The sequence below is a fragment of the Rhizobium mesosinicum genome (assembly GCF_019511345.1).
GTDB classification, from domain to species: Bacteria; Pseudomonadota; Alphaproteobacteria; order Rhizobiales; family Rhizobiaceae; genus Rhizobium; species Rhizobium mesosinicum.
Genome location: NZ_JAEUAK010000015.1, coordinates 1 through 54,677 on the forward strand (window position 1 = coordinate 1; position 54,677 = coordinate 54,677).

Annotated in this window: 59 protein-coding genes and 4 pseudogenes (1 of these 63 running past the window's edge); 43 read left to right on the plus strand and 20 right to left on the minus strand. The window is 62.1% G+C overall.

The window, feature by feature from the left end; translation table 11 throughout:
• Positions 1–173 precede the first annotated feature (173 nt).
• Positions 174–941, minus strand: coding sequence for an adenylate/guanylate cyclase domain-containing protein (locus JNB85_RS27305; RefSeq protein ID WP_220337551.1), 768 nt, complete (start codon positions 939–941; stop codon positions 174–176).
• Positions 942–1,003: 62 nt separating this feature from the next.
• Positions 1,004–1,921, minus strand: a complete 918-nt coding sequence (locus tag JNB85_RS27310; RefSeq protein WP_220337552.1) for a LysR family transcriptional regulator — start codon at positions 1,919–1,921, stop codon at positions 1,004–1,006.
• Positions 1,922–2,028: 107 nt separating this feature from the next.
• Between JNB85_RS27310 and JNB85_RS27315 the strand changes: the two genes are divergently transcribed.
• From JNB85_RS27315 to JNB85_RS27325, 3 genes are all read left to right on the plus strand, one after another.
• Positions 2,029–2,904 (plus strand): NmrA/HSCARG family protein, encoded by an 876-nt coding sequence (locus JNB85_RS27315; RefSeq protein ID WP_220337553.1) that lies wholly within the window; start codon positions 2,029–2,031, stop codon positions 2,902–2,904.
• A 225-nt stretch (positions 2,905–3,129) separates the two neighbouring features.
• Positions 3,130–3,582 carry a TspO/MBR family protein gene (locus JNB85_RS27320; protein WP_338050370.1) on the plus strand — a complete coding sequence of 151 codons (453 nt, stop codon included), beginning with the start codon at positions 3,130–3,132 and terminating at the stop codon, positions 3,580–3,582.
• Between the two features lie 81 nt (positions 3,583–3,663).
• On the plus strand, positions 3,664–4,467 hold the full coding sequence (locus JNB85_RS27325; protein WP_220337554.1) for a class I SAM-dependent methyltransferase: 804 nt from the start codon (positions 3,664–3,666) through the stop codon (positions 4,465–4,467).
• Positions 4,468–4,625: 158 nt separating this feature from the next.
• On the opposite strand, the gene JNB85_RS27330 is transcribed toward JNB85_RS27325, so the two are convergent.
• The 4 genes from JNB85_RS27330 to JNB85_RS27345 form a co-directional block, all read right to left on the minus strand.
• Positions 4,626–5,390, minus strand: coding sequence for a hypothetical protein (locus JNB85_RS27330; protein ID WP_220337555.1), 765 nt, complete (start codon positions 5,388–5,390; stop codon positions 4,626–4,628).
• 233 nt (positions 5,391–5,623) lie between these two features.
• Positions 5,624–5,863: a hypothetical protein gene (locus JNB85_RS27335; RefSeq protein ID WP_220337556.1), complete on the minus strand. Its 240-nt coding sequence runs from the start codon at positions 5,861–5,863 to the stop codon at positions 5,624–5,626.
• A 253-nt stretch (positions 5,864–6,116) separates the two neighbouring features.
• Complete coding sequence (locus tag JNB85_RS27340) at positions 6,117–6,749, minus strand: Vgb family protein (RefSeq protein WP_220337557.1); 633 nt, start codon at positions 6,747–6,749, stop codon at positions 6,117–6,119.
• A gap of 31 nt (positions 6,750–6,780) precedes the next feature.
• Positions 6,781–8,001 carry an HTH domain-containing protein gene (locus JNB85_RS27345; protein WP_220337558.1) on the minus strand — a complete coding sequence of 407 codons (1,221 nt, stop codon included), beginning with the start codon at positions 7,999–8,001 and terminating at the stop codon, positions 6,781–6,783.
• Positions 8,002–8,119: 118 nt separating this feature from the next.
• Here JNB85_RS27345 and JNB85_RS27350 point away from each other — a divergent pair, with 118 nt between their 5' ends.
• From JNB85_RS27350 to JNB85_RS27370, 5 genes are all read left to right on the plus strand, one after another.
• Positions 8,120–8,920: a DUF899 domain-containing protein gene (locus tag JNB85_RS27350; RefSeq protein WP_220337559.1), complete on the plus strand. Its 801-nt coding sequence runs from the start codon at positions 8,120–8,122 to the stop codon at positions 8,918–8,920.
• 2 nt (positions 8,921–8,922) lie between these two features.
• Complete coding sequence (locus tag JNB85_RS27355) at positions 8,923–9,210, plus strand: hypothetical protein (protein WP_420852297.1); 288 nt, start codon at positions 8,923–8,925, stop codon at positions 9,208–9,210.
• 244 nt (positions 9,211–9,454) lie between these two features.
• Positions 9,455–10,651 carry a GGDEF domain-containing protein gene (locus JNB85_RS27360; protein ID WP_220337560.1) on the plus strand — a complete coding sequence of 399 codons (1,197 nt, stop codon included), beginning with the start codon at positions 9,455–9,457 and terminating at the stop codon, positions 10,649–10,651.
• Positions 10,652–10,864: 213 nt separating this feature from the next.
• Positions 10,865–12,448: a DUF1800 domain-containing protein gene (locus JNB85_RS27365; RefSeq protein WP_220337561.1), complete on the plus strand. Its 1,584-nt coding sequence runs from the start codon at positions 10,865–10,867 to the stop codon at positions 12,446–12,448.
• Positions 12,449–12,457: 9 nt separating this feature from the next.
• Complete coding sequence (locus JNB85_RS27370) at positions 12,458–13,630, plus strand: DUF1501 domain-containing protein (protein ID WP_220337562.1); 1,173 nt, start codon at positions 12,458–12,460, stop codon at positions 13,628–13,630.
• Positions 13,631–13,849: 219 nt separating this feature from the next.
• Here JNB85_RS27370 and JNB85_RS27375 read toward each other — a convergent pair whose 3' ends face one another.
• On the minus strand, positions 13,850–14,434 hold the full coding sequence (locus tag JNB85_RS27375; RefSeq protein ID WP_220337680.1) for a hypothetical protein: 585 nt from the start codon (positions 14,432–14,434) through the stop codon (positions 13,850–13,852).
• A gap of 4 nt (positions 14,435–14,438) precedes the next feature.
• Positions 14,439–14,825, minus strand: coding sequence for an acyl-CoA thioesterase (locus JNB85_RS27380; protein WP_007816464.1), 387 nt, complete (start codon positions 14,823–14,825; stop codon positions 14,439–14,441).
• 297 nt (positions 14,826–15,122) lie between these two features.
• Between JNB85_RS27380 and JNB85_RS27385 the strand changes: the two genes are divergently transcribed.
• Positions 15,123–16,943 (plus strand): methyl-accepting chemotaxis protein, encoded by a 1,821-nt coding sequence (locus JNB85_RS27385; protein WP_220337563.1) that lies wholly within the window; start codon positions 15,123–15,125, stop codon positions 16,941–16,943.
• A gap of 97 nt (positions 16,944–17,040) precedes the next feature.
• Here JNB85_RS27385 and JNB85_RS27390 read toward each other — a convergent pair.
• Positions 17,041–17,181 (minus strand): annotated as a pseudogene (locus JNB85_RS27390) (nuclear transport factor 2 family protein); the annotation flags it as partial.
• Between the two features lie 227 nt (positions 17,182–17,408).
• Here JNB85_RS27390 and JNB85_RS27395 point away from each other — a divergent pair.
• From JNB85_RS27395 to JNB85_RS27420, 6 genes and pseudogenes are all read left to right on the plus strand, one after another.
• Positions 17,409–18,764: an extensin-like domain-containing protein gene (locus JNB85_RS27395; protein ID WP_220337564.1), complete on the plus strand. Its 1,356-nt coding sequence runs from the start codon at positions 17,409–17,411 to the stop codon at positions 18,762–18,764.
• A 39-nt stretch (positions 18,765–18,803) separates the two neighbouring features.
• Positions 18,804–18,929, plus strand: a pseudogene (locus tag JNB85_RS27400) (chloramphenicol phosphotransferase); the annotation flags it as partial.
• Positions 18,930–19,283: 354 nt separating this feature from the next.
• Positions 19,284–19,778, plus strand: coding sequence for a sigma-70 family RNA polymerase sigma factor (locus JNB85_RS27405; RefSeq protein ID WP_220337565.1), 495 nt, complete (start codon positions 19,284–19,286; stop codon positions 19,776–19,778).
• A gap of 166 nt (positions 19,779–19,944) precedes the next feature.
• Entirely contained in the window at positions 19,945–20,199 is a 255-nt protein-coding gene (locus tag JNB85_RS27410) for a DUF982 domain-containing protein (protein WP_220337566.1), read from the plus strand.
• 192 nt (positions 20,200–20,391) lie between these two features.
• Positions 20,392–20,781, plus strand: coding sequence for a c-type cytochrome (locus JNB85_RS27415; protein ID WP_338050372.1), 390 nt, complete (start codon positions 20,392–20,394; stop codon positions 20,779–20,781).
• A gap of 244 nt (positions 20,782–21,025) precedes the next feature.
• Positions 21,026–22,738 (plus strand): methyl-accepting chemotaxis protein, encoded by a 1,713-nt coding sequence (locus tag JNB85_RS27420; protein WP_223216626.1) that lies wholly within the window; start codon positions 21,026–21,028, stop codon positions 22,736–22,738.
• A 125-nt stretch (positions 22,739–22,863) separates the two neighbouring features.
• Here the strand turns inward: JNB85_RS27420 and JNB85_RS27425 are convergent, their stop codons facing one another.
• Positions 22,864–24,120, minus strand: coding sequence for an arsenic transporter (locus JNB85_RS27425; protein ID WP_220337568.1), 1,257 nt, complete (start codon positions 24,118–24,120; stop codon positions 22,864–22,866).
• Positions 24,121–24,542: 422 nt separating this feature from the next.
• Here JNB85_RS27425 and JNB85_RS27430 point away from each other — a divergent pair, with 422 nt between their 5' ends.
• The 11 genes from JNB85_RS27430 to JNB85_RS27480 all read left to right on the plus strand — a co-directional run bounded on the left by JNB85_RS27430 (position 24,543) and on the right by JNB85_RS27480 (position 33,772).
• On the plus strand, positions 24,543–25,361 hold the full coding sequence (locus tag JNB85_RS27430; protein WP_220337569.1) for a cytochrome c oxidase subunit II: 819 nt from the start codon (positions 24,543–24,545) through the stop codon (positions 25,359–25,361).
• A 130-nt stretch (positions 25,362–25,491) separates the two neighbouring features.
• Positions 25,492–27,261: a cytochrome c oxidase subunit I gene (locus JNB85_RS27435; protein WP_220337570.1), complete on the plus strand. Its 1,770-nt coding sequence runs from the start codon at positions 25,492–25,494 to the stop codon at positions 27,259–27,261.
• Positions 27,258–27,977, plus strand: coding sequence for a cytochrome c oxidase subunit 3 (locus JNB85_RS27440; protein WP_220337571.1), 720 nt, complete (start codon positions 27,258–27,260; stop codon positions 27,975–27,977). The genes JNB85_RS27435 and JNB85_RS27440 overlap by 4 nt, the downstream gene beginning before the upstream one ends.
• A gap of 21 nt (positions 27,978–27,998) precedes the next feature.
• The gene (locus JNB85_RS27445; RefSeq protein ID WP_220337572.1) at positions 27,999–28,718 is read left to right on the plus strand and encodes a heme-copper oxidase subunit III family protein; all 720 of its coding nucleotides are present in this window, start codon (positions 27,999–28,001) and stop codon (positions 28,716–28,718) included.
• Between the two features lie 7 nt (positions 28,719–28,725).
• Positions 28,726–29,091, plus strand: coding sequence for a cytochrome C oxidase subunit IV family protein (locus tag JNB85_RS27450; RefSeq protein WP_220337573.1), 366 nt, complete (start codon positions 28,726–28,728; stop codon positions 29,089–29,091).
• Positions 29,092–29,320: 229 nt separating this feature from the next.
• Positions 29,321–29,557, plus strand: a complete 237-nt coding sequence (locus JNB85_RS27455) for a hypothetical protein (protein WP_220337574.1) — start codon at positions 29,321–29,323, stop codon at positions 29,555–29,557.
• Positions 29,558–29,564: 7 nt separating this feature from the next.
• Complete coding sequence (locus JNB85_RS27460; protein ID WP_220337575.1) at positions 29,565–29,855, plus strand: hypothetical protein; 291 nt, start codon at positions 29,565–29,567, stop codon at positions 29,853–29,855.
• A 276-nt stretch (positions 29,856–30,131) separates the two neighbouring features.
• Positions 30,132–30,713, plus strand: coding sequence for a cation efflux transmembrane domain-containing protein (locus JNB85_RS27465; protein ID WP_220337576.1), 582 nt, complete (start codon positions 30,132–30,134; stop codon positions 30,711–30,713).
• A 422-nt stretch (positions 30,714–31,135) separates the two neighbouring features.
• Positions 31,136–32,062 (plus strand): ABC transporter ATP-binding protein, encoded by a 927-nt coding sequence (locus tag JNB85_RS27470; protein WP_220337577.1) that lies wholly within the window; start codon positions 31,136–31,138, stop codon positions 32,060–32,062.
• Complete coding sequence (locus tag JNB85_RS27475; protein WP_220337578.1) at positions 32,059–32,820, plus strand: ABC transporter permease; 762 nt, start codon at positions 32,059–32,061, stop codon at positions 32,818–32,820. Before JNB85_RS27470 ends, JNB85_RS27475 begins: the two co-directional genes overlap by 4 nt.
• A 109-nt stretch (positions 32,821–32,929) precedes the next feature.
• The gene (locus tag JNB85_RS27480) at positions 32,930–33,772 is read left to right on the plus strand and encodes an isocitrate lyase/PEP mutase family protein (protein ID WP_220337579.1); all 843 of its coding nucleotides are present in this window, start codon (positions 32,930–32,932) and stop codon (positions 33,770–33,772) included.
• Positions 33,773–33,784: 12 nt separating this feature from the next.
• Here JNB85_RS27480 and JNB85_RS27485 read toward each other — a convergent pair whose 3' ends face one another.
• Complete coding sequence (locus JNB85_RS27485) at positions 33,785–34,339, minus strand: NUDIX hydrolase (RefSeq protein WP_220337580.1); 555 nt, start codon at positions 34,337–34,339, stop codon at positions 33,785–33,787.
• A gap of 112 nt (positions 34,340–34,451) precedes the next feature.
• Between JNB85_RS27485 and JNB85_RS27490 the strand changes: the two genes are divergently transcribed.
• The 3 genes from JNB85_RS27490 (at position 34,452) to JNB85_RS27500 (ending at position 36,768) form a co-directional block, all read left to right on the plus strand.
• A complete protein-coding gene (locus tag JNB85_RS27490) occupies positions 34,452–35,096 on the plus strand; it encodes a DUF47 domain-containing protein (RefSeq protein WP_220337581.1) in 645 nt (214 codons plus the stop codon).
• Positions 35,096–36,100 (plus strand): inorganic phosphate transporter, encoded by a 1,005-nt coding sequence (locus tag JNB85_RS27495; protein ID WP_220337582.1) that lies wholly within the window; start codon positions 35,096–35,098, stop codon positions 36,098–36,100. The genes JNB85_RS27490 and JNB85_RS27495 overlap by 1 nt, the downstream gene beginning before the upstream one ends.
• Positions 36,101–36,297: 197 nt before the next feature.
• Positions 36,298–36,768, plus strand: coding sequence for an NUDIX hydrolase (locus JNB85_RS27500; RefSeq protein ID WP_223216632.1), 471 nt, complete (start codon positions 36,298–36,300; stop codon positions 36,766–36,768).
• A 90-nt stretch (positions 36,769–36,858) separates the two neighbouring features.
• Here the strand turns inward: JNB85_RS27500 and JNB85_RS27505 are convergent, their stop codons facing one another.
• The 3 genes from JNB85_RS27505 to JNB85_RS27515 form a co-directional block, all read right to left on the minus strand.
• Positions 36,859–37,494, minus strand: a complete 636-nt coding sequence (locus JNB85_RS27505) for a DUF1062 domain-containing protein (RefSeq protein WP_220337683.1) — start codon at positions 37,492–37,494, stop codon at positions 36,859–36,861.
• Between the two features lie 493 nt (positions 37,495–37,987).
• Positions 37,988–38,692, minus strand: a complete 705-nt coding sequence (locus JNB85_RS27510; RefSeq protein WP_220337583.1) for a DNA helicase — start codon at positions 38,690–38,692, stop codon at positions 37,988–37,990.
• Positions 38,693–38,895: 203 nt separating this feature from the next.
• Positions 38,896–39,111 (minus strand): hypothetical protein, encoded by a 216-nt coding sequence (locus JNB85_RS27515; protein ID WP_220337584.1) that lies wholly within the window; start codon positions 39,109–39,111, stop codon positions 38,896–38,898.
• Between the two features lie 59 nt (positions 39,112–39,170).
• On the opposite strand from JNB85_RS27515, the gene JNB85_RS27520 reads away from it, so the two are divergent.
• The 6 genes from JNB85_RS27520 to JNB85_RS27545 all read left to right on the plus strand — a co-directional run bounded on the left by JNB85_RS27520 (position 39,171) and on the right by JNB85_RS27545 (position 43,089).
• Positions 39,171–39,530 carry an NIPSNAP family protein gene (locus tag JNB85_RS27520; RefSeq protein ID WP_220337585.1) on the plus strand — a complete coding sequence of 120 codons (360 nt, stop codon included), beginning with the start codon at positions 39,171–39,173 and terminating at the stop codon, positions 39,528–39,530.
• Positions 39,531–39,652: 122 nt separating this feature from the next.
• Entirely contained in the window at positions 39,653–39,919 is a 267-nt protein-coding gene (locus JNB85_RS27525) for a PepSY domain-containing protein (RefSeq protein WP_220337586.1), read from the plus strand.
• Positions 39,920–39,922: 3 nt separating this feature from the next.
• Complete coding sequence (locus JNB85_RS27530) at positions 39,923–40,495, plus strand: cytochrome b/b6 domain-containing protein (protein WP_220337587.1); 573 nt, start codon at positions 39,923–39,925, stop codon at positions 40,493–40,495.
• The gene (locus JNB85_RS27535; protein WP_220337588.1) at positions 40,492–41,169 is read left to right on the plus strand and encodes a response regulator transcription factor; all 678 of its coding nucleotides are present in this window, start codon (positions 40,492–40,494) and stop codon (positions 41,167–41,169) included. Before JNB85_RS27530 ends, JNB85_RS27535 begins: the two co-directional genes overlap by 4 nt.
• The gene (locus tag JNB85_RS27540; protein ID WP_220337589.1) at positions 41,166–42,485 is read left to right on the plus strand and encodes an ATP-binding protein; all 1,320 of its coding nucleotides are present in this window, start codon (positions 41,166–41,168) and stop codon (positions 42,483–42,485) included. Before JNB85_RS27535 ends, JNB85_RS27540 begins: the two co-directional genes overlap by 4 nt.
• Positions 42,486–42,519: 34 nt before the next feature.
• On the plus strand, positions 42,520–43,089 hold the full coding sequence (locus tag JNB85_RS27545; RefSeq protein ID WP_220337590.1) for an AAA family ATPase: 570 nt from the start codon (positions 42,520–42,522) through the stop codon (positions 43,087–43,089).
• A gap of 120 nt (positions 43,090–43,209) precedes the next feature.
• Here JNB85_RS27545 and JNB85_RS27550 read toward each other — a convergent pair whose 3' ends face one another.
• Entirely contained in the window at positions 43,210–43,803 is a 594-nt protein-coding gene (locus JNB85_RS27550) for a TetR/AcrR family transcriptional regulator (protein WP_223216627.1), read from the minus strand.
• A gap of 214 nt (positions 43,804–44,017) precedes the next feature.
• Here JNB85_RS27550 and JNB85_RS27555 point away from each other — a divergent pair, with 214 nt between their 5' ends.
• The 4 genes from JNB85_RS27555 (at position 44,018) to JNB85_RS27570 (ending at position 47,958) form a co-directional block, all read left to right on the plus strand.
• Positions 44,018–44,755 carry an SDR family oxidoreductase gene (locus JNB85_RS27555; protein WP_220337592.1) on the plus strand — a complete coding sequence of 246 codons (738 nt, stop codon included), beginning with the start codon at positions 44,018–44,020 and terminating at the stop codon, positions 44,753–44,755.
• A 123-nt stretch (positions 44,756–44,878) separates the two neighbouring features.
• On the plus strand, positions 44,879–45,694 hold the full coding sequence (locus JNB85_RS27560; protein WP_220337593.1) for a chromate resistance protein ChrB domain-containing protein: 816 nt from the start codon (positions 44,879–44,881) through the stop codon (positions 45,692–45,694).
• Position 45,695: 1 nt separating this feature from the next.
• Entirely contained in the window at positions 45,696–47,099 is a 1,404-nt protein-coding gene (gene chrA, locus JNB85_RS27565; protein ID WP_220337594.1) for a chromate efflux transporter, read from the plus strand.
• 121 nt (positions 47,100–47,220) lie between these two features.
• On the plus strand, positions 47,221–47,958 hold the full coding sequence (locus tag JNB85_RS27570) for an SDR family oxidoreductase (protein ID WP_220337595.1): 738 nt from the start codon (positions 47,221–47,223) through the stop codon (positions 47,956–47,958).
• Here the strand turns inward: JNB85_RS27570 and JNB85_RS27575 are convergent.
• Positions 47,921–48,844, minus strand: a pseudogene (locus tag JNB85_RS27575) (LysR family transcriptional regulator). The gene JNB85_RS27570 and the pseudogene JNB85_RS27575 overlap by 38 nt on opposite strands.
• A 172-nt stretch (positions 48,845–49,016) precedes the next feature.
• On the opposite strand from JNB85_RS27575, the gene JNB85_RS27580 reads away from it, so the two are divergent.
• On the plus strand, positions 49,017–50,006 hold the full coding sequence (locus tag JNB85_RS27580) for a squalene cyclase (protein WP_220337596.1): 990 nt from the start codon (positions 49,017–49,019) through the stop codon (positions 50,004–50,006).
• A 288-nt stretch (positions 50,007–50,294) separates the two neighbouring features.
• A complete protein-coding gene (locus tag JNB85_RS27585; protein WP_220337597.1) occupies positions 50,295–50,747 on the plus strand; it encodes a pyridoxamine 5'-phosphate oxidase family protein in 453 nt (150 codons plus the stop codon).
• Between the two features lie 260 nt (positions 50,748–51,007).
• Here the strand turns inward: JNB85_RS27585 and JNB85_RS27590 are convergent, their stop codons facing one another.
• Positions 51,008–51,445: an Rrf2 family transcriptional regulator gene (locus JNB85_RS27590; protein ID WP_220337598.1), complete on the minus strand. Its 438-nt coding sequence runs from the start codon at positions 51,443–51,445 to the stop codon at positions 51,008–51,010.
• A gap of 142 nt (positions 51,446–51,587) precedes the next feature.
• Between JNB85_RS27590 and JNB85_RS27595 the strand changes: the two are divergent.
• Positions 51,588–52,558: pseudogene (locus JNB85_RS27595) on the plus strand (alpha/beta fold hydrolase).
• A gap of 128 nt (positions 52,559–52,686) precedes the next feature.
• Here the strand turns inward: JNB85_RS27595 and JNB85_RS27600 are convergent.
• The 3 genes from JNB85_RS27600 to JNB85_RS27610 are packed head-to-tail and all read right to left on the minus strand — an operon-like array spanning position 52,687 to position 54,392.
• Positions 52,687–53,385, minus strand: coding sequence for a TIGR02281 family clan AA aspartic protease (locus tag JNB85_RS27600; RefSeq protein ID WP_420852298.1), 699 nt, complete (start codon positions 53,383–53,385; stop codon positions 52,687–52,689).
• Entirely contained in the window at positions 53,385–53,582 is a 198-nt protein-coding gene (locus tag JNB85_RS27605) for a DUF1289 domain-containing protein (protein ID WP_220337599.1), read from the minus strand. Before JNB85_RS27605 ends, JNB85_RS27600 begins: the two co-directional genes overlap by 1 nt.
• 18 nt (positions 53,583–53,600) lie before the next feature.
• Positions 53,601–54,392, minus strand: coding sequence for an adenosylcobinamide-GDP ribazoletransferase (locus tag JNB85_RS27610; RefSeq protein WP_220337600.1), 792 nt, complete (start codon positions 54,390–54,392; stop codon positions 53,601–53,603).
• A gap of 162 nt (positions 54,393–54,554) precedes the next feature.
• Here JNB85_RS27610 and cobT point away from each other — a divergent pair, with 162 nt between their 5' ends.
• Positions 54,555–54,677: the beginning of a nicotinate-nucleotide--dimethylbenzimidazole phosphoribosyltransferase gene (gene cobT / locus JNB85_RS27615; RefSeq protein ID WP_220337601.1), read on the plus strand. It continues 894 nt past the right edge of the window; the window shows 123 of its 1,017 coding nt (coding positions 1–123); the start codon lies at positions 54,555–54,557; its stop codon lies off the right edge, out of view.

The following is a 54,677-nucleotide window of genomic DNA, read 5'->3' on the forward strand; positions in this document are numbered from 1 at the left end:
TCAGCCCCACAGGTGGGGGAGACTAGCTGGGGGCGCTGGTTTCCCAAAACAATCAGCATTGCAGTTGGCAAAACGGTAGAGGGATGCGAAGGTCCGGCGGCTTGTTATCTCCCCCACCTGTGGGGGGAGATGGCCGGCAGGCCAGAGGGGGGTGCTACATGGCCCCCCTCGCTTCAGCCCTCCCGCAGAACCCGCGCCTCCACCGGCTGCTCGATCCCTTTCAGCGACAACGACCGTGCTTCGGTGCCGCCCATCAGATCGGGGGCCTGGAGGGCAGTCTCCAGCGAGACGAGGATCTCGCCGGATGCGGCCTGCGATTCCAGCCGGGCCGCCTGGTTCACCACGCCGCCGATTGCGGTGAAATCGCTGCGGAAGCTGGAGAATTCGCCGATCTGCACATCGCCGGTATGGATGCCGACGCCGACGCCGAGCGGCTGGCCGATATCGAGGGCGGCCAGCGCCTCGCCGCAGAAGCGCTGGATGTCCTTGCCGGCCATGATCGCGGCGGCGGCATGGTCCGCGCGCTTGATCGGGAAATTGAAGATCGCCATCAGCCCGTCGCCCATCTGCTTGTTGACGATGCCGTCATTGGCCCAGATCGCCTGTGCGGCGCGATCCTGAAACAGGCTGACGATCCGGCTGAGCTCGATTGCGCCGATCCGTTCCGACAGGCCGGTATAGCCGCGGATATCGGCAAAGAGGATGGTGGCGCCTGCGGTGATGTGGCGCTGCTTCTTCACATATTGGAAGGAGCGCTCGCAGATCGTGCAGATGTCGGGGTTCATCTTGCTGCGCGTTATCCCGAAGGCTCGCAAGGGCAGCGAGAGCGGGCCGCGGATCGGGATCGGCATATGCATCTGGTCCCAGCAGCCGCGGCAGATGCCTGCGCTGCCGGATCGTGCCGGCTGTCCTGATATCGCCGATATCGCCATGTGCCGCATTCTCCTGATGACAGAAAAGGAGCTTCTGCCTATCGGGCGGTTTTGGCAACTGTTCAGGGTGCCTATGCGCTTTCCGGCAGGACATTTCGCGCGTCTGCCGCCCGCAGCCGCTTTTCCGCGAGCGCGATGAAGGCGCGCACCAGCGGCGAGAGGTGCTTGCTGCTGGGATAGACGACATGCAGGCCGCCGGAGGCGGTCGTATAATCGCCGAGCACGCGCAGCAGCCGCCCGTCTGCGATGCAGGCGAAGGCGACCCCGTAAGGCAGCTGCGCGATGCCGTAGCCGGCGATCGCCGCCTCCATGACCGCCTGCATCTCGTTGGCGGCGAAGCGTCCTGATACGGACACCGTTTCCGGCCCTTGCGGGCCATCCAGCACCCATTGCGCATGGGCGGCAGATGGCCCGGCGATGACGCAGTCATGGCCTGCGAGTTCATCAGGTGCGGAAGGCCGACCGGCGCGGGCGAGATAGGCGGGGCTGGCGCAGAGCAGGCGATAGGTGGGGCCGAGCCTGCGGGCGATAAGGGTGGAATCCTCCAGCAGCCCGGTGCGGAAGGCGAGGTCTATGCCGTTGTCAACGAGGTTCAGCCGCTCGTCGGTCAGCCGCAGCTCGACCTTGGCCTTCGGATAGGTCGTCATGAATTCGAAAATCGCGTCCTGCAGGAAATGGCCGCTGAAGCCGACGGGAGCCGATATGCGGATCGTGCCAGAGGGCTCGGCCTGCGCTTCGGCGAGCCTGATATTGGCGGCCTCGATCTTCCTGAGCGCTTCGCTCGCCTCCGCATAGTAGAGCCGCCCAGCCTCCGTCATGCCGAGGCTGCGGGTCGTGCGCTGCAGGAGGCGCACGCCGAGGTCACGTTCAAGGGCCGCAACCCGGCGGCTGACCGTCGTCTTGGGCATGGAAAGCAGCCGGGCAGCCGCGGTGAAGCTGCCGGTTTCGACGACGCGGGAGAAGATCACGATATCGTTGAGATCGATCATTGTTGCTCTTGATGGGACGATGTTTGGCACTTTTAGGCCATTATGAGCCAATGCAGCAATCCTAAATCTGCACCATCAGCAACTGCATCAAGAGAAGGAGCAGAGAGATGAGCAACAGCAGAACCATTCTCGTATCGGGCGCAACAGGCCAGCAGGGCGGCGCCGTCGCCCGCGCGCTCGCCGCACGCGGCCACCGCGTCAAGGGACTGACGCGCCGGCCGGACAGCGATAGCGCCAGGCGGCTTGCCGCTGACGGTATCGAGGTCGTCGTCGGCGATCTCAATGACAAGGCGTCGGTTATCAAGGCCGCCAGGGGCGTCGACACGATGTACCTGATGGGCAACAGTTACGAGGCCGGCGTCGAGGCCGAGACGCGCCAGGGGATCGCCGCTGCCGATGCGGCCAAGGAGGCCGGGATCGGCCATCTCATCTATGGCTCGGTCGCCGATGCCGACAGGAAGACCGGCATCCCGCATTTCGACAGCAAATATCTGGTCGAACAGCATGTCGCCGGGCTCGGCATTCCCTATACGATCAGCGCCCCGGTCGCCTTCATGGAAAATACCGTCGCTCCCTGGGCGATCGGCGGCCTGAAACAAGGCGTCCATGCCGCAGCCCTGCCGCCGGCCCGCAAGCTGCAGCAGATCGCCATCGACGATATCGGCCATTTCGTCGCCGCGCTTGCCGAGCGTCGCGAACAGGTCTTCGGCAAGCGTTTCGATATTGCCGGCGACGAACTCTCCGGCGAGGAGCAAGCGAGGATTCTCACCGAGGCAATCGGCCGGCCGATCCGTTTCCAGGAGCTGCCGATTGCGGCCATGCGCCAGCAGAGCGAGGATGCGGCGCTGATGTATGAGTGGTTCGACCGCACCGGCTACTCCGCCGATATCGCCGCGCTCCGCCGGGATTTCCCCGAGGTCGGCTGGCACAGCTATGCCGACTGGGCGAAGGGCTTTGACTGGAGCGTGCTCGACAAGGCGTGAGGTTTTGCGGTCTGTGCGGTCTCCGTCATCCTCGGGACAAGCCCGAGGATGCCGAAGGTAGGCCGCACCGGCATGTCGCACTCCACCTTCGGCAATGCTTTCAAAAGCGTCTTCGGCCGCGCGCCCAAACGCTACTGGCGGGACGCCTGATCGGGCGATCTGCCGGTGCTCTTGACGACAGCCGGCCGGACGCCACTTCAACCGTCACCTAAAGCGGGGGTTCTGGTGCACCGGTTCGATCATTATCTGGTTTTCATTCTGTTGAGCCTCGGCGGCGGGCTCCTGATCGGCCTCATGAATATGCCGGGCGAATGGTATGACTCGCTTGCCAAGCCCTGGTTCACGCCGCCGAACTGGGTGTTCGGTCCCGCCTGGACGATCCTCTATGTCCTGATCGGCATAGCGGGCGCGCGGACCTTCGAGCAGAGCAGGGCTTCGCCTGCCATGATCGCGTGGATCGCTCAGCTCGTCCTGAATTTCGCCTGGTCGCCGGCCTTCTTCGGCCTGCAGCTTCCCGCGCTCGGCCTGGCGATCATCATCGTCCTGCTGCTCTCGATCCTCGCCTTCATCGGCCTTTCATGGCGGCGGGACCTGGTATCATCGGCGCTGTTCATTCCCTATGGCCTGTGGGTCGGGTATGCGACCGCGCTCAATGCGGCGATCGTCTCGATGAATTAGGGTTTGGTTCTGCTTGCGGTGATTGGCACGCAGTCGTAAAAATGGGGCGGACATTGTGCCGTTTTCGAGGGGGAGACTGCGATGCCGTCGAGTTTCAATGTCGAAAGTGCCGATGGTTACGAGCAGCTGATGGGACGCTGGAGCAGAAGGCTCGCGCCCCAGCTCATCGATTTCGCCGGGCTTGCGGATGGGGAAAGTGTTCTCGATGTCGGCTGCGGCACGGGAAGCCTCACCTTCGCGCTGGCGGAAAATCCCGGTCTGAAGGCGATCTCGGCCATCGATTTTTCGCCTGTCTTCGTCGAGGCCGCAAGCCGGCGCAATACTGATCCTCGCATCACCATCCGGCAAGCCGACGCCTGCGCACTGCCCTTCGAGGATAACAGCTTCGACCGCGCACTGTCGCTGCTCGTGCTGCATTTCGTGCCCGAGGCCGGCAGGGCTGTGGCCGAGATGCGGCGCGTCGTGCGTCCTGATGGTGTCGTTGCCGCCGCCGTCTGGGATCATTATGGCGGCATGTCCGGCATGCGGATGATGTGGGATACGGTGGCCATGATCGATGCCAATGCGCGGGCGATGCGCCATCGCTACTCTTTCCAGCCGATGACGCGGCCGGGCGAGATGAAGGCGAGTTTCGTCGGCAACGGCCTCGTCGATGTCGAAGAGACCTCGCTGACCATCCGCATGGATTATAATTCCTTCGACGATTACTGGGCGCCGATCGCTGCCGGCGAAGGCCCGCTCGGCAAATATGTGGCTGGGCTGGATGCGTATACGCGCGCGAGGGTCGATATCGCGGTGAGAGATGCCTATGAGGCCGGGGAGCCAGACGGACCGCGGTCGTTTGCTTCGGTCGCCTGGGCGTGCCGGGGCAGGGTTCCGGGGTGAGCCGGCGTCGGCTGCGATTGATTATGAGGAGGTGACCGCGGCAAGGGGGGCCCACGGCACCGCGCAGGATGAAGCAGACCCAATCCACTCTTTCAATTGCGTCATCTTGGCTATCCGAAACGGCAGCCTCAGCCGGTCGCCGTGATCCAGCGAGGGCTCTACTCCCGTCGAAAGCCTTGTGACTGGCTCTGCCCGCCGCCGCTCTGCGACTGCGATTGGTCTGCCCGATCGTCACGACGTTCCGCTTCCATCTTCCTCGCGCTTTCCTCGAGCGTCTCGCTGGGGCCGGATGCCATCTTCGGCACGCCGGTTTCCTCGCCCACCTGGGCATCATTGGAGACGGCGGGTTCGTCGGCGGCCGGCGCGGCCTCATCCGATACGGTCGACGACGCCATGGCGCGTTCCGTCGCAGTCCGATCCGGCGCGAAGGCGTCTTCCGAGACGGTCATGTCGCCTTCCGCCGCGCCGTTGCGTTCGTCGCTCGAGATGTCATAGGCCGCCGCGGAGCGCGGTACTTCCCAGCCTTCGCGGCGCCAGTGGTCGGCGCGTTCGTCCATGTCGATCGAGCCCTCGTCGTCAAGAATGTCATGCGCGGTTTCATAGCTTGCATCGTCGACCTGTACGGAGACGAGGAAGCCGCCGCGGCGCAGGCCTTCGGCATAGACGGCGCGGTCCTCATCGGGGAAGAGCCAGCCCGCCAGCATCGCCCAGAAGCCGGAGCGGTCGTCGCTTGCGACATTGGCGCGGTCGCCGTCGGCCTCGTAGCCGGGCAGGAGGCGGATAGACTCAGCCGGGATGCCTGCGTCCTTCAGGCGCTCGACACTCCGTTCGGCGTTGTCGCGGCTGTCGAAGAAGGCGGTCAGGCTGCTCGTGGCGGTGCCCGTCGCAAAGGTCGGGGTGTTCTCGTTGTGAAGATTTGGCATGTGATCACTCCCTGGCATTTCGACCATCATCGATGCGCCTCATGCCGCTTGGCTCTCGCAGCCGTCTTCGGCGCCTTATGATGACAACGGGTGCGATTCCGTAAGGTTCCACTCCGGCGGGCAGCAGCGTGCCGGCCCGCAGCGCTCCTTTTCCCTCCGTTGTGGCGGTTTAGCTTGGAAATCGCGGATTCGGGCATCGCCGGAGACGAATGCGCTGAAACATGCCGGGTTGATCAGGCACCGGATTTCCGGCGGTCGCGGTAAGAGTCGAGGCTGACGACATTCGGCCCGAGGTCTTGCGGCACCTCGCTGGAGCGTTCGATGACCGGCCGAGCTTCCTTTTTCGGCATCTCTGCCTGCGCCCGCAGATCCCGCACATCGCCATAGAGCCGCGCCACCAGCTTCCGGTAATAATCGACGATCCGCTGATGCTCTTCGCGCTTGATATACCGCTCCTGGAACGACTGGGCCATGTCACTTTCACCTGCTCGGTCACAGCAGGGAAACTTCCTGCATGGGAGACGGTTCCAGAACGGCTCTCGTGTGGTTAAGGTTTCGTTATCGCTGCGGCGCCTCGCGTGTTTCCGTTCCTGTCGGGGGAGTGAGGAACGTTTGCGCATGAGGGGGCTTCCGGCTCGACCTCGCTTTCTCCTCATCCAACTTTACGCAGAGCGAGCGGATCGGCAGCCCCGCAATCGCGCTGCACCACATCCAGCCTGTGCAATCTCATCGCGGTCGGCGGATCGCCCGCACCTTGCCGCTGCTGCCGCCACCCGCGTAGAAGACATCGCCGCCATCGGATTCCAGCCCGGAGACGCCCGTGTCCTCGGGCATATCCAGCCGTTCCAGCACGTCGCCGGTCTTAGGGTCGATGCGGCGCAGATCGCTCTTGTCGTCCTCCCAGGTGGCGTGCCAAAGCTCGCCGTCCACCCAGGTTACACCCGTGACATGGCGCTTGGATTCGATAGTGCGCAGGATCTTGCCGGTTTCGGGGTCGATCTGGTGGATGCAGTTTTCGCGGTATTGGCCGACCCAGAGGCTGCCTTCGCACCAGGCCATGCCGGAATCAGCGCCTTTGCCCGGGGCGGGGATGGTGGCGACGACGGTGCCGGTTTCCGGATCGATCTTGCGGATCTTGTCTTCGGCGATCTGGAAGAGATAGCGTCCGTCAAAGGCGGTGCCGGCATGAGCGGCGACGTCGATGGCGGTGATTTCCGTGCCGCTTTCGGGATCGAGCGCCCGGAGGTTTTCGCCGGCGGCGAACCAGACCTTGCTGCCGTCGTACGTAACGCCGCCGATGTTGCGCGCGCCTTCGAAGGGGCCGTATTCGCGGATGATCTCTGCCTGCGATGTTTTCATGGTGTTTCCGTCCTCTGTTGCAGGAGAGATGTTAGTCGCTCGGCAGCGGGCCGGGGAGTAACAATGTCGTCGGGAAGCCGACGACAGGCGGCATCATCCAGCGGCGTGCTCTCCCGTTCCCGAAAAACTGCACCTTGCCGGCCGCTTCAAGCGTGTCGAGCGCCCGCTGCACCGTGCGCGGGCTCAAGCCAAGCGCAATCGCAAGAGCCGTGCTGGACCAGGATTCGCCATCGGCGAGAAGCGCCAGCAGGGAGGCATGCTCCTCCTCGACCGGCGGGGCGAGCACCACGACGGCACGCCCGTCATGCGGGATCAGCGCAAAGCCGTGGTTCGTCGCCTTTACATCAGCGAGATCGGCAAGGGCCGCGCGCAGCCGGCCGATCTCGACGCGCAGCCGCGCCCGGTGGGATTCATCCGCATGGCGGGCGCGGAAAGCGCGGGCAAGCAGGACCGAGCGGGAGACATCGGATGGTGCGGCCTCCGCAAGCGCGCGGGCGAGAGCAAACAGCACCGGGCGGCTTGCGAGCGGCACGATCCCGCCGCCCGCGCGCACGACGTTGCGGCAGGCATCGATGACGAGCGTATCGGAGGCAAGCAGCGCTTCGACCTCCTGAAGCTGCAGCAGGCGTTCCGTGCCACTATCGATCAGCCGGGCGGCGGGCGCTTCCAGAACCCTTGCCGCATCGCGTACCTCTATGGTGAGGGACGGAATATCGGCCTTCAGCGCTGCCTCTGCCGCCCTTGCCAGCGCCTGGCGCGCCGGTTCCGTGCGCAGCCTGCGGATCGCCACGCCGGCAATGGCGAGTTCGTGGCCGGCGCGGGCAGCCGGCGGCAGCGGCGAGGGGTCGAGATCGGCGAGCAGCTTTTCGGCCGCATCGAGATGGCCGATCAGCAGCAGGCGGCGGATCTGCAGGTTGCGGGCATGCGCCGCGTTGACGCGGTCGCCGCGCCTTTCGAGCGTGACGCGGGCCGTTTCCAGCGCCTTCTCCGGCCAGGTGAGATCGCGCGAGACGAGGGCGATTTCGGCTTCCGCCACGATGCAGCGGGCGCGGGCCACGGCCTCCCGCGGGCCGAAGGCATGTGCAGCGCTTTTCAGCAGTGCCTTGGCGCGCGTAAGGTCGCCGAGCTGGGCCATGGCGATGCCGCGCAGCGCCAGCGCCGGCGGGTCGTCGCGCAGCGCCACGCGCTTCATGGCGCCCAGAGCATCGCCCACAGCCAGCGCCTGTGCGGCAGCCGTTATCAGCGAGTCCATCGGAATCCCGTCACACTTGTAACTCCCACCCCTCGGGCAACAAGACCTAGTTTATTCCTCATCGGCAGGCAACGGCCCGCCGGATCGTACCTTTCAATGTGACGTGAGGAGAAGACCCATGGTGATGCACAAGACCGGAACACGGGCGGAATGGCTGCAGGCGCGGCTGGCGCTGCTCGAGGAGGAAAAGGAGCTGACGCGCCGCAGCGATGCACTGGCCGAGCGCCGCCAGGAGCTGCCCTGGGTGAAGATCGACAAGGACTACCGGTTCGAGACCGAAGCCGGCATCGTGCCGTTTTCGGCACTCTTCAAGGGCCGGTCGCAACTGCTCGTCTATCACTTCATGTTCGGGCCGGACTATACGGCCGGCTGCCCATCCTGCTCGGCGATCGCCGATGGCTTCAACGGCGTCACCGTTCATCTGGAAAACCACGATGTCGCCTTTACCGCCATCTCCCGCGCGCCGCTGGCCAAACTCCTGGAATTCAAGCGCCGCATGGGCTGGAGCTTCGACTGGGCGTCGTCGGCCGGCAGCGATTTCAACCATGATTTCAATGTGGTGTTCACGCTGCAGGAACAGCGCGACGGCAGCATCGAATATAACTACCGCCGCGAACCGCCGAATCCGGATGCGCAGGCCGGCAAGAGGGTACAGGAATGGGAGCTGCGCGGCGGCGAAGGCCCGGTGGCGCAGATGGCCGCAACGACAGGCACCGATATCTCGACCTACACCCGCGACCGCCCGGGCCTCAGCGCCTTCGTCCTGCAGGACAGCGAGATCTACCACAGCTACTCTTCCTATGCCCGCGGGCTGGACGGAATCTGGGGCATGTATCAGCTGCTCGACCGCGCGCCGCTGGGGCGCAACGAAACCGGTGTGTGGTGGCGTCACCACGATCGTTACGGGGCAGGGCAATGATCATGTCTTCGAAGATGGGGGCCGGCATCAGCGCCGGCCCGCTTCTGCCCGGTATCGCGCGCGGGCTATCGCTTGCGGCAGCACCCACCTTTGCCGTAATGGCTGCGCTCTCGGCAAGCGATCCGGCGGTGGATATGATCTGTTCGATGGGCGGAATGCCGATGCATGGCGCATCGGCGTTCAGCGGCATGGCGGCCATGTATGGGCTGATGAGCCTGTTCCATGTCGGGCCATGGTTACGGTGGATGGGCGGCGAGAGGCACCAAGCCCCCTGCGCTCCCCAGACCTGAAAGGCGGCGCTGTGCGGGGTGCCCCCTGTCCGGCTGGGCTGCCGGCGCGCCCTCACGCTCCGATGCAATCGCTCCCGGGACAGCGATGATCATCATGACGGTCTTGGTCTTGCACGCATCCGACCGCTGCGTCATGCCTAGTTCTGGTCCGAATTTCTGATGCCGGCCGGTTTCTCCTTTTTTAAGATCATTGTCCTAGCGTCTGCGATGCGCCGGTTCTGTATTGCGTCCGCCGCGAGGGGTCATGGATAGTAATTTCGCCTTCCTGCTGCCGGTCATGATGCTGATTTTCGGCTGCACCTTCCTGATCGTCGCCCGGTTCGGGTCGCGGGAAGCGAAGCTTTGGGGGCCGGGCTATCTTTTTTCTGCGGCCGCATTTTCCGTTCCGCTTTTCGACAGCCTGCTTGAAGAGCGCACCGCCTCCGCCATCGCCGATGCGTTGTTCCTTCTTGGGTTCCTTTTCTATTCCGGCGCCGTGCTGGCCCGGTTCAAACGGCCTTCCTATTTCCGGCTGCGTCTTGCCTTTGCCGGGGTGATGTATGCGGGCATGCTCTATGCCGCGCTGGTGGCCGTCAGCATTCCGGCAGAATTCCTGCTGAATGATCTTGCCTGCGCGGCGCTGCTCGGCTTTGCCGTTGCCATTAGTCTGCGGCACATGCGCCATGCGGCCGACAAGCTGCTGCTTGCCGTCTCCGGCCTCGTCATCGCCGATATCATCATTCGCAATGTGATCTTCGTCTTCATCGTGCCGTCCTATGGCGGCCACGAGGATTTCATCTCGTCGGAATATGCCTTCACCATGCAGGCGGCGGCTTCCATACTGGCGCTGATGTTTGCCCTTGCGGCGCTGGCGGCAACGACGCTCGATACGATCGCCGCACATCGTGATGCCGCGGAGCGCGATCCGATGACCGGCATGCTGAACCGGCGCGGCTTCGATCGCATGGTCGAGGAGAGGAAAGGCGCGCAAGGCACCGTCATCATCTGCGACATCGACAACTTCAAATGGGTAAACGACACATTTGGCCACGGACCCGGCGATGAGGTGATCCGCGCTTTTGCCCAGATGCTGCAGGCGCGGCTGCCGGAGGGCGCCTTTGCGGCGCGGTTCGGCGGCGAGGAGTTCGTGATCTTCCTGCCGGCAACGCCGCTGGCGGCGGGCGGCGATTTCGCCAACAAGGTGCGGCTGGCCTTTGCCGCCGTCGACCGCAAGGCGAGCGGCTTCGACGGCAGGCCGATCGGTTTCGACGGCAGGATCACCGCAAGCTTCGGTGTCGCCGGCGCCAATCCGGCGGATCATTCCCTCTACGAGCAGATCGCCCGCGCCGACAAGGCGCTCTACGCCGCCAAGGAAGCCGGGCGCAACAAGGTGATGGTCGAAGGCGAGCCGCCGCGCGACATGTCCAGCCCGCGGGTGGTGGCGGTCAACAGGGGCTGCTGAGCCCATCGACAAATGCGGTCAATGGTGCCGTTCCACGACGGCAATCAACAAGCCTGCCCTTAGGTAGCTGATGTAACATCGACGGCACCTCGAATCCAACGATTTCAATAGATTACAAATCGTCCATGTCGGAAAATCGCCGCATTTCCTACAGACTGCCGTCGCAATTGGCTGAGACCCTGTCACCATCCGGTGATGAGGAGGTCAGTGGTCATGAGCCTGTCTTTTCCGACGATGGCGGCGATCCGTTTCGGGTATGGATTGCGCCCGGGCGAGGCCCCGCCGCAAACCAAGGATGATCTGATCGCGCAGGTGACGCGCGGTGCCGGCAGCGTGCCGGGCTTTCCGGTCGGCGGCATCGAGGCGCGGCGCGCTGCGCTGCTCGACCTGCAGGACAGGCTGAAACAGATCCGGCAGGCCGATGGCGACGATCTCGATCGCCGGCAGCAGCGGCGGCTTCTGCAGCGTCGCGCGCAGATGCTCTTCCAGATGGATGCCAATGCGCGGCTGATGCAGGCGGTGCTTTCGCCCGATGGTTTCAACGAGCGGCTCGCGACCTTCTGGACCAATCATTTTTCCACGAGTGCCGCCAAGAGCCTGCCGATGCGGCTGATCGTGCCGCTTTACGAGGCAGAGGCGATCAGGCCTTACATGGGCGGGAAATTCGCAACGCTGCTGCGAAGCGCCACCGAGCATCCCTCCATGCTGATCTATCTCGATCAGGCGCAGTCGCTCGGGCCGGGTTCCCAAGGCGGCATGCGGCGCAACAAGGGACTGAACGAAAATCTCGGCCGCGAGCTTCTGGAGTTGCACACACTTGGCGCCGGCAGCGGCTATACGCAGGCGGACGTGCGCTCGGCGGCCATGGTGCTGACCGGGCTCACCGTCGACTACAAGGAACTGGAGACTGCTTTTCGCCCGCAGATATCCGAACCCGGCCGACATGAAGTGCTCGGTGTGAGCTATGGCGGGGCCAAGCGCAGGCGCGAGGATTATCTCGCGATGCTCGACGATCTCGCGGCTAATCCGAAGACGGCCGAGCATATCAGCCGCAAGCTTTCGGTGCATTTCATCTCAGACCAACCGCCGCAGGATCTGATCGCTGCCATGAGCGAGGCATGGAAGAAGACGGATGGCGAGCTATCGGCCGTCTACCGCGCCATGCTTGATCATCCGGCCGCCTGGCGGGACGAGGGCGCCAAGGCGCGCCAGCCTTTCGATTATATCGTGACCGGGCTTCGGGCGCTGAACAGCGGCGCGGGCGCAGGCGATGTCGCTGCCTTCATGCAGGCCTATCAGCAGGAAGATGGCGACGGCGACGAGATGATGGCAGTGACGGCGACGAAGGATGCCGGATCGGATAGGCGATCGCCGGATGCGCAAGCCCCTAATACTGAAGCACCCGACGCTCGATCCCCCGACGCTCCAGCAATGAACGCGCCGCCGAGCCTCGATGACGAAGCCAAGATCAAGCGGCGCAAGGCTTTCCAGATGGCGCGCGCGCTCGGGCAGGGCGCTCTTCGCCGCATGGGCCAGCCGACATGGCTGCCGCCAAGCCCGGCCGGTTTCGAGGAAAGTTTTTCCGCCTGGATCACCGCAAGCCAGCTTTCCGAGCGTCTGTCATGGGCGCGCCGCGCCAGCGCGCAGTTCGGCAAGGATGCCGATCCGCGCGAATTCCTGAAAGCGACGCTCGCCGATGCCGCCCGCGACGAGACGATCCGCGTTGTCTCGCAGGCACCGAACAAGATCAGCGGCTTGACGCTGGTGCTTGCTTCTCCCGAATTCAATCGCCGATAGGAGCCTGTCATGACGGAGTTTATGCTTTCGCGCCGTGGTTTTCTGACATCGGCCTGCTGCCTAGCCGCGGCCCCCATCTTCACACCGGTGACCTTTGCGGCCATGCCCGGCGACAACAGGTTCGTGACGATCGTGCTGCGTGGCGCGATGGATGGGCTCGATCTGGTGCAGCCTTATGGCGATGCCGGTTTTGCGGCTTTTCGGCCGACCTTGGCGCTGACGCCGGACAAAGGGCTCATCGATCTCAACGGGCATTTCGGCCTGAACCCGGCGGCCGCCGATCTGATGCCGCTCTGGAAGGCGAAGGAGCTTTCTTTCGTCCATGCCGTTTCGACGCCCTATCGCGACCAACGCAGCCATTTCGACGGGCAGGACATGCTGGAATCCGGCGGCGAGCATGTTGCCGAGGAGAGGACCGGCTGGCTGAACCGGGCGCTTGCCGTCATCCCGCGCTCGGATGCGCGCAAGGCCATCGACGTCAACACCTCCACGGAGCTGATCCTCACCGGGCCGAACAATGTCGATGTCTGGGCGTCGGATTCAAATCTCGGGCCGGCCAGGGATGAGATGCAATTCCTGATGCGGCTCTATGCCGGCGACCCGGCTTTTGCCAAGGCAATGGAGGAGGCGATCCGTGCCAACAGCGCTTCGATGAATGCCGAGCAAGCCAGTCAGCGCGGCGAGAAGATCACCGATGTGGCGGCTCTCGCCGGCAATATGCTGAAGGGCGATTACCGTATCGCCAGCTTCTCGATTACCGGCTGGGATACGCATGTCGGCCAGCTTAACCAGTTCAAACGGCCGGTACAGGATCTGGCGCAGGCGATCACGACGCTGAAGGTCACGCTCGGGCCTGATCTGTGGTCGAAGACGGTGGTGCTTGCGATGACGGAGTTTGGCCGCACCGTGCGCGAGAATGGCTCCGGCGGGACGGATCACGGCACGGGCGGCTGCGCGGTGCTGGCGGGCGGAGCGATCGATGGCGGGAAGATTCTCGGCAAATGGCCGGGAATTGGCGATGGCGCGCTGCTCGACGACCGCGACCTGATGCCGACGGCCGATGTGCGGGAACTGGCGGCGGCGATGCTCTACCGGCAGTTCGATGTGTCGGCCGACGATCTGACGGGCAAGATCTTTCCGGGTTTGAGTTTCGACAAGGGATCGCAGTTTTTGCGGGGTTGAGGCATGTTTTGTTACAATGTCGTATGCGTCAGCGCACTTGGCCCCCTCATCCGACCCTTCGGGCCACTTTCTCCCCGCCGGGGAGAAGGGGAAATGCCGCGATCGTTTCTGCATTTTCAAAGCCATCGTATGCCACGTCCCCTCTACCCAGCGGGGAGAGGGTTAGGGTGAGGGGGCCAGAGGTGCCAAGCTTGCATCCCGCTAACTTTGGCCCACACTTCAAATCAAGTCGTAAAGCCTGAAGATCCACGTGATCTGATAGAGCAGCCCCGCGATCACGAACGCCGCATGAAACCGCCTGTTCGCCGTCCAGGCCGCAACGATACACAGCACGATATAAACGGCGTTTCTGACCGGATATTCCCACCCAAGGGCCGCCAGATAGGCTTTGCCCTTCAGCAGCGTATCCAGAAAATCCACCACATAGGTCACTGCCAGCATGCCGAAGAACCAGCGGCGCCGCGAGATGAAATATTCCTCGTAGCCGCCGTAATCCTCGATCGTGGTCGGAAAGATCAGCACGCAGAGGAAGAAGAACAGGCAGCAGAAGTTGATCAGAAACAGATAGACGCCGAACGAGATGACCGCCAGCGACTGCAGGCGATATTCCCACCACCAGAAATGGATGATGAACAGGAACATCGAGGCGACCCAGCCGAGATGTACCCAGTAGACCCTGAACTTGCCGGGTGACTGCACGATGCCGCCGAGGCCGGTCAGCAGGCGGGCGAGCGAGAGGCCGATCACCATCGACATCACGGTGCGGATGTAGACGTAGACCTCCGGTGTCGCCGCCGCCTGCATCATCTCACTCCTGCGGGACGACCTTGGGTTTGCCGTCCTCGTCGAGCGCTACCATGATGAAGGTGCCGGCGGTGACCTTTTCCTGCTGGTTATAGCGTGAGCGATGCGCCCAGGCTTCAACCCTGAGCGTGATCGAGGTGCGGCCGACGCGCTCCACCTCTGTATAGATGGACAGCGTATCGCCGATTTTGACCGGCAGTTCGAAGGCCATTTCCTTGACGGCGGCGGTGACGACGCGCCCCCTGGCGCGCTCGGCGGCGCGGATGCCGCTCGCCAGGTCCATCTGCGCCATGACCCAGCCGCCGAAAATGTCACCGGCCGGATTGGCGTCTCCGGGCATGGCGAGCGTACGCAGTGTCAGTTCGCCTGTCGGCTTGGCGGCATCGGTCATCAGGGCTCCTCATCTGCCGGTGATTCATCTGGAATCACCCTAATGCAAAGCCTGAGCGGTGCGGAAGTCCGTAAAAACGCCATTTTCCGCAAATGCCTGTCAACGACGCCGGTCAATCGGAGAAAAATATAAATCGTAAAAATTCTTTCGAATTCAAACGCTTGATTTCACAATCGGCACCGTGCCCGATTGCCTCACCTTACGTTATTTCAAAATATTCTAATCAAGTTTTACCGTCCGGTAAGCGGCTCATATCAGTATTTGATGATTGTCACATATGAGAGCCGCCGGAACCCCATGCGCAACATCAGGATTTCAACCCGCCTTTACAGCCTCGTCGCCTTCGCGCTTGTTGTGCTTGCCGCGACGATGATCTTCTTCCTCAACTTTTCCTACCGCCAACTCGAAGCCGAGCGGAAAGCCGGTCTGGCGCAGATGGACGCCACGGCGCTTGCCATCTTCGACAAATATTACAAGCTGGAGCAGGCGGGCACGATGACCCGCGAGCAGGCGCAGACGGCGGCCAAGGAAGTGATCGCCTCGATGCGCTATGGCGGCGGGACCGGCTATTTCTGGATCAACGACATGCATCCTGTCATGGTGATGCATCCGGTCAAGCCCGAACTCAACGGCAAGGATCTCACACAGAACAAGGACCCGAACGGCAAGTTCCTGTTCGTCGAGTTCGTCAATACGGTAAAGGCGAACGGGCAGGGCTTCGTCGATTACTATTGGCCGAAGCCCGGCGCCGACCAGCCGGTGCTGAAATATTCGCATGTGGCGGGCTTTCAGCCCTGGGGCTGGGTCGTCGGCACCGGCGTCTATGCGGATGACCTTGCTGCTCTCTACCACCAGAATGCGATCTGGGCGGCGGCTCTCTGCCTGATCGGCGCCATCGCCACGCTCGCCATCGCCTATGCCATCGTGCGCAGCGTGACGACGCCGGTTGCACGTCTGAAAGCCGCGATGAATGCGATTGCCGACGAAGACGCTTCCGTCGAGATATCGGACGCCGACCGGCGCGACGAGATCGGCCAGATGGCGAAATCGCTGATCGTGCTGCGCGACTCCGTCGCCGAGCGGGCCGAACTGCGCGTTCGCGAGGACGAGCGCCGGCAGGAGATCGAAAGCGAGCGGCGCGGCAACGAGGCGAGCCTGCGCTCGTCCTCCGAACGCCAGACGGCGGCGATGCGAGCGCTCGGCGCCGGGCTGGAGCGGCTTGCAGCGGGCGACCTGACGGTTGCAATCGACGATCTCGGCCAGGATTACGCCAAGCTCCGGTCCGACTTCAACGCCGCCGTCGATGCGTTGAACAGCGTCATCAATGCCATCGCGGAATCGAGCCATGTCGTCAACGACAGCGCCCGAGATATCAGCGAGGCGACCAACAACCTCTCCAAGCGCACCGAGCAGCAGGCCGCAGCACTCGAAGAGACGGCAGCCGCGCTCGACGAGATCACCGCCACGGTGCGCACGGCCTCCGAGCGTGCGAATGAGGCACGCAACATGGTGGCGGAGACGAAGGCGAGTGCCGGCAAATCCGGCGATATCGTTCGCAACGCCGTCTCGGCCATGAGCCGTATCGAGAATAGTTCGAGCCGCATCAGCCAGATCATCGGCGTCATCGACGAGATCGCCTTCCAGACCAACCTCCTGGCGCTGAACGCCGGCGTGGAAGCGGCCCGTGCGGGCGAGGCGGGCCGCGGCTTTGCCGTGGTGGCGCAGGAGGTGCGCGAGCTGGCGCAGCGCTCGGCGAATGCCGCCAAAGAGATCAAGACGCTGATTTCGAGCTCGGCGGCCGAAGTCGAAGGCGGCGTGGCGCTGGTGCGCTCCACCGGCGATGCGCTGGTCGAGATCGAAGCGCTGGTAAACCGCGTCAACGCCCATGTCGACACCATCGCCACCGCCGCCCGCGAACAGGCGACCGGGCTTAACGAGATCAACACCTCGGTCAATCATATGGACCAGATGACCCAGCAGAATGCGGCGATGGTCGAGGAGACCACGGCCGCCAGCCAGACGCTGGCGGAGGAAAGCCAGCAGCTGCGGGCGCTGCTGTCGAAGTTCCGGCTGCGCGGTCAGGCGGGGCAGGGTGCCCAGTACGGCCGGGCTGCTTGACAGGCTGCTAATGTGACGAAAAGGGCCGCGGCGTTGGTTGCCGCGGCCTTTTGTCTTTCCTCCGAAGACAGTTCAGGCCTGGCAGCAAGCCCCAGCCGATACCGTGCTGCTTCAAGAGCGCCTGCTCGTCGCCGAAGACCCAGCCGAAGACTTTCGCATCTCCATCCAGAACCTGCACGAGGTAATGGACCTCGAAGTCGATGTCGGTGTCCGGTTGGTCCTTGCGGGCATAAGTTGCCGCTTCCATCGATTGCTTTCCTCAGTACGGGCTCATGGTGCTGCCCGCTCATGGCAACAGCAGCAGGTGCTTTGGATTCGCGTCAGCCCGCGGTGCGCAGATACCTCTCTAACGAGTGCGGGCGGTCCCGGCCGGCCATTCTCCACACGTAAAGCTTTCATTCACCGTTTTTAATTAAATTTGAATCGAGGTTTTCAGATCACAGGCCGCATGCGGAAGCGATAAGTATGGCGTTTCTTTCCCTTCTCCGGCGTACCGCATTGCCAATCCTGCTTTCTGCGGCATTGACGACCTGTTCGATCAGCGACGGTCTGGTACCGCCTGAAAATGTCGATCATGGCACAAGGGTTAGCTCCATCACGCCGGGGCGCGGGGCTGCGCGCATGGCGACCGTCGAGAGCCACCAACCCTATCCTGTCGCCAGCGCTCCCGTCGGCAATACGCAGGGGCAGATCGATTATCTCGATACGCCAAATCTTGCCGGATCGGGCCGGCAGATGCGTGCGCCGGCACAGCAATCGGCGCCCATGGCAGTGCCGCAGCAGGGGCAGAGGCGCCTGCCGATGATCGATAGCGATGAGGCCTTGGCGCAACAGAACCCGCAAACGGCATCCAACGGCAGCTGGGGTGGTGTGCAGCCGCTTGCCATTCCCCAGGGCGGCGTCGACATGGACGAGGAGCTCGGTGCCGGCCCCGGCAATCAGCCGGTCGTCGGCCTGGCGCAGGAGCAACAACAGCAGATCGCCGAGGGCAATGTTACCGAGCCTGTCGTTGACGGCATCGGCACGGAAAATCCCACGCAGATCAACCAGCGGAACATGCCGCAACCGGTCGCGGCCGCGCAGATGAGCAGCGCGCCGGTGCGTGCCGCTCGGGGCAATGGTGCCCAGACGTGGAGCGATGGCAGCCCAGTTGTCGCGCCGACGCGCGTGCCCGAGGAGGACGAACCGGAAGAGGTCGCCATGCTGCGGCCGAACAATCCCATGATGAGCGAGCCGGCAACTCCCGTCGATCCCGGCGTCATGCCGGCTTCGGAGCTTTCCTGCCGGCGCGAACTGAAGCGCATGGGCGTGATCTTCGAGGACCGCCCGCCGATCTCCAACGGGCCGTCATGCCAAGTGCCATATCCGGTGTCACTGAAGGGCCTTTCGGGCAATATCGGCGTCAAGCCGGCGGTGGTTCTGAATTGCCAGGTGACGCTCGCCTTCGCCAAATGGGTGAAGAACGAGCTCGCACCGTCGGCCCGCTTCCGCTACTGGACCGGCATTCAGACTATCGAGCCGCTCGGCGGCTATTCCTGCCGGCGCATGAACAACAGCCGCCAGAGATACAATCCGATGTCGGAACATGCGAAAGGCAACGCCATCGATGTCGGCAAGTTCGTGCTGAAGAACGGCCACAAGATCGACGTACGCAAGAAGGGGCTATTCTCCTTCCGCGAAGGGCGCCTGCTGAAGGCCGTGCGCAGCGACAGCTGCAATTACTTCACCACCGTGCTCGGCCCCGGCTACAATCCGGAGCACTGGAACCATTTCCACTTCGATCTCATGTCGCGCAGGGGCGGACGAGCTGTCTGCAAATAGGCTGACATTACGGAGAGATCTGAGTCAGCGTCGCTGGAGATCTGGGAGCAGACGGGCAGGGTGCGGCAGGCGGTTCTGGATACGATCGTCGCCTTCAGCACGCCTTCAGTCAATTTCATCTTCACCCAGGCCGGCATTCAGGACGACGAGCGCACTCATCGAACGTTGACAGCGCGGCGCCGGCAAGTGGTTCAACCATCCTTCAAGGCCCGGCTGGAACGAGGATCGAGTTCTGACAGGGTCGACGTGAATGTTGCCGCACGATACGGCGGCTACAGGCTCAGCGGGAGCCCCGCCGCACTTGCCGAGATCGCCAAGGCACTCTTTGCACCAGGCGAAAACGGCAGCTGACATCAGGAGCGCTCCGGATGCCGTCAGTCTTCCCGCCGTGCGGCTTCCCATCAAACACGTTCGGTCGTGGAACAAACAGAGGGCAGTACCCTTTCCCCTTCTATCGAAGGCCCGCGATAGTGTTGGTCATCTCGACGGCCATCCATATCAAGGGCCAGGAGCTGGGACATGAAATATTCCCCCGAAATTCTTCAACAGGAAATCGTAGCGCACATTCCAGCGCTCAAGGCATTTGCCCGCACCTTTTACCGGACGCCAGTAGATGCTGACGATCTCGTGCAGGAAACGCTTGTCAGGGCGCTCGCCAATATCGGGCAGTTCAAACAGGGCACGAGGATGAAATCCTGGCTGTTTACGATCATGCGCAATTCCTTCTGCACGCGCTTCCGCCTTAGGCAGCGCGAGACGTTCGGTTTGGAGGATTGCGCTTCGTCGCAGGGCAGTGTGCCTGCCGATCAGGAATGGCATCTGCGCGGCCATGAGCTTGAAGCTGCCTGCGGACACCTGCCGGAGCCTTACCGTGCGGCCTTTGCCTTCATCCTGGTGGACGGGCGCTCCTATGAGGAAGCGGCAAACCATTTCCATTGCCCGATCGGCACCATCAAGAGCCGGGTGAACCGCGCCCGCCAGCGCATCGCACACGAAATCGGCTACCATCGCTAACGCATTGGCCCGAATTATTCCCAGACGGTATCGGGCCGTTTATGTTTGCGACAGGCAGGAATGGTGATCCTGTTTAGGACACCCAGAGTGCGGGTGCGGGAACTTTCTCCCGGTCGCCGCGTTCGGGGACGCACACGATCGATCTTGGGCGGCGGCGCTATTCATCATGCCAAATTGGACCATACCCTTGCATATCCGGCTTCCGGGCCAGGAGATCCCCATTACCGTGCGTGGAACGGGGCATGCGGCAGTGCTTCTTGCCGAAAGATGGCCCGTCACCCATGGTCTGGCCTTTGAGCATGCGCTGGCCTGCTTTGCGGCTGTCTCGGAAGGCCAGCTTCTGCCCGACAAGGCGCGGGAAGCCTTCATCGAAGCGGCGGACGACGCCGGCGTACGCTGGTCGAGCGACGACAAGGCCTGATCTCGCCGCCATGCATCACATGTCAGGTTTGGCGGCTGCTCTGCCGCATGACCCGAGTTCCGAATTGGGGAGCCGATTGACTTGCTCGCGCGAAAGATTAAGCTTTTTAGCCATCGCAACCACGATCCGCGCGCGCGAATGCCAGTGGAGGGCGGGAGTGGCTGGGCGACCTTTAGGAGGATGAGGTTTGCCGTGGATTATCGTGTCATTCTGCTGATCGGTGCATCGGTGATTGCTCTTTCCCCTGGCAAATCGGGGGCGCAGGAGGGTGATGCGACGGCGGGTGCCGTCGTTTTCAAGAAATGCGCGACCTGTCATATCGTCGATTCCGATACGAACAAGGTCGGTCCGTCGCTGAACGGGGTGCTCGGCAGGAAGGCCGGAACGCATCCCGATTTCGCCTATTCGGCTTCGATGAAGGCGGCCGGCGACGGCGGGCTCGTCTGGGACGAGGCGACGCTGCGCGACTATCTGCACAATCCGAAAGTCAAGGTGAAGGGCACGAAGATGGCCTTCGTCGGCCTGAAGGACGATCAGGAAATCACGGACCTCATCGCCTATCTCAAACAGTATTCCAAATGATGGCAATACTTCACGAGGCTGTCTGAAGCCTTTCCCGCACTTGGATATCCGCAAAATTAACGTTAAACGACTATTAATCGGCATGTGCAAATATTTGCACATGCGAGGAACGGAGTTCGGCTGAACCGTCGATCGCTCGAAATTTCAACTTGAAGCCACGGCTTCGAAAGGAGCGAAATGATTGGAATGATCGGCGGCAACCAAGGCTCAACTGGCAGCACTGGCAAGTCTGAAGGCAAATGTCATGATTGCCGACAGCAAGCTGAACATCATCTATATGAACGGCGCTGTCCGCAAGCTACTGACGGCGGCCGAACAGGACCTCAAGAAGGAACTGCCGCGCTTTGCCGTCGATACTCTGATCGGAAGCAATATCGACATCTTTCACAAGAATCCGTCGCACCAGCGCGACATGCTCGCGCGGCTGACCAAGCCCCACAGCGCAACCATCCGTGTGGGCAGCCATAGCTTCGACCTGCACGTTACTCCGGTCATGGAGGGCGGAAAGCCCAAAGCATTCGTGGTGGAGTGGGCTGACGCAAAACAGCGCCTTCTCAATCTCGACTATCAAAACCAGTTGGCCGCAATCAGCCGCGTCCAGGCCATCATCGAGTTCACGCTGGAAGGGGAGATCGTTACTGCCAACGAGAACTTCTGCAAGACGATGGGCTACTCGCTCGACGAGATCCGGGGCAAGCACCACAGCATGTTCGTCGATCGGGCCTATGCCGCCAGTTCCGACTATGCTGAGTTCTGGAGCGAACTCAGAAGCGGCCGGTTCCAGGCGCAGGAATTCACGCGCGTCGGCAGGAACGGCAAGAAAGTCGTGCTGAATGCCTCATACAACCCCATTCTCGACGAGCACGGAAAAGTCGTCAAGGTGGTGAAGTACGCCACCGACGTCACGGACCGGGTTTTTGCCGTGACCGAAATCGGCTCGTCACTCAACAAGCTCGCCGAGGGCAGGCTCGATTTTCGCCTGGAGCAGCCGTTCGCAAGGGACTTCGAAAGCCTCAGAAGCAACTTCAACGAGGCTGTCGGCAAGCTCGGCACAGCCCTCGGGTCCGTGGCCGACACGACGGCACGTATCGATTCCGGCACTCGCGAGATTGCGGCAGGTGCGAACGATCTGTCGAAGCGGACAGAGCAACAGGCGGCATCTCTCGAGGAAACGGCGGCCGCTCTCGACGAAATCACCGTCAACGTCAACAGTTCGACCAAGCGGACCGAAGAGGCCCGCGGTGTCGCAAGCCAGGCCAATCAATCCGCAGCAAAGTCTGCCGAAGTGGTTTCCCATGCGGAAGAGGCGATGCGAAAGATCGAGGAGAGCTCGCAGCAGATCTCCAACATCATCGGCGTAATCGATGAGATTGCCTTCCAGACCAACCTATTGGCGCTGAATGCCGGTGTGGAAGCTGCGCGCGCCGGGGAAGCGGGCAAAGGCTTTGCGGTCGTCGCGCAGGAGGTGAGGGAGCTGGCGCAACGCTCGGCGCAGGCCGCCAAGGAAATCAAGGGGCTCATCCAGAATTCCACCTCCGAGGTCGAAAGCGGCGTGAAGCTCGTGCGCGATGCCGGTGAAGCGCTGAAAACCATCGGTGGCTTCATCATCGAGATCAACAATCACATGGAGGCGATCGCCACCTCTGCCAAGGAGCAGTCGACGGGTCTCGCCGAGGTCAATTCCGCCGTGAACTCCATGGATCAGACGACCCAGCAGAATGCCGCCATGGTCGAGCAATCGAATGCGGCCTCCAACGCGCTTGCTGAGGAGGCGGGCCGTCTGCGTACGCTGATCGCGCAATTCAGCGTCGGCACGGCCCAGAGTTCGGCGCTGCGGCAAGTGGGGCGGGCAATGGCGCTGCCGTCCTCGCACGCCTCAGCCGTGAACGCGGCTCCCAAGCTTAAGGTCGCAGCGAGTGGCGGTGCCCGTCCGGCAGACAGCTGGGAGGAGTTCTGATCGGGTACCGGGAACTTCGTCCGGTCCTGCTACACTGGCGAGTTTTCTCAGGGGGCGAGCCGATAAGGCCCGACCCCTGATTTTGTAAAGACAGATGGCTTGGCAGACCTGGTGCGGCCGGCCCGTTAGAGCAGGATAAGGGACGTCAGCGACAGAATGAGCGCCGGAAACATCACGACAGTCCCAAGCTTCAAAAATCTCCAGCTGCCAATATCGAGACCTTCGCGGCGTAATGCCGACAACCACAGAATCGTCGCCAACGATCCCGTCACAGAGAGATTGGGTCCGAGATCGACGCCGATCAGGACGGCACCCGCAACCTTATCCGAGACGTGTGCCGCCTGGACTGCACTGCCGGCAACCAATCCGGCTGGAAGATTGTTGACGAGATTGCAGATCACGGCGACGAACACCCCGGCCACCCCGACGGCCTGCGCCTCTGATGCCGAAGCCAGAGAGGCCAACTGGCCGGACAGAAGGCCCGTCACACCCGTCCGATCGAGCGCTTCCACGATCACGAAAAGGCCGGCGACCAAAGGCAAGACGCTCCAGCTTATGCCCTTTATCGTCTCGGCCGGGCTCTGCCGCGTCAGCGCGAGAACCAGTGCCGTGGTGATCGTTCCTGCAAGAAATGTTGGAACGCCAAGATCCACATGCATGGCAGACGCTGCCACAAGGATGACGGCGGTCACCAGGATTCCCCAGCCTGCTAGGCTTGCGCTGCGGGTGAGGGCCGGTCGTTCCGCTTTGGCGGCAAGGCTTTCTTCCAAGAGGGTGCGCCGCTGCGTCCAATAGAGGCAGATGAACGTGACGACGATGGAAACGATCGACGGCAGGAGGAATGTCGACAGCCAGCGTGACAAAGGCGGCATTTCACCGCCGGCGAAGATCACGAGATTGGCTGGGTTGGAGATCGGCAGCAGGAAGCTCGCCGCATTGGCGATGAAGGCGCATACGAGCAGATAGGGCATCGGGTCCCGAACCCGGGCCGCTCGGCAAGCTGCATAGACGGCAGGGGTGAGCACGACGGCGGTCGCGTCGTTCGAAAGAAAAACCGTCACGACGAGGCCGACGAGATAGACGAGCACGAAAAGGCGCCTGGGGGAGCCTTTTGCATACGAGGTCGCAATGGCGGCAATCCAGTCGAACAGGCCCTCTCTCCTGGCGAGTTCGGACAAAAGCATCATGCCGATCAGGAAAAGGTACACGTCCATGCCCCTAGCGATGCCTGCCATGGCATCGACGGGCCCGATCAGCTGGAAGGCAACCAGGACAAGGGCGCCGAGGACAGCCCAGATCGCCTCCGGCCAGCGGAACGGCCGGGCGACCACGCCAGCCGCGGTAAGCCCGGCGATACCCCATACGATGGCATTTTCAGTCATTCGGCTCGTGCTTGTTGGCTGCGAGGTACAGTATGGCCTCGGAGCGTGTTGGGACTAGGTTTTCGACGACCGGATACATGCTCCGGCAAGCATCGGCAACAATGGACCGGCGAGAGGCATGGCAAACTTTCGTGATGAAGGGGATACCGCGGCATCTTCGGGAAGGCGCGTCCTTCAGGGATAGGGGCGAGTTCCATGCCAGCCCTCAGATCGTGACAGAACGCGCAGCAAGCGCCAATTTGTCTAGGGATGGCGTGCGTGGTGCCAAGCCCTCAGGTTGCCACACACTTTCAGCCGCAAGCGCAGGACGCGTCTCCAAATGCGCCCTGAAACGCCGTAATTGCCATATTTTCTATCTGTGCGATAATAAACGCAGTTTCGGAATGCGGTTTCACGGTCGGTCGGCCCGGGGAGGGGCGGAAATGGCTGTTGTGCTGGTTCTCGTCCTTGTTGTCGTCGGCTCCGTGCTGTTCCACCTGCTGAGCCCGTGGTGGTGGACGCCGATCGCGTCCAACTGGAGCTATATCGACAGCACGCTCGTCATTACCTTCTGGATCACCGGCATCGTCTTCGTGGCGGTGATTTCCTTCATGGCCTATTGCGTGTTCCGCTTCCGGCACAAACCGGGCAACCGGGCGCACTACGAGCCCGAGAACCGCAGGCTGGAGCTGCTGCTGGCAGGGGGAACGGCGGTCGGCGTCGCGGCCATGCTGGCGCCGGGGCTCTTCGTGTGGAACCAGTTCATCACGGTGCCTGCCGATACCGCGCCGGTCGAGGTCGTCAGCCAGCAATGGCTGTGGAGCTTCCGCCTGCCGGGCGCGGACGGAAAGCTCGGCCGCGCGCAGACGCGCGACGTTACCCCCGAGAACCCGCTCGGCCTCGACAAGAACGACGCGAACGGCCTCGACGACCTCATCGTCGAGGGCGGCGAGCTGCATCTGCCTGTCGGTAAGCCGGTGCACATATTGCTGCGCTCCGTCGATGTGCTCCACGATTTCTACGTGCCGGAATTCCGCGCCAAGATGGACATGATCCCCGGCATGGTCACCTATTTCTGGCTCACGCCGACGCGAACGGGAACCTTCGAGATCCTCTGTGCCGAACTCTGCGGTGTCGGTCATCCGCAAATGCGCGGGACCGTCGTGGTCGACGAAGCGGCGGACTATCAGTCCTGGCTCGATCAGCAGCAGACATTCACCCAGCTTACGGCGTCATCGGGAGAGCCGCCGCCGGTAAACTGAAGCGGTAAGCGGGAGGTTTGCCGGTAGGTCAACCGGCAAATGACGGCCGGAGGCCGCATCGGGATGACGGCCGGAGACCGCATCGGGATGACGGCCGGAGGCCGCATCGGGAAGGAAAGGAAGAGAGATCATGGTCGAGATTCCATCCGACAATATCCCCTCCGCCGAAGTCGAGGATGTCGAGCTTTATCATCCGCACAGCTGGTGGACCAAATATGTGTTCAGCCAGGATGCGAAGATCATCGCCGTGCAATATTCGATCACCGCGATCTCGATCGGTATGGTGGCTCTGGTGCTCTCCTGGCTGATGCGGATCCAGCTTGCCTTTCCCGGCTATTTCGCCTTCATCGATGCCGATCACTATTACCAGTTCATCACCATGCACGGCATGATCATGGTGATCTATCTGCTCACCGCGCTCTTCCTTGGCGGCTTCGGCAATTATCTCATTCCGCTGATGGTCGGCGCGCGCGACATGGTATTTCCTTACGCGAACATGCTGAGCTACTGGATCTATCTGCTTGCAGTGCTGATCCTCGCCGCGGGCTTTTTCGTCCCCGGCGGACCGACCGGGGCCGGCTGGACGCTTTATCCGCCGCAATCCGTCCTGTCAGGCACGCCGGGCGGCAAGGACTGGGGCATCCTGCTGATGCTCACCTCGCTGATCGTCTTCATCATCGGCTTCACCATGGGCGGCCTCAACTATGTGGTGACGGTGCTGCAGGGCCGCGCGCGCGGCATGACGCTGATGCGCATGCCGCTCACCGTCTGGGGCATCTTCACCGCGACCGTGATGGCGCTCCTGGCCTTTCCGGCCCTGTTCGTCGCCTGCGTCATGATGCTGTTCGACCGCCTGCTCGGCACCAGCTTCTTCATGCCTGCCATCGTCGAGATGGGCACGCAGCTGCAGCACGGCGGCGGCAGCCCGATCCTGTTCCAGCACCTGTTCTGGTTCTTCGGGCATCCAGAGGTCTATATCGTCGCGCTGCCGGCCTTCGGCATCGTTTCGGACCTGATCAGCACACATGCGCGCAAGAATATCTTCGGCTACCGCATGATGGTGTGGGCGATCGTCATCATCGGCGGCTTGAGCTTCGTCGTCTGGGCGCACCACATGTATGTCAGCGGCATGCATCCGGCCTTCGGTTTCTTCTTCGCCACCACGACGCTGATCATCGCCATTCCGACGGCGATCAAGGTCTATAACTGGGTGCTGACGCTGTGGCGCGGCGATATCCACCTGACGCTGCCGATGCTCTTTGCGCTCGCCTTCATCGTCACCTTCGTCAATGGCGGCCTGACCGGCCTGTTCCTCGGCAATGTCGTCGTCGACGTGCCGCTGTCGGATACGATGTTCGTCGTCGCGCATTTCCACATGGTTATGGGGGTTGCGCCAATCCTCGTCATCTTCGGGGCGATCTATCACTGGTATCCGAAGATCACCGGACGCATGCTGGACGAGACGCTCGGCCGGATCCATTTCTGGATCACCTTCCTCGGCACCTATGCCGTCTTCTTTCCGATGCATTATCTCGGCCTGCTCGGCGTGCCGCGCCGCTATTTCGAGATGGGAGAGACGGCCTTCGTTCCGCCGTCGGCGCATACGCTGAACATCTTCATCACCACCATGGCGCTGATCGTCGGGGCAGCGCAGATCGTCTTCCTGTTCAACCTGGTCTGGAGCCTTTTCCGGGGCAGGGAGGCAGGCGGCAATCCGTGGCGGGCGACGACGCTCGAATGGCAAACGCCGCAGACGCCGCCTGCGCACGGCAACTGGGGCAAGGATCTGCCTGTCGTCTACCGCTGGGCCTATGATTACAGCGTGCCTGGCGCGGCCGAGGATTTCATTCCTCAGAATGTGCCGGCAAGCGGGGGCGTCACGCGGGAGGTTCCGGCATGAACGTCACGTTGATCTTTCTCGCGGCAATCGGCGCCATCATCATCTGGTGGCTCTCCGGACAGCGGCTGACCTCGAAGCCATGGCTCGAAACGGGGTCGGTACAGCTGCCGGCTCATGACGATGCCCGAAGGCAGCAGTCACCGGTGCCGGCGGTCAAACTCGGCCTCTTCGTGTTCCTCGGCGTCGTGGGGGCGCTCTTCAGCCTTGCCGTCAGCGCCTATTTCATGCGCATGGCTTCTGCCGACTGGTGGGGAATGCCCATTCCGCGACTGCTCTGGATCAATACCGCAGCGCTCGCGCTCAGCAGTGTAGCGCTGCAATGGGCCAAACGCGAAGCGCAGTACTGCCACATGGAAAGCCTCCGGCCGGCGCTCGTTACCGGGCTTGCACTTGCCGTCTTCTTCCTCATCGGACAGATCCAGGCATGGCGGGAACTGACCGCAGCCGGCTATGTTCTGACCGACAATCCCGCCAACAGCTTCTTCTATATGCTGACCGGCCTGCACGGCCTGCATATTCTTGGCGGGCTTGCCGTGCTCGCACATACGACGGTCGGGGCATTTTCAGCCGACGTTCAACCGGAGAGGTTGCGGCTCAGCGTCGATCTCTCGGCCATCTATTCGCATTTCATGCTCGCCGTCTGGCTTTTGCTCTTCGCGCTCTTTGCCGGCTGGGCGAATGATTTCGTCGATCTCTGCCGCACATTGCTTAACTAGAGGCTGAATCAGGAGGTGCAGATGGCACAGACTATCGGGACACACGACGAAGCAAGCCTCAGGCCGTCGGGCCTGCGCGGCGTCGCGGCCGATTTCAGCTCGGATCAGCGCGCCTTCAAGACCGCCTCCTGGGGCAAGGCGATGATGTGGATCTTCCTGCTCAGCGACACTTTCGTCTTCGGCTGTTTCCTGATTGCCTATATGACCGCCCGCATGTCGACGCCGATCCCCTGGCCCAATCCGAGCGAGGTCTTTGCGCTCCATATCGGCGGCCAGGACGTTCCGCTGATCCTGATCGCGATCATGACCTTCGTGCTGATCTCGAGCAGCGGCACTATGGCGATGGCGGTCAATTTCGGCTATCGCCGCGAACGCGGCAGGACGGCTGTCCTGATGCTGCTGACGGCGCTTCTCGGAGCAACCTTCGTCAGCATGCAGGCCTTCGAATGGACGAAGCTGATCACCGAAGGCGTGCGCCCCTGGGAAAATCCATGGGGGGCAGCACAGTTCGGTTCGACCTTCTTCATGATCACCGGCTTTCACGGCACGCATGTCACGATCGGCGTCATCTTCCTGCTGATCATCGCCCGCAAGGTCTGGCGGGGCGATTTCGACGTGGAACGGCGCGGCTTCTTCACCAGCCGAAAGGGCCGCTACGAGGCCGTCGAGATCATGGGCCTCTACTGGCACTTCGTCGACCTGGTCTGGGTCTTCATCTTCGCGTTTTTCTATCTGTGGTGAGGTCGTCATGAGCGAGACAACGGTGCATCGACAAGCCCAGACGGCACCTGCTCAAGCACATAGCGGGCAGCAGCACCCGATCCGACTCTATCTCCTCGTCTGGGGACTGCTCTTCGTGCTCAGCGCCGGTTCCTACATGGTCGATTATCTCGGCATCCAAGGATATCTCAGGTGGACGCTGATCCTGGTGTTCATGATGCTGAAGGCCGGCCTGATCGTTGCCGTCTTCATGCACATGGCATGGGAACGGCTGGCGCTGGTCTACGCGATCCTGCTGCCGCCGCTGCTGGTGCTGGTTTTCGTGGCCCTAATGGTATCGGAAGCGGATTATACGATCTTGACTCGGCTCGCGTTCTTCGGAGCCGGGCCGTAGAAGGCGCGGGGGGCAGGCGGGAGACCGATTTACAAGCGCGGGTTGGGCGATTCCCAAGGGTTCAAATGCACTATTTTTCCTTTTGCTGCGGCCGGCGGGACGTTCTCAGGCGGTAGACCTGGGCATGCGGAGGAGCCGAAGGAAAATTTTTGCGTCCCGCATTTTGTGTGGAACTCTCTCTCCAGTCATGCGTTTGGCAGCATCTTTATGGAGCGATCGGGAGGAGATCATGCAACCGAAGATCAGAACGGATGCGCCTGCGGACCGCTGGATCGGCGCTGTGGAACTTGCGATCGTGCAGAAGGCCTTCAACCGGCTTTGCGCGGAGCGCGGCTGGTCACGCGACTGCACTGAGGCACGTGAACTCGCTCGTGTGACAATCGACCTTTACCGGCAGGGTGCCGACAGCGAATACAAGCTGCATACCATGTTGTCGGGTTCCGATTTCAAGACACCTGCCCTGTGAGGGGGCTATGAGCAATGTCCTAACATTCCCGCGCCGGAACCTCAGATCACAGCGGCCGTTTTACGTCGGCTCGGCGAGACAGGTGGAAGGGCGCATCGCCATCCTGGAGACGATCGCGAAGATCACGGTTCGCGACAGCGCCTTTACGCCCTATGAACAGGCGGCGCTGCTGGCAAAGCTCAGGACCGCCATGCGGGCGGAATGCGTCGCGCACAAGCTGTCGCCGGAAGAACAGTTCGAAACGATGCGCTACGCCGAGCGGCTTCTCGACGATATCCTCGAGAGCGTCAACGACTGAAGGGGCTCTCTTTGCTTCTCCAGCTCAGTTTTAAAAGACCCTGTTCCAAACCTGCCCAAGATCGAGCAACAAGTGTCTGAAGGGAACGGTTTCGAAAAGGTCCTTTGCGCCTGGAGCCTCCTCATCTGCCTGCCGGCATCTTCTCCCCGGCGGGGAGAAGAGGTATGCAGCAAACGTCTCCGCACTCTCAAAGGCGTCGTATCCACGTCCATCGACCTTGGTCGGGTTAAGGTGAGGGGCTCCGGACGAAACGCGATCGGGCAGGGGAACAGCAACATGGAACAGGCTCTTCGGCGCACCGTCATGACTGTCGCGCTGCTGAATCTCGGCTATTTCGGCGTCGAGTTTGCGGTGGCGCTGGCCATCGGTTCCGTCTCGCTGCTCGCCGACAGCGTGGATTTTCTCGAAGATGCCTCGGTCAATCTGCTGATCTTCTTTGCCATGGCATGGTCGGCGAAAAGCCGGGCACGGGTCGGCATGGGTATGGCGGGCATATTGCTGGTGCCCGCGCTTGCCTTCCTGCTGACGGCGTGGGGAAAGGTCGTCCATCCGGTGCCGCCGTTGCCCGTGCCGCTGTCGCTTGCGGGTCTCGGGGCGCTCGCCGTCAATCTCTTCTGCGCCTATATCCTTGCCGCCCACCGTCATGCCGGCGGCTCGCTGACGCGGGCGGCGTTTCTATCGGCCCGCAACGATGCAGCCGCCAATATCGCCATCGTCGCCGCCGGTCTGGTGACGGCCTATCTCTGGCATTCGATCTGGCCCGATCTTCTCGTCGGGCTTGCCATCGCGCTTGTCAACCTTGATGCCGCGAAGGAAGTCTGGGAAGCGGCGCGGGAGGAGCATGAGGCCGTGCCGTAGGCTGCGTTTCGACAAAAAAAAGCCGGCCAGGGCCGGCTTAGACGAACACGACCGAACAGGAAATACTGGGCCGGTTCCTTCATTTCGTGACTGACAATAAATTTCATTACAATGCCGAGGTCAGCAGAGAAGGCGTAACGAGATCGCCATGAAAGGCGGCTCCGCAAAGGGGTGGCGGCGGCGGGAGCCGGTGCTGTCCTCGCGTGTGTTTATGGGGGATGAACATCACCGATTGATGACATTTGGAGCCGGGAAATGACTTTCTTTCATCGGCCGATGACCCTGTGGGCGGCATCCTATGCCTGATATGATCGGTGGATAGGACGATGATGTGAATTCAGTGTTCAGGCCCTTGCGGATGTCAAAGCTTCACAAAGAGGCTATATAGCGGCGAATTCGACCTGATATCCGCAAAGAGCCCCATGGCACCGATCATTTCTGTCCAGAATCTTACCAAGACCTATGCAAATGGCTTCCAGGCGCTAAAGGGCATCAATCTCGAAATCGAGCGCGGCGAAATCCTGGCGCTGCTCGGGCCGAATGGCGCCGGCAAGACAACATTGATCTCGATCATCTGCGGTATCGCCAATCCAAGCGGTGGCGCGGTCGTGGTCGACGGGCACGATGTGGTGAAGGATTTCCGTGCCACGCGCACGCTGATCGGCCTGGTGCCGCAGGAACTGACCACCGACCAGTTCGAGACGGTGTGGAATACGGTCAGCTTTTCCCGCGGCCTGCATGGCAAGAAGCCGAACCCCGCCCATATCGAGAAGGTGCTGCGTGACCTCTCGCTCTGGGACAAGAAGGACAATACGCTGCGCCAGCTCTCCGGCGGCATGAAGCGGCGCGTGCTGATCGCCAAAGCGCTGTCGCACGAGCCCTCGATCCTTTTCCTCGACGAGCCGACAGCCGGCGTCGACGTGACGTTGCGCAAGGATATGTGGAACGTCGTCGAGCGGCTGCGCGCCTCGGGTGTGACCATCATCCTGACGACGCATTACATCGAAGAGGCCGAAGAGATCGCTGACCGCGTCGGCGTCATCAATGGCGGCGAGCTGCTGCTGGTCGAAGACAAGCAGCAGCTGATGGCAAAGCTCGGCCGCAAGCAGCTGATCCTCGAACTCAACGACCCGCTCGACACGCTGCCGGATTGTTTTGCCGGCAACGGTCTGTCGATCGAGGCAGAAGGCAACAGGCTCGTCTATGAGTTCGACGCCCGCAACGAGCACGAAAGCGTCGCATCGCTGCTGACGCGGCTCGGCGAGAACAATATTCATTTCCGGGATCTCTCGACGCGGCAGAGCTCGCTCGAAGACATTTTCGTATCGCTGGTGGGAGCCGCAAAATGAACTTCGAGGCGATCAAGTCGATCTACTATTTCGAGATGGCGCGCACCCGGCGCACGCTGCTGCAGAGCGTCGTTTCCCCCGTCATTTCCACCTCGCTCTATTTCATCGTCTTCGGGGCCGCCGTCGGCTCGCGTATCCAGCAGGTGGAGGGTGTCTCCTACGGCGCCTTCATCACGCCAGGTCTCATCATGCTGACGCTTCTCGGCCAGTGCATCGGCAACGGCTCCTTCGGCATCTATTTTCCGAAATTCACCGGCACGATCTACGAGATCCTGTCGGCCCCCGTCGCCATGACGGAAATCCTGATCGGCTATGTCGGGGCGGCCGCCACGAAGGGGCTGATCATCGGCACCATCATCCTCCTGACTGCCAATCTCTTCGTCGACGTGCGGATCGAGCACCCTTTCATGATGGTGCTGTTCTTCCTGCTGACGGCGATCAGCTTCAGCCTGTTCGGCTTCATGATCGGCATCTGGGCGACGAATTTCGAGCAGCTGAACTTGATCCCGATGCTGGTCGTGCCGCCGCTGACCTTCCTCGGCGGCAGCTTCTACTCCATCAACATGCTGCCGCCCTTCTGGCAGGCCGTCAGCCATTTCAACCCGGTCCTCTACCTCGTCAGCGGCTTCCGCTGGAGCTTCTACGGTATTGCCGACGTCAATCCGCTGGTCAGCCTCGGGATGGTTTCGTTGTTTCTGGTGATTTGTCTCAGCACGCTCGGCTGGATATTCAAGACGGGGTATCGGCTGCGGAATTGACGCGGCAGGCCGGACCACCGGCAAAATCCGCTCGAGCGATACAAGATCGTTCACATTTTGTTCGCTCCTGCTAGTCTGGCCTCGTCGTCATCTGCACAGGAGGAGAGTCGTGGCGGAGCAACAGGCAAAGTTCGAGCGGCTGAAAGCGCTCCATCAGAGGGATGAGGCATTCGTCATTCCCAATCCCTGGGATGCGGGCTCGGCGCGGATCCTGACGAGTCTCGGTTTCGAGGCTTTGGCGACAACCAGCGCCGGTTATGCCTTTTCGAAGGGCAAGCGGGATTCCTTTGCGAGTCTGACGCGCCGCGAAATCCTTGATAACGCAGGGGAGATCGTTGATGCCACCGATCTTCCCGTATCGGCCGATCTCGAAGACGGGTTTGGTGCGGCGCCCGAAATCTGCGCAGAAACGATCCGGCTGGCCTCTGCGGCCGGGCTGGTCGGCGGATCGATCGAAGACGCCACCGGCGATACGGCAAGGCCGATCTATGAACTCTCGCAGGCCGTCGAGCGCGTGCAGGCCGCGGCGGAAGCGGCGCGGACACTGCCTTTCCTTTTGACGGCGAGGGCGGAGAATTTTCTCTGGGAGCGGCCCGACCTCGATGACACGATCAGGCGGCTGCAGGCTTTCTCGGCAGCCGGCGCCGATGTCCTCTATGCGCCCGGCCTGCCCGATATCGACGCGATCCGGACGGTGTGCGCTGCCGTCGACAAGCCCGTCAACGTGGTGATGGGGCTGAAGGGGCCGCGCTACAGCGTTGCCGAACTCTCGGCGGCAGGCGTGCGGCGGGTGAGTGTCGGCGGGTCCTTTGCGCGCGCGGCACTTGGTGCGCTGCTGCGGGCGGCCGAGGAGGTGAGATCGTCGGGCACCTTCACTTACGCCGCCGATGCGATCCCGGCGGTAACGCTCAGCCAGCTTATGTCGCAGGAGAAGCGGGACGACCGGAATTAGGGCTGCTGCTCGTCAGCCCTTCTTCTTGCGCCGCCCCTTGCCAAGGCGGGGACGGAAATCGACGAGCAGGGATTTCAGTTCGAGTTCGCGCACGCGCCGGGCTGCTTCGTCCGGGCTCACCCAGTCCAGCACGCGCTGGCCGACTTCCCGGAATTGCTCTTGGGTATGCGCCACCTCGATCTGAAAGATATCGACGATGCAGGGAACGACGTCGCCGTCATCAAGCTCCTTGAGATAGGTATAGCAGCCGACCGCCTGCTTGCTGACGGTTCCGCGCACGCCGGCTTCCTCCCAGGCCTCGATGGCGGCCGCCTCATGCGGCTTCTTCTTTTTCATCGGCCAGCCCTTGGGAATGATCCAGCGGCGGCTGTCACGCGTGGTGACGACGAGGACTTCGATCTCCGGGCGGTCGGTTTCGGCACCGGGGTCCGTGTAGCGGAAGCAGAGAGCGCCGTACTGCTGGCGAAAGGCCCCCGAGAAAAGCTTCTCCGGCCGTCCTGCAAGCTGCTTCAACAGAGGTCTCGATGGGCCGGCCCGAGATTTTGTGCCTTTTTTGCTCGATTTCATGACGTCAAGCATTGTCAATTTTTACTTTTTCGATCAATTGCCTGCGACGCTTTATGACACATTTATGACAGTCTCCGATGACCGTCGCCCGCACAGGGAAGGATCGCCTGATATGATGAGCGTGTTTCGCAAGATGATGCCGCGGGAGGACCGCTTCTTCGAGATGTTCTGCAGGCATGCGAAAACCGTCGTGGCGGCAGCCGAAGCGATGGAGAAGCTCCTGAAAGGCGAGGCGGTTCAGGAGAATTGCGACCGCATCATCGCTCTGGAGGACGAGGCCGACGAAATCACTCGCGAAGTGATGCTCGCCATCCGCCGCAGCTTCATCACGCCCTTCGATCGTGGCGACATCAAGGATCTGATCCAGTCCATGGACGATGCGATTGATATGATGCACAAGACAGTGAAGATCATACGCCTTTTCGAGCAATCGAGCTTCGATCCGCTGATGCGGGAACTTGGCGGCGAGATCGTCAAGGCTGCCGGCCTGATGCAGCAGGCGATCGGATTGCTCGACAGGATCGGCGCCAATGCCCACCAGCTTTCGTCGATCGCCGAGGAGATCACGCGGGTCGAGGGCCGTTCCGACGAGCTGCATGACGAGGGGCTGAAGGACCTCTATCGCCGGCATGGCGCCAGCGGCGATGCCATGGCCTATATGATCGGCAGCGAGATCTACTCCAACCTGGAAAAGATCGTCGACCGGTTCGAGGACGTGGCCAATGAAATCAGCGGCGTCGTCATCGAGAACGTCTGATGGAAGCCACGCTCTCCCTACCGCTGCTGATCGGGCTCATCGGCGTCGCGCTGTTCTTCGATTTCCTCAATGGGCTGCATGACGCGGCGAATTCGATTGCGACGATCGTTTCCACGCGGGTTCTCAGGCCGCATTATGCCGTCGGCTGGGCGGCCTTCTTCAATTTCATCGCCTTCCTGTTTTTCGGCCTGCATGTCGCCGAAACGCTTGGCACCGGCATCATCGATCCCTCAATCGTCTCGCCGCAGGTGATATTTGCGGCGCTGATGGGGGCGATCGTCTGGAACATCGTCACCTGGCTGTTCGGCATTCCCTCTTCGTCGTCGCATGCGCTGGTCGGCGGACTGGTCGGGGCCGGACTTGCGAAGGTCGGCTTCAGCTCCATCGTCTGGAGCGGCCTCTTGAAGACGGTCGGCGCGATCGTCATGTCGCCGGCGATCGGCTTCCTGCTGGCGCTGTTTTTCGTGCTCGTCGTCTCCTGGATGTTCGTGCGCCAGACACCGTTTGCCGTCGACCGCACCTTCCGCTTCATGCAATTCGTCTCCGCCTCGCTCTATTCGCTCGGCCATGGTGGCAACGATGCGCAGAAGACGATGGGCATCATCGCCGTGCTTCTTTTCAGCCAGGGTCATCTCGGCGGAAGCTTTCATGTGCCGCTCTGGGTAGTCATCTCCTGCCAGTCGGCCATGGCGCTCGGCACGCTCTTCGGCGGCTGGCGGATCGTCCACACGATGGGCTCGAAGATCACCCGGCTCAACCCGATGCAGGGTTTCTGCGCAGAGACCGGCGGAGCGCTGACGCTGTTCGGTGCGACGTGGCTCGGCATTCCCGTCTCGACGACGCATACGATCACCGGCGCGATCATCGGCGTCGGCGCGGCGCGGCGTCTGTCGGCCGTGCGGTGGGGCATTGCCGGCAATATCGTCATCGCCTGGGTCATCACGATGCCGGCTGCTGCCGCGATCGCCGCCGCCTGCTATGGGATTGCAAGCCTGTTTAACTGAGCGCTGGGTTCGCTTATGCATCGGATACCCTAATTTTAGGAATCGCTATTTTCGATCCGATGTTGCGCTCTATTCTTCATACAAGGAGAAGGAGACAACGAGCGGACTATGCATCCATCCAGTCATTTATCTGAATTGAATGAGAAAACCCCCGCAAAGGCAGGCCGCCGCTCGGTTGACCAGAGCGGCGCCATCTGCTGCCGCGTCGAGAGGGCGGAAGGCTGAGCGTTCTGCTCATCACCAGCCGAGATACAGGACGATGGGTGATCCCGAAGGGTTATCCGGAGCGGAGGGAAAAGCCCTATCGCTGTGCTCAGCGCGAGGCGTTCGAAGAAGCCGGGATCATCGGCAAGGTGAGGAAGAAGCCGCTCGGCTATTGCACCTACCTGAAAGATCATGAGACGCCGTTGACGGTTTCGATCCATCTCTTGCGGCTGGCGAGCGAGGCAACCCAATTCCGCGAATATGCCCAGAGGCAGAAGATCTGGATTTCGCCGGCAGAAGCAGCCCTGCTTGTCGAGGAGCCTGAGCTGCAGGCGCTCTTCCGCTCCATCGATGCCGGCAATCCCCTGACATCGCAGGACCGGCTGAAGCCGCGACGGATCACCGGGCGGAGGCCGATGCATGAGGCGGCGGTGTCGCTCGCCATGTCGCCAGTCTCGCGGTGACTGCCGTCAGCTGCCGCGGAATGCATTCACGGATGTGGGATGCACCTCTGGAGCGACGGAGGCCCAGCAACGGGCCTTCGCACTATAGACCTATCTGGGGCTGCCGGTCGCCAAGGGTCCCCAGGAGAGCTCGCGATCGGCGATAGCAGCAAGATCTATCATCACGTCGATGCCAGTGCTGATGCCCCGCCGCAGGATATCGGCGCGATCCGGATTCGTCCGGAGCAGGCCGTTCTCGCGGAGCGTCCGAAGCCGCGTGCGCGAAAGCTTCAGCTCTGATGCCAGCAGACGGTCGAGGCGTATGCGAGCAGGCAACGGCGCCACCAGTTCGATCTCCAGCCGCGTCCAGCCTGCCGTCTCTCGCAGCACTTCCCTGAGAATGTCGAATTCCGGGAATTCATCGATGCGCTGCGATTTGCGCCTCAATGCATCCAAATTGAAGCTCTCCGCCCGGATCCATTCAGGATCGTTGGATTGCAGCGCTTCCAGAATGGCCGGATCAATGTCGCGGACATTCTTGCGCTCGAAGAGCGGCCGGTTCCACGTCTTGTCGCAGGTGAGGCATTTGTAGATGAGCCAGGCATCCAGCTTGCGGCCGTTGGCATTCAGCCTGATCTTGTCACTGGATTGAAAGGCCCTCATTCCGCCGCATCCACTGCAAGAAATCCAGGGCTGGGGGGCGGCTTTCGGCGTCACGGTCCATCGGACCCGCAGGGTATCGCACAGCAGGGTATCGCACATAAGTCTTGGTCTTCCATTCGGAAGTTCACCAAGATGGCGCGAGAGAAATGCCTTGAGGGCGCGGCGTGGCGATGCTTTGAGGTGGTTGAAGAGCAGAGACAGCGGAGCTGCACTGGCACATTGAGAACAATGCCAAACCGGTCTCTTGCCGCCACCCGATGAACACATTCATACGCCGGCAGCGTCGCCGCCAGGTCGTACGGGTGAAACTGGATTGAGACCGGTTCTTACTTAGGCAAAGTCAACCTCGATGCGCCATGCTCTTCGGGAGCAGGGATAGCAAATATGCTCGTCGAACGGGAGACTTATGATGCGTTGCGGGGGTGAAGGCTGCCAACTTGCGGCATTTCTGCAACTCTTCGCCGTAGCTAGACCAAAATTCCCGCGTCATCGCGGTCCGGACCGGGCCGCGTCCGGAAACATCAACGGCCGCTGCAGAGGGTCGGCGCGCAACCGGCGCCGGCCCCCGCTTTACGTTTCACGCGACGTGCTGCAGCCGGAGTTCGCGATTGTGCAGGAAGCAGGCCTTGGTGAAGAGCCCGAGATCAAGCTGGTTCGGCAGGCGCACATCGCGCAGATCGGGCAGGTTCTTGCCTCCGGTCTCGAAGGACCGGTCTATCTGCGAGATGAAGGCGAGCACCGTGCCGGTGTTCCGTGCGAAGGTACGAAGGGCCGAAACCTGTTCGGGAAGGCCGGGCTTGCTGCGCTGCTGGTCGAGGATCTGCAAATAGTCGATCACAGCGACCGTTCCCTTGGGCGCGTCCGCGAGATGGCGGATGATGTAGTCGGCGCTGATCTCGTCCGAGGTGACGATCTCAATCCTGTCGCCGAGCGCTTCGCCTTCCGGCAGGGCATGGATGCGCTTCACCGTCTGCTCTTTCGTATATTCGAGCGTGAAGAACGTCGCGCTCCGCGCCTCCCTGACGGCATCGAGCAGGAGCTGCAGGCCGAGAAGGGTCTTGCCGTGGCCAGGGCGGGCGGCGATCAGCAGCAGTTCGCCGTCTGATAGTTGCGACAGCATGGATGGCGCCGACATGTCATGCCGCGAGGAAAGCAGGCTCCAGGCGGAAAAACCTTCCTCCTGCGCGATACGGTCCAGCGCCTGATGAAGCGGGATCGTATCGGTGCGCGCCAGCAGTTTCGCCCGACGCTTCAGCTGATAAATGGGTTGAGACAATTTCATTCAAACCTCCATTGCGAGCCGGAAACGCAACCCCTCCTTATGCGGCGCTCGAACAGATGGTTCGGTCGTGGATGTACCCTGCATGGACGATGCTTCCCGGCTGGAGGGAGGAGGCTTGGGTCGGGCCTTATCCAAGAGGTAGCGGGCGTTGCGATTCGCGACAAGCGGGAATGGTGGGGGCCTGTCGTGCTTCGAACTGAGCATCAATCCGTCGCATCTGCGATATCCTCCTGAATGAACCTGATCAGCATCAGGCTCGCGCACTGGCTGAGCAGACGGTCACGCTCGTCGGCAAGATCGTTCTCGAAGCGCCGGCAGAGCCGCTCATAGCTCTGCCGAAACGGTGAGTTGGGCAGGTATCTCGCCTCCAGGCGCAGCCGCGTTTCCTGCAATTCCCTCAGATCTGGCATTGTTTGCATGGCCGGCGTCCTCTGATGAGCTATATGCTGACATGGGAGGAATTTCCTTGAAGTCGATCATGCCAGTCACATGCGAGGTGCGCTACCGCCTCGATCCGAAGAAACGTGCAGAATTCGAAGCCTATGCCGAGGTCTGGATGCAACTGATCGAGCGCTATGGCGGAACGCATCACGGATATTTCATGCCGCGCGAAAAGCCCGACGGTGCAGGCTTGAGCTTTCCCGGCGCCGGCGCGGATGGGGCAGGCAATATTGCAATCGCTCTCTTCACTTTCCCGGATGAGGAGACCTATCTCGGCTACCGCGCCAATGTTGCCGCTGATCCCGACAGTATCGCAGCCAACGCGCGCTTCGGGGCCGACCCGCCGTTCAAGAGTTACGAGCGCCTGTTCCTGCGGCCGCTGCCGCGCAGCAAATAGTGCATGGAGAATACCTGCCGGCTGAAAGAGATCGTCTGCACTCCCCGACAGCAAACAGACAGGTTAGTCGCGCTACCCGATTGTCGTCGCCCGCTAGGGGCCACAGCAAAAAGGGTAAAATCATGAAGCTGAAACTGATCGCCACTCTTACCATCCTGTCGCTCTCGCCGGCCTTGGCGCTCGCGAGCCCAAGCTGCACGAAGGAGCCGAAGTCCAAGTGGATGTCCGAGGAGGCCATGAAGGCGAAGATCGAGGCCATGGGCTACAAGGTCAAGACCTTCGAGGTCACCGGCAATTGCTACGAGATCTACGGCAAGGACAAGAACGGCGAGCGCGCCGAAGTCTATTTCAATCCGGTCTCCGGCGAGATCGTCCAGAAGGGCGATTGAGCGATGAGCGCCATCTCATTGAAGAAGAAGGAGGAGGGCCAGGAGCCCTCCGACGCCGTCGAGGAAACGGTCAAGGTGTGGGACCCGGTCGTCAGGCTGTTTCACTGGACGATCGTAGCGGCCTGCACGCTCAATCTCTTCATTCTCGAAGAGGGCAAATACTGGCACCGCATCACGGGTTATGTCGTTGCTGCAGCAATTGTCATTCGTGTCCTCTGGGGTTTCGTCGGTACAAGACATGCTCGCTTTTCCGATTTCCTGCCGACGCCGCGCAGGGTGATGGAGCAGATCCTAGATATGATCGACGGCAACGAGAGACGCTATCTTGGCCACAATCCGCTGGCATCGGTTATGATGCTTCTGCTGATGGCACTCCTGGCGGCAACGGCGCTGACCGGCTGGATGACGACGCTCGATGCCTTCTGGGGCGAAAAGTGGCTGGAGAAACTCCACGGCACAATCGCAAACGGCATCATGGTGCTTGCCTTCGTTCATGCGGGTGCGGCCATCGTCGAAAGCTGGAGGCACAGGGAAAATCTCGTCTGGTCGATGGTCACGGGTCGAAAGAAGGCATGAGGATACTGCTCATCGAGGATAGTTCCCGGCTTCGCGAGCTGGTTTGCGAAGCCATCCGCGATGCCGGCTGGAAGATCGATGCCTTTGCCCTTGCGCAGGAGGGGCGGGCAGCCCTCGACGGAACCGATTACGATCTGCTGCTTCTCGATCTCGGTCTGCCCGATGAGGACGGAATCGCGTTCCTGAAGTCGCTCAGGGCCGCAAAGGTTCAGATTCCGGTTCTGGTGCTGACCGCGCGCGGCGCGATCGACGAACGCATCGCCGGGCTCGATGCCGGCGCGGACGACTATCTCGTAAAGCCCTTTCACAACGGTGAGCTGATCGCCCGCATCCGCGCCCTGACGCGGCGCGCGCCGGCAACCGTCATGCCCGTCCTGGAATTCGCCGCTCTCCAATATGACGTCGCCTCGCGCCGGGTGGTCTGTGCGGGTACCGAGATTGCGCTTGCGCCCTCCGAGAAAGGGCTGCTCGAACTTCTGATGCGCAATGGCGGCCAGGTTGTGCCCAAGCCGAAGATCGAGCATGCCTTCTCGGAATTCGGCGACGAGCGCAGCAGCAATGCCGTCGAGCTTGCCATTTCGAGGCTGCGCAAGAAACTCGAAGGACATCCGACCAAGGCGCTGATCGAGACCGTCAGGGGCGTCGGCTACATGATGCGGGAGGCGCGCGCGTGAGCAAGCGGTCGCCGACACTGGGCGCGATCCTGGCGCGGCGGATCGCCTTCTTCGCGGTGCTGGCCATGGTGGTGCAGCTCGCCGTGATCTTTTCCGACTATTACTGGAACGTCGGGGAGCTTTCGCGCCTCTTCGTCGAGCAGGAGACCGAGCGGCTCGCCTCCGGTATTGCAGTGGAGAATGGCACCGTCCACTACCGGCTTCCCGAAAGTGTCGAGGGGCGCTACGACCAGTCGCAGACCGGCTATGTCGCCCGCATCCGTGAGGCTGATGGTGCGCTGGTTTTTCAATCCTGCGACGCTGCCTGTGAAAGCCGCTTCCTGCCGCCTGATGTGAACCCGCCGGATTTCTGGCTACGGTCGCTGGAAGCTGGCAAACCGCTGACGCTGGTGGGCGGGCGTGCATTCACCGTCGGCGAGCGGCGCTTCGTCGTCGATGTCGCCACGATGGGCGATCCGCAGGATGTCGTATCGGATGTCCTTTGGAACGAGGTGATCGAACACATGATCGTGCCGATGAGTATTCTGCTGGTGCTCGTCCTTGGCGCCACCCTGCTTTCGGTGCGCCAAGCGCTAAAGCCGGTACGGATCGCGGCGGAAGCGGCCGAACGGATCGACCCGATGGATTCCCGCTCGCACCTGCAATTCCAGGAGATGCCGCGCGAGATCGCCCATCTTGCAGAGGCCGTCAACCGGGCGTTCGAGCGCGTCGGCGCGCTGATGAAATCCCAGAAGATCCTGACATCAGGCATCGCGCACGAGGTGCGCACGCCGCTTGCGGCGATCAAGCTGGAGCTTGGCCATATCGACCATCCGCGGGCGCGCAAGGCTGAGGCGGATCTCGACGATCTCGTGCGCTTCGTCAGCCAGATCACCGCGCTCGCACGGCTCGATACGTTCGATCACGGCATGTTCGAGGAGGTCGATCTCGTTACGCTTTCTTCCAGCGTGGTGGAACAACTGGCGCCCTGGGTCTATGAAAACGATCACTCTCTGGAATTTTCGGCGCAGGTGGACGCCGCCTTCGTGCAAGGTGTGCCGGCCTTGCTGAAGGATGCCGTGCGCAACCTCATCGACAATGCCGTTCGCCACACGCCCGCACAAACCGATATCGTCGTGCGCGTGAGCCGCAATCTGATCCGGGTCGAGGACCGGCATCCCGCCGGTAGCCGGCAAGGCGTCAATATCGCTGCCCATGCCGACGGTTTCGGGATCGGCCTTGATATCGTGAAGCGCATCGCCGCGATCCACCGGGGTTCACTTCGTCGCTCTTCCGGCAGGCAGGGCCATGTCTTCGATCTGGAGATCGGCCGCTAGCCGAGCTGTTTTTGGAAATCGTCAGGAGACACCAATGACAGGATCCGTCGTCATATCCGGCTGCTCCGGCGGCGGGAAATCCACGCTTCTCGATGAACTTGCCCGGCGCGGTTACGCCACCGTCGAAGAGCCCGGACGCCGGATCGTGAAGGAGGAGCTGGCCGGGCACGGCGCGGCCTTGCCCTGGGTCGATCCGGTGGCATTTGCCAGACGCGCAATCGCGATGGCGCTCGAGGATCAGACGCTGGCAGAAGCGCAGACTGGCTGGACATTCTTCGACCGCGGCCTGATCGATGCCGCCGCCGCGCTCCAGGCCGCGACCGGAGAAGCGGTGCTGGGGACGCTGCGCAACCGGCATCGTTATCACCAAACGGTATTCTTGACGCCGCCCTGGCCGGAGATCTATGTCAACGATCCCGAGCGGCGGCATGGTTTTGAAGAGGCGGTTGCAGAATACGAGCGGCTGACTGCGGCCTATCCTGAAATCGGCTATGAAGTCCTCATCCTGCCGAAGACTGACGTCGAAACCCGCGCGGATTTTCTGCTGCGCCGGCTGGCGGCTGATAATTTTCTGGGAACCAAGCGCGATCCTTCTCGTTCTTGATGCAACGCAGCAGCCTTGTTCCCCTCCCAAAGGTTGATCGTTCCCAGCGATCGCTGCGTTCATTCCTGTAAACGAAGACCCTCGGTTCTACTCCCGGACCGAGGGTTTTTTCTGGGATTATCAGCCGCCATCCGATCCAGCCTTCAGATAGCCGATGACGGCGCGTTTGACGCGCAGCGTCAACCCGTTTCTGTCCTCCTCGCCATGCTCGCCGGCGGCATCGATCATGCCCTTGACGATCGCTACCACATCGCGCGCCGCGACATCGATATCGGGTTGCGCCGGCATGTCCGGCCGCAGCAGCGCATCGCGGGTGAGCTCGAAGAAGCGCCGCTTGACCTGCTCGGTCTCCGCATCGAGCGGCAGGCGCGCCTCTTCATAATCCAGCAGGCGGGCAAGGGCAGGGCGTTCAAGCTGCTGATGGACGCATGGGGCGATCAGAGCAGAGAGCGCCTCTTGCCCGGTCGGTTGATCGGCAGCACTTTCCGCATCTCTGATCAGTGACATGGTCTGCCGCAGGATCAGCGCGCCGATCAGCGCATCCTTGCGCGGGAAATACTGGTAGAGCGAGCCGACGCTGACGCCGGCCTTTTCCGCCACCGCATTGGTGGAAAAACCCTCGTGGCCGCGCTCTTCCAGAATGCGAGCCGCAGCCTCGACGATCGCGCTCACCGTGGCGAGCGAGCGGGCCTGTCTTGGCGTTTTTCTGGGCAAAGAGCGGCTTTCGGACATTGCTGGCAATAGGCTCTGAAATGCGAGTAGCGGAAACGCGAGTTATCGCTCACATTACAGGTGTCGGATCAAGCGCACAAGTGAGCGGGCAGTACAGCGAAGTCGAACTCATTTGACGCGTCACCGGGACCGGTGATGCGCATACGCCTTGGCGTGCCTGCGATCGTCTGTGCGGGAACAGAACGGAGAATGACACATGTCGACCGAGATCAAGACCGCCATCGTCACCGGCGCCTCCAGGGGCATTGGTGCGGCAATCGCCAGACAGCTCGCAGCCGAAGGCTTCCAGACCGTCGTCAATTATGCGGCAAGCGCCGCGCCGGCCGAAGAAGTGGTCGCAGCCATCAAGGGCGCCGGCGGCCAAGCGGTTGCCATCCGCGCCGATGTCTCCGATCCGCAAGCGGTCGCTGATCTCTTTGAGTGTGCCGAGGCGCAATTTGGGACCGTCGACGTTCTCGTCAACAATGCCGGCGTCACCACCTTCGGCCCGCTTTCCGAAGTGAGCGACGAAGACTATCAGCGCCTGATCGCCGTGAACCTGACCGGCACTTTCAACGGGATGCGCGAGGGTGCAAGGCGGGTGCGCGACGGCGGCCGCATCATCAATCTCTCCACCAGCATCATCGGCCATTATTCGCCGGGCAATGCCGTCTACACCGCAACCAAGGCGGCGGTGGAAGCGATGACACATATCCTCGCAAAGGAGCTCGGCCCCCGCCGCATCACCGTCAATGCCGTAGCCCCCGGGCCGGTCGCAACCGAGCTGCTGCTGGCAGGCCGATCCCCGGAGCTGATCCGGCGGCTGACCAACGAGATCCCGCTCGGCCGGCTCGGTGAGCCGGAGGATATTGCCCGGATCGTGTCGTTTCTGGCGAGTGCGGAAAGCGGCTGGGTCAATGGGCAGGTGATCAGGGCGAATGGCGGGCGGAACTGAGCTCCTCCGCAGCTTGACATGAAAAACGCCGGCGCGCATAAAAACCATATGGGGTTGCGATCACCCCACGAGGCGACATGCCGAAGAATCGCGTCCATGAAACCGAACACCGGAGGACGCGTCATGCCTTCATTTCTCGAAATATCTTCAGACAAATTGCACCGTATGGTCGGCACACCCAATGCGCCTGTCATCGTCGACGTGCGCGTCGACGATGATTTCGCCCGTGATCCGAGGCTCGTGCCGGGCTCGGTCCGTAAATCCTATACCGATATCGACGAATGGGCGGCCGGCTTCGCCGGGCCGGTGGTCGTCGTTTGCCAGGCGGGGGGCAAGCTCAGCCATGGGGTCGCCGCCCATATCCGCCATGCCGGCGGCGCGGCGGAGGTGTTGGAAGGCGGCTTCGAAGCCTGGATAGGCTCGGGCGGCCCGGCCGTTCCGGTCGACAAGCTGCCGCCGCGCGACCGGCAGGGACGGACCGTGTGGGTTACCCGCGCGCGTCCGAAGATCGATCGCATCGCCTGTCCGTGGCTCATCCGACGCTTCGTCGATCCCGCCGCTGTTTTTTTGTTCGTGCCGACATCAGACGTCTTACTGGTTGCCGATCGCTTCGGCGCCGCGCCCTTCGATATAGAGGAAGTCTTCTGGAGCCATCGCGGCGAACGCTGTACCTTCGATGTGATGATCGAGGAATTCGGTCTTACGTCGGGGCCGCTGTCGAGGCTCGCAACGATAATTCGCGGCGCCGATACCGCCCGGCCAGACCTTGCTCCCGAAGCGGCCGGGCTGCTGGCTGCGTCACTCGGCCTGTCGCGCATGTTCGTCGACGACCTCAAGCAACTGGATGCGGGCATGTTGCTCTACGATGCCTTCTACCGATGGTGCCGCGATGCCACGGACGAAACGCACAACTGGCCCTCCGCGAAAAAAGGAGGCTGACGTGAACAGCGCCGTCACCGATGCGACGCCCGATACCAATACCGGCGCGTCGCCAAACCCGCATGGCGTGACCTTCGGCGAGGCCTTCCGCGTCTGGCTGCGCGTCGCCGCACTGAGCTTTGGCGGACCGGCCGGCCAGATCGCCGTCATGCACCGGATCGTCGTCGACGAGAAGAGATGGATCGGCGAGCAGCGTTTCCTGCATGCGCTGAACTATTGCATGCTGCTTCCGGGACCGGAGGCGCAGCAGCTTGCCATCTATATCGGCTGGCTGATGCACCGGACTGCCGGCGGTCTGGTCGCGGGCGTCCTGTTCGTGCTTCCCGGCTTCCTGTCCATCCTGGCGCTCAGCTATCTCTACGTGACCCTCGGCAGCGTCGATGCCGTCGAGGGCCTGTTCTTCGGCCTGAAGGCCGCCGTGCTTGCCGTCGTCATTCAGGCGGTCGTCAGGGTCGGCGGCCGCGCGCTGAAAAACCGGGCGATGATCGGGATCGCGGCAGCCGCTTTCCTGGCGATCTTCGTCCTGCATGTGCCTTTTCCCCTCATCATCCTCGCAGCCGCCATCATTGGCTTTCTGGGATCGAAATCGGGCTCCCGCCTGTTCCAGGGCGGTGGCGGGCACAAGGCAGCCGGCGGCGCGGTATTGTCCGACGCCGACGCGCTGCTCGGGGAAGACATACCCGATCATGCGCGACCGAACCTCCGCTGGTCGCTGAAGATCTCGTCGGTCCTGCTGGTGCTCTGGCTGCTGCCGCTTCTGCTGCTCTATCTCTTCCTCGGACCCGGCGATATCTTCACGCAGATCGGGGTGTTCTTCAGCAAGATGGCGATGGTGACGTTCGGCGGCGCTTACGCCGTGCTTGCCTATGTCGCGCAGGAGGCCGTCCAGCGCTTCGGATGGCTGACGCCCACCGAGATGCTCGATGGTCTGGGCATGGCGGAAACGACGCCCGGGCCGCTGATCATGGTTCTCCAGTTCGTTGGCTTCATGGGCGCCTATCGCGATCCCGGCAGCCTCTCTCCGATGACGGCAGCCACGCTCGCCGCCGTCCTGACGACATGGGTAACCTTCGTTCCCTGCTTTCTCTGGATCTTCCTCGGCGCCCCCTTCGTGGAGAAGCTGCGCGGCAACGCCGCGCTGGCAGGCGCGATGTCGGCCATCACGGCGGCGGTGGTCGGCGTCATCCTCAATCTGGCGATCTGGTTCGGCCTGCACTTCCTGTTCGGGCGTGCTGCGATTTACAGCATCGGACCCATCTCGATCGAGCTGCCTGTCTGGACGTCGCTGTCGCTACCGTCGCTATTGCTGAGCCTTGCGGCGGCAATCGCGATCTTCCGGTTCAAGCTGGCGGTCATTCCGGTGCTGCTCGGCTGCGCGGTGGCGGGAATGCTCTGGCCGGCTTGAGGCCTTGCGGCCTTTGCCGGCAGCCGCATCATCGGAAAAACCGATGGCGCCATCGGTTTCTTCCGTTTTTCTTGCAGTTCGTAACGAGGCATCTGCTCTCCCAGCCAAGAAGGAGATGCAGGTGACTGAGATCAGAATAGAAGGCGCGGAGATTATCGTCGTGGGCGGTAGTTCCGGCATGGGGCTGGCCTCGGCGCGGCGGTTACTGGACGAGGGGGCACGGGTGACGATAGCCGGGCGCAGTGCGGAGAGGCTTGAAGCGGCACGGCGGGAACTCGGTCATCCCTCTGATCTTAAGACCGCCACACTCGATCTTACGCGGGAGGAGGAGGTTGCGGCCTTTTTTCGCGATTGCGGGCCGGTCGATCATATCGTCAGCACGGCGGCGGATATCGAGGGAGCCTACCAGTTGCTGCCGGATCTCAAGCTTTCAGCAGCGCAGCGGGTGGTCGAGAGCAAATTCTACGGGCCGCTGCTGCTTGCCAAATATGGCGCGCCCTGTCTGCCGCCGTCTGGCTCGATCACCTATACGTCAGGCGTCGCCGCCTATCGGCCGGCGGCACGGGGTTCGGTCGTTGCTGCCGTCAATGCGGCGCTGGAAGGGCTGGTGCGGGCGCTGGCGGTGGAGCTTGCGCCTCTGCGCATCAATGCAGTGTCGCCGGGATGGGTGGATACGCCAATCTGGAGTTTCGTGGCCGGCGACGCCAAGCAGGCAACGCTGGAAGCGATGGCCATGCGTCTGCCGGCGGGGCGTGTCGGCAGACCCGAGGACATTGCCGATGCGATCCGCTTCCTCATCGGCAACGGCTTTACCACAGGCACTATCCTGCACGTCGAAGGCGGGCACCGGCTGGTCTGACCGGCCGCAGGTCCTCGCTTGCCATGACGATCAATGAAGAGAGCGCCGGTCGCTGCACACGCCGGCGCCGCCACAGCATGATCAGCGAAACGGCGGGTGTATCACCTGGCCAGGGCAGTTCCCCGACATCGCCGCGCTCGGCGGCCGGAGTGATGGCCAGACGCGGAACAAGACCGTAACCGGCGCCGGATGCGACGAGGCGGATGATCGTCTGGATGCTGTCGGCTTGGGTAACGATATCGGGCGGGGCAATGCCTGCCTCGGCGAAGGCGGTATCGAACAGGCGGCGATAGACGCAACCGGTTTGCGTGGCGATGAAGGGCAGGTGGCTCAGATCTGCAAGGCTTTCGGGCGGCGTAGCTGTGGAATTGCGGCCTTCAATCAGCACCAGCGGCTATCGCGAGACGAGACGGGTCACGAAACGTTCGTCCTGTTCTCCGCGATCGAATGTGAAGGCGATATCGATCGAGCCATCTTGCAGCCGCTGCTGCAATTCACCGCTGCCGGCGATCTTCAGCGTCACAGCGATATCGGCATGGGCCTCGCGAAACCGCGACAAAAAGGGCGCGAGTTTCTCCGCTGCGATGGTTTCGAGCGTACCGATCGTCAGAACCCCTTTCTCAAGACCGGCAGCGGCGCGGATCGCGGTCTTTGCCTCGTCGTTCAGAGCTAGGATTTCTTCGGCATAGGATTTCAACGTGTCACCGGCCGGTGTCAGAGTCACGCCTTGCCGGGTACGCTCAAAAACCCGGGTGCCCAGTTCCTCTTCGAGCGCCTGCATCTGGTCGCTGATGCTCGACTGGGCGAGATTGGCCTCGCTTGCGGCGCGGGTGAAATTTCCGTGTCTTGCGACGGCAAGGAAGGTCTTCAGTTGGCGTGGGTTCATCTCGATCTCCGTGCGCTCCAGGGCAAGGATAGGCACTCCTATATCAGGCGGCCATGCGCAGAGGGAGTCTCCGGGTGGCGGGAGTCCCTGCGTCGAGTCGCGCAATATTGACGGCAGACGCGTGCTTGGCCAAACTTTAGACCGTCTTCGCAAGCGACAGGGAGCCTTGTCGATGCCTTCAGAGACTTCCGTGATCGGCTGGCTGCTCACCTCCGATCCCGCCATCCGCTGGCAGGTGCTGCGCGATCTTCTGGACGCGCCGGAACCCGTCTGGTCTGCCGAGCGGCAGAAGGTCGAGCGGGAGGGGTGGGGCGCCAAGCTGTTGTCCTTTCAGGATGCCGATGGGCAGTGGGCGGGCGGCTCGTTCCTTCCCCGCGATTTCACGCGCGAGGAGTGGCAGGCGACCGGCCAGCCTTGGACGGCGACGAACTTTTCGCTGACGCAGCTTCGCGAATTCGGGCTCGATCCACGCTCCGAAAGCGCCAGGAGAACTGTCGCGCTCATTGGCGCCAATTGCCGCTGGGATGAAGGCGGACAACCCTTCTGGGAGGGCGAGGTGGAGGAATGCATCAATGGCCGAACGGTTGGCGACGGCGCCTATTTCGGCGTCGATGTCTCGGCCATCGTCGAAAGATTGCTCGGCGAGCGGCAGTCCGACGGCGGCTGGAACTGCGAACGGGCGAATGGCTCGCTGCGTTCCTCCTTCCACACAACGATCAATGTGCTGGAAGGACTTCTGGAATATGAGCGAGCGACGGGCGGCACGGAGCAATCGCGCGAGGCAAGACGGTCGGGGGAGGATTATCTGCTGGCGCGGCACCTGATGTGGCGACTCAGCACCGGCGAGCCGGTCGACGAGAAGTTCATGCAATTTCTGCACCCGAACCGCTGGCGCTTCGATGTGCTGCGGGGGCTCGACTATTTTCGCGCCTCAAGCTTGCTGACCGGGGCTGCGCCCGATGTGCGGCTGAAGGAGGCAATCAGATACCTCCGATCGCGGCGACTGCAAGATGGTCGCTGGCCGCTCGACTGGCGCGTCTCCGGCCGGACCTGGTTCGTAATGGATGACGGCGAGGGTGAACCCTCCCGCTGGGTGACGCTCAGGGCGCTCAGGGTGCTGAAATGGTGGGATAGCCGGCAGACCGAACATGCCGCAGCGTGAGGCTGCTGCGACATCCGGCATTATGAGGGAAAATAATGGTTTAGGCCGGAGTTCTGAAGGACGAAAGCCTGGCTCGAAATCTTCCATCGTATCGAGAAACCAGCTGGTCGTGCCGCGGTTGGCTTCAAGAACGAAGTTTTGCAGCGCGTTGCGGCCGTCAGGCATCACGGGAGTTCCCCGCTTTAAGAAGGCCTATCTCTGAGATTGATTTCCATTGATGTGCGTCAATGCCGGATGGTGGGCCCGGATGCAGTCTTTTTGTTGTCATCGAATGGAGTGGAGCTAGCGATGGACGAGGCGATCAGGAAGACGATCCAGGCGATACTGGATGGGCAGCGGATCATGAGCGTCGCGACACTCAGACCCGACGGGTGGCCACAGGCAACGACGGTCGGCTACGTCAATGACGGGCTGACGCTCTATTTTCTCTGCAGCCCGGACAGCCAGAAGGCTGCCAATCTGGCGCGGGACAACAGGATGTCGCTGACGATCAACCCGGACGCAGGCCAGCTGATGCAGATAACAGGCCTGTCAATGGCAGCGCGTGCCGAGAAGGTGAAAGACCCTGACGAGGCCGACAGGGTGCTTCAACTGATGCCGGCGAAATATCCTGTTCAGGAGGGTCTGAAGATCGCCATGCCGACGCGGGATCAGATCTGCATCTTCCGCGTCGCGCCGAAGGTGATTTCGGTGCTCGATTATTCCAAGGGGTTCGGGCACGCGGATCTCGTCACCCTCTGACGCGTGCCACGCAGAGGGGCGCAGCTTCGTTTGGACAGCGTGGATGTCAGGCGCCCTTGGTGACCTTGGCAGCGCCCCAGAGCGAGCCGGGATTAACACGGTTGGGATGACGTGCCAGCATGGCGTCGAACAGTTGGCGCGCTGTCCTCGTTTCCAGCTCCAGCCTGCCGACGGCGACGATTTGGTGATGACCGTCGTTACCCGCAGCTACGGTTGCCGGTAAGGCAGGCGTCAGGCATTGCTGACAAGGATGGCGCCGGTCACGCCCGCTTTTCCGCCTGGGCGGAAGCCATAGCGATCTCGCCGATTTCGGCCAACGTGACCTGCTCGAATTCCCGCTCAAGCGTCTGCTCGGCGCTTTCAAAGGCGCGCTGCAGCTTGCCATTGGCGGCGCGCTCGACCGGGCAGGACGGATGATCGTTGGAAAGCGGCGCATCAAGGATCGTTTCGCCCTGCAGGGCGCGTTGCACATCCAGAATGGTAATCTCTGCCAACGGCCTTGTCAGCGACCAGCCGCCGCCGCGGCCGCCCTCGGATTCGACGATGCCGTACTGGCGCAGCGACGCCATGGTGCGGCGAACGACGACGGGATTGGTGTTGAGCATCTGGGCGATGCGCTCGCTTGTTTCCCTGCCGCCAAGCAGTCCCATATGGACGAGGACATGAATCATCCGCGCCAGTCTTCCGTCTTGCCGCATCTGTGCCTCTTTCGATAGCGTAACAAGTAGTGTTACGGTCTATTGACTTCTGCTTTCTGTAACGTAAAAAGATACGGAATTAAAGATTCAATAGCGCCCGGATGCATTTTTCCGACGCGCGCCTGTTGTCGAGGAGCCAGAGATGCAACAGCGCATGATCGAGACCGCAACGTTGAGGATGAACATTGCCGAAGCCGGCGAGGGGCCGCTGGTGCTGCTCTGCCATGGGTTTCCAGAGACCTCGCATGCCTGGCGCCATCAGATTACTGCACTTACCGGGGCGGGTTTCCATGCCGTGGCGCCTGATATGCGCGGTTATGGCCGAACGGAAAGCCCCGATGAGACTGGCGCCTATACGGTCTTCGATCTCGTGGCCGACATGGTGGCGCTCGTCGATGCGCTTGGTGAGGAAAAGGCCGTTATCGTCGGTAACGACTGGGGCGCGACGGTTGCCTGGCAGGCCGCGCTGATGCGTCCGGACAGGTTCCGGGGTGTTGTGGCGATGAGCGTGCCTCTCATGGGCCAGCCGCCCGTGCCGCCGACGAAAATCTTTCCGGCGACAGGGGATCACCTGCTCTATGTGCTCTATTTTCAGGAACCGGGGTTGGCGGAAGCCGAATTCCAACGGGATGTCGAGATCACGCTGCGCAAGATCTACTGTGCCGCCAGCGGCGAGGCGGGTCCGAGGCTCCCCGGCGATGGAACACCCAATCCGTTCGGTATGGTGTCGCGCCGGTCCGGCCTGCTCGCCGATCTGCCCGACGTGGAAACACTTCCTGCGTGGCTGCAGCAAGCCGACTTCGACATCTTTGCCGCTGCATTCAAGGCATCCGGCTTTCGTGGCGGCCTGAACTATTACCGCAACCTAGACCGGAACTGGGCGCTGCAAAAGTCTGTCGCCGGGCTGAAGGTCGAGGTGCCCGCGCTGTTTATGACCGGCGAACGCGATACCGGGCTTTCGATCCTGGCATGAGCGATATCATCGCTGCCATGCCGGCGCTTGCGCCTGGGCTTCGGGGGACACAACTGCTGCCTGGCGCCGGTCATTGGTTGCCGCAGGAGCGGCCGGAGATCGTCAGTCGGGGGATCATCGAATTCATCAGAGGCTTGTGAGCGGGCAGTCTGGCTCAGTGCCCGTCTTTCATCATCCCTTCCAAGCTGGCTATCAATTCATGGCTGCCGCTCCGGTCGTCGGCAATGGACCGAAAGACGCCTGCTATGCCGCAAGGCGGATGCGGCTGTTAGTCCCGCATCCTTAATTCATCCGTCTGCATCTGCAGGGAGCCGAGTGTCTCGAGAAAACTCATGCCGAGCAGGCTCTGGTCTAGCCTGCCGTCTTCGGCGACGGATGCCGCGACATTGCTGCGCACGATCGGGCCGATCGCGATCTGATCGAGGGTAACAGGGGCGGCGCGGGCGCGGCCGTTGGCGGTCATCACTGTCATGGAGTAGGTGAGCTGCTTCGGGTCTATGCCAATGCGCAGCGCGTCAGCATGAGAGAGCGCCACCATGCTGGCGCCGGTATCGACCAGCATCGGCACGAACTGGCCGTTGACCGAGACTTCGGCCTCGAAGTGGCCGTTCAGCATCTTGTGGACGATGACTTCCTGCCCGCCCTCGCTGGTCGTGACGACCACGGCGCGGCCGGGCACGAGGCCGGCAAGAAGGCGGTTGCCGACGGCCATCGCGTCCTGCCGGTAGAGGTAGGCGGTGGCGAGCGCCAGGATGATGACGAGCCAGAGCATCAGTTGGCGCAGGGTCTGGCCGATATTCTGGCGGCTGCCCCAGATTCCGGCTGCCAGCATGAGGGCGATCGGCAGCAGGTAGACGAAGCGGCCGAAATCATCGCTTTCAAGGCCCATGATGCGGCTCTGATCGTTGTTGAGGAGCAGGACGGCAAGGCCGATGACAATGGCGGCAAGCAGGAGAATGAGGCGCATCAGCCGATGGCCTCCAGGGTTTTCGTCGATTCGGGAGCGAGTGCCGTGAGGCGGGTGGGCAGGTTTTCCATGATGGTCTCGCGCTCCTTGTCGGAGAAACGCATCCATCCGGCAATTTCATCCGTTGTGCGGCCGCATCCGGCGCAAAGACCGGCGAGAGGATCCAGGGAGCATACGCGGATGCAGGGTGTTCGCATGGGCGATATATCGTAATTTCACAGCGCCATGGCAAGAGCGCAGAAGGCTGCGACCTCGCAAATCTGCTGGGTGGCGCCGAGCGTGTCGCCGGTGTGCCCGCCGAGCCTGCGGCGGATGAACCAGGTGAAGGCGAGCGTCGAGAGACCGGCGCCAAGAAGGGCTGAAACCAACGGCAGCAGACCGAGTGCCGGCCAGACGAGGATGGCGGTGACAAAGCCCGCGGTGACGAGGGCGATCTGCATCTCTACCTCGGCGGGGCTGCCTGTCGAGGCCGCGAGCCCATCCGGCTTTGCAGTGGGAAGTCTCTGCCAGTGCCAGGCAATGGCTCCGCGGCTGAGTGCGGCGACGGCGGGAATGGCAAGTGCTGCGGCGAAAGGCGATGCTTCACGCGCAATGGCGGCAAGTGCCGAGGCACGCAGGGCGAAAGAGAGGATGAGGGCGATCGCGCCGTAACTGCCGATGCGGCTGTCCTTCATGATAACAAGGCTCTGCTCGCGGGATTTGCCGCCGCCGATACCGTCCGCGGTATCGGCAAGCCCGTCCTCGTGCAGTGCGCCGGTCAGGATCGTCTGCACAGCGAGCGCTACGAGTGAGGCCATCAGGCGGTCGGCGCGAAATGCCAGCATCAGCAGGAAGACGAGAGCGGGCAGGGCGCCGATGACGAGCCCGGCCACGGGGAAGACACGGACCAGCCGGCCAATCTTGCCGTCATCGCCGGTAAAGAGCCATGGCGGCATGGGAATGCGGCTTAAGAAAGCCACCGCGCGCGCGGCATCGACTGCAATGTCCTTTATTATTCCTGGGATCATTCTCGGCGGCCCCCGTCTCCCCTGCGGCGTTTTGGTCTTCTCGGACGACTGCCGTCTTCGGGCTTTTTGAGTTGTGAGCCTGAGCCGCTCGCTTTAAGAGAGTCGCCACGCAAAGAACCCGATTTGCCGGGAAAAGACAAGAATACAAGGAAAGCCATTCAGATGAGCGTTTCAGGCCTGCCGTTCGACGATTTTCGCGCCCTTCTTCGTGACCTGCCGGGACCGGATGGTCACGCGCTGGTCGCCGCCCGCGAACGCGACGCGCAACTGACGAAGCCGCCGGGC

Coding starts and splice junctions, on each gene's coding strand:
- JNB85_RS27345 (WP_220337558.1), bottom strand. CDS start 8,001: ATGGACTCGCTGATAACGGCTGCCGCACAGGCGCTGGCTGTGGGCGAT.
- JNB85_RS27475 (WP_220337578.1), top strand. CDS start 32,059: ATGAACTTCGAGGCGATCAAGTCGATCTACTATTTCGAGATGGCGCGC.
- JNB85_RS27310 (WP_220337552.1), bottom strand. CDS start 1,921: ATGATCGATCTCAACGATATCGTGATCTTCTCCCGCGTCGTCGAAACC.
- JNB85_RS27535 (WP_220337588.1), top strand. CDS start 40,492: ATGAGGATACTGCTCATCGAGGATAGTTCCCGGCTTCGCGAGCTGGTT.
- JNB85_RS27525 (WP_220337586.1), top strand. CDS start 39,653: ATGAAGCTGAAACTGATCGCCACTCTTACCATCCTGTCGCTCTCGCCG.
- JNB85_RS27360 (WP_220337560.1), top strand. CDS start 9,455: ATGGATAGTAATTTCGCCTTCCTGCTGCCGGTCATGATGCTGATTTTC.
- JNB85_RS27410 (WP_220337566.1), top strand. CDS start 19,945: ATGCCAAATTGGACCATACCCTTGCATATCCGGCTTCCGGGCCAGGAG.
- JNB85_RS27485 (WP_220337580.1), bottom strand. CDS start 34,339: ATGAAATCGAGCAAAAAAGGCACAAAATCTCGGGCCGGCCCATCGAGA.
- JNB85_RS27335 (WP_220337556.1), bottom strand. CDS start 5,863: ATGGCCCAGTCGTTCCAGGAGCGGTATATCAAGCGCGAAGAGCATCAG.
- JNB85_RS27445 (WP_220337572.1), top strand. CDS start 27,999: ATGGCACAGACTATCGGGACACACGACGAAGCAAGCCTCAGGCCGTCG.
- JNB85_RS27325 (WP_220337554.1), top strand. CDS start 3,664: ATGCCGTCGAGTTTCAATGTCGAAAGTGCCGATGGTTACGAGCAGCTG.
- JNB85_RS27460 (WP_220337575.1), top strand. CDS start 29,565: ATGAGCAATGTCCTAACATTCCCGCGCCGGAACCTCAGATCACAGCGG.
- JNB85_RS27340 (WP_220337557.1), bottom strand. CDS start 6,749: ATGAAAACATCGCAGGCAGAGATCATCCGCGAATACGGCCCCTTCGAA.
- JNB85_RS27465 (WP_220337576.1), top strand. CDS start 30,132: ATGGAACAGGCTCTTCGGCGCACCGTCATGACTGTCGCGCTGCTGAAT.
- JNB85_RS27590 (WP_220337598.1), bottom strand. CDS start 51,445: ATGCGGCAAGACGGAAGACTGGCGCGGATGATTCATGTCCTCGTCCAT.
- JNB85_RS27555 (WP_220337592.1), top strand. CDS start 44,018: ATGTCGACCGAGATCAAGACCGCCATCGTCACCGGCGCCTCCAGGGGC.
- JNB85_RS27450 (WP_220337573.1), top strand. CDS start 28,726: ATGAGCGAGACAACGGTGCATCGACAAGCCCAGACGGCACCTGCTCAA.
- JNB85_RS27580 (WP_220337596.1), top strand. CDS start 49,017: ATGCCTTCAGAGACTTCCGTGATCGGCTGGCTGCTCACCTCCGATCCC.
- JNB85_RS27405 (WP_220337565.1), top strand. CDS start 19,284: ATGAAATATTCCCCCGAAATTCTTCAACAGGAAATCGTAGCGCACATT.
- JNB85_RS27470 (WP_220337577.1), top strand. CDS start 31,136: ATGGCACCGATCATTTCTGTCCAGAATCTTACCAAGACCTATGCAAAT.
- JNB85_RS27495 (WP_220337582.1), top strand. CDS start 35,096: ATGGAAGCCACGCTCTCCCTACCGCTGCTGATCGGGCTCATCGGCGTC.
- JNB85_RS27490 (WP_220337581.1), top strand. CDS start 34,452: ATGATGAGCGTGTTTCGCAAGATGATGCCGCGGGAGGACCGCTTCTTC.
- JNB85_RS27430 (WP_220337569.1), top strand. CDS start 24,543: ATGGCTGTTGTGCTGGTTCTCGTCCTTGTTGTCGTCGGCTCCGTGCTG.
- JNB85_RS27425 (WP_220337568.1), bottom strand. CDS start 24,120: ATGACTGAAAATGCCATCGTATGGGGTATCGCCGGGCTTACCGCGGCT.
- JNB85_RS27455 (WP_220337574.1), top strand. CDS start 29,321: ATGCAACCGAAGATCAGAACGGATGCGCCTGCGGACCGCTGGATCGGC.
- JNB85_RS27585 (WP_220337597.1), top strand. CDS start 50,295: ATGGACGAGGCGATCAGGAAGACGATCCAGGCGATACTGGATGGGCAG.
- JNB85_RS27355 (WP_420852297.1), top strand. CDS start 8,923: ATGTCTTCGAAGATGGGGGCCGGCATCAGCGCCGGCCCGCTTCTGCCC.
- JNB85_RS27305 (WP_220337551.1), bottom strand. CDS start 941: ATGCGGCACATGGCGATATCGGCGATATCAGGACAGCCGGCACGATCC.
- JNB85_RS27380 (WP_007816464.1), bottom strand. CDS start 14,825: ATGACCGATGCCGCCAAGCCGACAGGCGAACTGACACTGCGTACGCTC.
- JNB85_RS27520 (WP_220337585.1), top strand. CDS start 39,171: ATGCCAGTCACATGCGAGGTGCGCTACCGCCTCGATCCGAAGAAACGT.
- JNB85_RS27350 (WP_220337559.1), top strand. CDS start 8,120: ATGGTGATGCACAAGACCGGAACACGGGCGGAATGGCTGCAGGCGCGG.
- JNB85_RS27510 (WP_220337583.1), bottom strand. CDS start 38,692: ATGAAATTGTCTCAACCCATTTATCAGCTGAAGCGTCGGGCGAAACTG.
- JNB85_RS27365 (WP_220337561.1), top strand. CDS start 10,865: ATGAGCCTGTCTTTTCCGACGATGGCGGCGATCCGTTTCGGGTATGGA.
- JNB85_RS27610 (WP_220337600.1), bottom strand. CDS start 54,392: ATGATCCCAGGAATAATAAAGGACATTGCAGTCGATGCCGCGCGCGCG.
- JNB85_RS27315 (WP_220337553.1), top strand. CDS start 2,029: ATGAGCAACAGCAGAACCATTCTCGTATCGGGCGCAACAGGCCAGCAG.
- JNB85_RS27435 (WP_220337570.1), top strand. CDS start 25,492: ATGGTCGAGATTCCATCCGACAATATCCCCTCCGCCGAAGTCGAGGAT.
- JNB85_RS27370 (WP_220337562.1), top strand. CDS start 12,458: ATGACGGAGTTTATGCTTTCGCGCCGTGGTTTTCTGACATCGGCCTGC.
- JNB85_RS27395 (WP_220337564.1), top strand. CDS start 17,409: ATGGCGTTTCTTTCCCTTCTCCGGCGTACCGCATTGCCAATCCTGCTT.
- JNB85_RS27420 (WP_223216626.1), top strand. CDS start 21,026: ATGATTGCCGACAGCAAGCTGAACATCATCTATATGAACGGCGCTGTC.
- JNB85_RS27560 (WP_220337593.1), top strand. CDS start 44,879: ATGCCTTCATTTCTCGAAATATCTTCAGACAAATTGCACCGTATGGTC.
- JNB85_RS27515 (WP_220337584.1), bottom strand. CDS start 39,111: ATGCAAACAATGCCAGATCTGAGGGAATTGCAGGAAACGCGGCTGCGC.
- JNB85_RS27600 (WP_420852298.1), bottom strand. CDS start 53,385: ATGCGCCTCATTCTCCTGCTTGCCGCCATTGTCATCGGCCTTGCCGTC.
- JNB85_RS27385 (WP_220337563.1), top strand. CDS start 15,123: ATGCGCAACATCAGGATTTCAACCCGCCTTTACAGCCTCGTCGCCTTC.
- JNB85_RS27330 (WP_220337555.1), bottom strand. CDS start 5,390: ATGCCAAATCTTCACAACGAGAACACCCCGACCTTTGCGACGGGCACC.
- JNB85_RS27530 (WP_220337587.1), top strand. CDS start 39,923: ATGAGCGCCATCTCATTGAAGAAGAAGGAGGAGGGCCAGGAGCCCTCC.
- JNB85_RS27375 (WP_220337680.1), bottom strand. CDS start 14,434: ATGCAGGCGGCGGCGACACCGGAGGTCTACGTCTACATCCGCACCGTG.
- JNB85_RS27440 (WP_220337571.1), top strand. CDS start 27,258: ATGAACGTCACGTTGATCTTTCTCGCGGCAATCGGCGCCATCATCATC.
- JNB85_RS27605 (WP_220337599.1), bottom strand. CDS start 53,582: ATGCGAACACCCTGCATCCGCGTATGCTCCCTGGATCCTCTCGCCGGT.
- JNB85_RS27545 (WP_220337590.1), top strand. CDS start 42,520: ATGACAGGATCCGTCGTCATATCCGGCTGCTCCGGCGGCGGGAAATCC.